A 57,671-nucleotide genomic window follows, 5' to 3' on the forward strand; every position below is an offset into this window, starting at 1 on the left:
AATACAAAGTGCCAATGCCAAGGCATTGAGAACATTTGGTTAGAATCAGAACCGATTAAGTTGAATAAGGTTGCTGTTCCAATCATACCGATCATAACACCAGCCATAATGCGCCAAGAAGCAATACGGGTGAATACAATTAACGCACCACCGATTAATAACGCAAGCGTTGAAACCTCACCCATTGAACCAGGAATATTACCGATGAATGCATCCATCCAAGTAATTGGTTGACCTGTTACAGTGTGTTGTAATGCGGCTTGACCACCTTGAGACCATTGTGAAAGTGCGGTTGCACCAGAGAAACCATCTGCAGCAGTCCATACTAAGTCACCGGAAATTTGAGCCGGATAAGCAAAGAATAAGAATGCGCGACCAGCAAGCGCAGGGTTCATAAAGTTACGACCTACACCACCGAAGATTTCTTTCGCTACTACGATACCAAAGCTGATACCAAGTGCCGCTTGCCATAATGGCAATGTTGGTGGAACGATTAACGCAAATAAAATGGTTGAAACGAACATCCCTTCATTTACTTCATGACCACGCACCACTGAGAACAATAATTCCCAAATTGTACAAACGGTAAATACCACTAAGTAAATTGGTAAGAAGAAGATCGCCCCTAATGCCATTTTTGAGCCCCAAGTTGCATTATTGGTCAAGTCTAAACCTAATGAACTTGCAAGTGCATAGTGCCAATCATTAGCAATTAATTGATCTAAATTGCCTAATTGATTTAAGGCAGGGATCGCTTGGTTACCCACATTGTACATCCCGTAGAAAATCGCAGGGAACAACGCAAGGAAAACCGTAATCATCATACGTTTTGAGTCTAACGCATCACGAACGTGTGTGTTTTTGTGCGTTACCGTACCCGGTGTATAAAGCAAGGTATAAATCGATTCAAAGATCGGATAAAGCTTGCTGTATTTACCGCCTGGTAAAAACGCGGGTTCCATTTTTTCAAAAAGATTTTTTAAACCCATTTTTAACCTTCCTTCTCAATCTTATCTAATACTTGACGCAAGATTGAACCGTATTCATATTTACCCGGGCAAACGAAAGAACATAACGCTAAGTCTTCTTCATCTAATTCAAGACAACCTAACGCTTGTGCACCATCGGTATCGCCCACGATTAAATCACGTAATAATAATGTCGGTAAAATATCCAACGGCATCACGCGCTCATAGCTACCGATTGGTACCATTGCACGCTCACCACCATTTTCTGCGGTAGTGAAGTTGAATAGTTTTTTACCAAAGTGACCCAATACGGTACGGGTAATCGAATATTTGTTCGATTGTGGTGTGATCCAACCTAAGAACTCTTTCTCATTACCTTCTGCAATCACAGAAACTTGTAATGCATAACGACCTAAATAATCGTGAGCATCTTTTGCAGTTTGACCACAAAGCACAGAACCAGAAATCACACGGTTATTACCGTCTTTCAATTCACCTGCCGTTAACTGAGAAAGGTTAGCACCGATTACTGTACGAACTAAACGAGGCTCTTTCACTTGCGGACCCGCAAGAGAAACAACACGTTCTACATAAAGTTCGCCCGTAGTGAATAATTTACCTACAGCAATCACATCTTGGTAATTGATGTGCCATACGCTTTTATGAACACCAACTGGATCGATAAAGTGAATATGTGTACCCACTAAACCAGCAGGATGAACACCACCAAAATCATGTACTTTTAGATTAGCTAAATCCACGGTTGGAATATTACTATCACCCGATTTACATAGATTTAATGGTTTATTTGGAAATAGACGACTTAATACGGTTAAACCATCAATAAAATCTTGATGATGAGCACTCAACACTACTTCTGGATTGACCGCCAAAGGATTAGTATCCATGGCATTAATAAATAAGGAGGATGGTTCTGCATCCACTGCTGGTACTTTGCTAAATGGACGAGTACGCAATGCTGTCCATAAACCAGAGTCAATAAGATTTTGTTTAACTTGCTCGGAAGAAAGCGTATTGAGTTGATCTGCGTTATATTTGGCAAAAGTAACAGACTCATTACCTTGCACATCAATAACCACAGATTGTAATACACGTTTTTCGCCACGATTAATTGCAGTGATAGTACCACTGGCTGGGGCTGTAAAAACCACACCTGGTTTTTTCTTGTCTTCAAAAAGTACTTGGCCTTTTTTCACGACATCGCCTTCACGTACCTTCATAGAAGGACGCATACCTACATACTCTTCACCAAGAATCGCAACTTGATTCACAGCGTTACCGCTGTGGATTACTTGTGCTGGCTTTCCTGCAATAGGAAGATCCAAGCCTTTTTTGATTGTAATCATACTGTTTGCACTACTTTTCTAGGTTAAAAACACGACTGCAATCAAAGCCTACGCCTTAAAAGCAATCTCACGATTGAGCGTGACAAAAATACTTTTAAAACAAAGCATTATCAACTGCCACATAAATAAAAACTCAAATCTGTTTTAATGTCTCGACAAGTTAAACAACTATTAACTTGCCCAAAATTAAAATTTAAAAGCACACTATTCTAGCGGAAAATAAGGGGTTATTCCACTTTAACCCGCACTTTTTGTAAAATATTTGTGAACTGATTTTCACAATACTCTTTAATTAGGTGGTAATGTTACAGTTAACCAAAAGACCATTCTACATTACCCGATAGTAATTTCCCTATTGACCAATCCCAAGACAATTTGGTGATTTTGGAAATGCTTCACCTTGTTTTTCCCATTCACTTTTTGTATAAAGATGAAGCGCTAATGCGTGAATGCCATTTTTTAAATCATCGGCAAAAAGTTGGTACAGTTTTTGGTGACGTTGCACCTTGCGCATACCTTCAAAAGCATCGCTGACAATTACTAATTTAAAATGAGAATCAGCTCCGCGACCGGAACTGTGCATATGGCTTTCATTTTCCACGGTGGCAAAGTGCGGTTGCAATTCGGCCTGAATTCTCTCTAATAATTCTTGCTGTTTTGACATAAATAAACTCCCTAACTTTTTGCTATACATTCAGCTTTAAGTTTGTAAGAATAACACAAATTAACCTAATTCAATGAGGAAATTATGAAAGTAACAAACAAAATCAAAGCATTATCAACAATGACGTTGGCCGCTGCGACATTATTTTTAGCGGGTTGCCAAGCGCAATCTAATACCTTAACGTTTACCCCTCAATCACCGACTGCATCAATGAATATCAACCAATCAGCAGTGGTAACAGTCAATACTCGCGATTCTCGTCCACAACAAGAAATTGCAACTTATACTAAATCAGGTGAACTGATTAAATTAAACGCCTCACCAAGCGTGACTCAACTTTTCCAACAAGTGATGCAACAAAATTTGGTCAGCAAAGGTTTCCGTATTGGACAAGCGAATAATGCGAATGCTGGCGTGACTGTTGATGTAAAAGAATTCAACACTCAAGTGGAGCAAGGCAATTTACGTTATACCTTGAACAGTAAAATTCAAGCGGTTGTTTATGTACAAGGTCCACGCGGACAATACAACAAAACCTTTAATGCGACCCGTTCACAATCTGGTGCATTTAATGCGAGCAATGATGAAATTCAAAAAGTGTTAGGCGAAACATTCAAAGATATTGTTAATAATATTTATCAAGATCAAGAGGTTACTAACGCAATTAATCAATATACCAATTAATTAAAAGTACCGTGTCCTTTTCAATAATACTTGACGAAAGTGCCTTTCAAGCGTAACATTCGCCCGATTTTTTAACGAGAAGGACACACACTTTGGACAGTCATAGTCGATACCGAATATCGCTTTAGACTCTCGCCTCTTATCAGCGAGAGTTCGCTGGTAATCAACTTACCTTTCTTCGGCATCTTTTATCGAACGAAACCCATTTTTAAAATTTTAAAACATGAAAAATTTGACCGCACTTTTCCCTAGTGCTAATTTCGTTTGATCTTTTTTGTTCACAGTTAGATCTTCATAATCCCAAAAGGAGTATGACCAATGATTAACGCTTTTGCCATTAACGATTCCCGCTTGCTTCGTATTGATGAGGAGCCGTCCGACCTCAGTTCTGCCATTTGGTTGGATTTGCTTGAGCCATCAGGGGAAGAGCGTGAAATGTTGCAAGAAGGCCTAGGCCAAAGTCTCGCCTCATTCCTTGAATTGGAAGATATCGAAGCATCCGCGCGTTTCTTTGAAGACGAAGACGGCTTGCACTTGCACTCATTCTTTTATTGTGAAGACGAAGAAAATTACGCCGACCTCGCAAGCGTGGCGTTTACTATTCGTGATGGGCGCTTATTTACCCTACGTGATCGTGAATTACCCGCATTCCGTTTATATCGTATGCGTTCCCGTAGTCAACGATTATTAGAATGTAATGCGTATGAAGTTTTGCTCGACTTATTTGAAACTAAAATTGAGCAATTAGCGGATGTCATCGAAAACGTTTATGCGGATTTAGAAAAATTAAGCCGTGTAATTCTAAACGGTACACAAGATGAAGCTTTCGATGAAGCCTTAAATACGCTAACCGAACAAGAAGATACCAGTTCTAAAGTGCGTTTGTGTTTGATGGATACACAACGCGCATTGGGTTTTTTGGTGCGTAAAACTCGCTTGCCTCCAAATCAATTGGAACAAGCACGTGAAATCTTACGAGATATCGAATCCTTGCAACCGCACAATGAGTCTTTATTCCAAAAAGTAAACTTTTTAATGCAGGCGGCGATGGGTTATATTAATATCGAGCAGAATAAAATCATGAAATTCTTCTCGATAGTGTCGGTCATGTTCCTACCGGCAACCCTTGTGGCATCCACTTACGGGATGAACTTTGACTTTATGCCAGAGCTACATTTTAAATATGGCTATCTAATGGCTATCGGCTTAATGATTGGTGCGGCAATTACGCCTTATATCTATTTTAAACGGAAAGGTTGGTTATAATGGAAATTTCCCAAACTGCGTTATTTTTAGGATCGATTATCGATCTGTATTGTTTAGTGTTAATTTTACGCGTATGGCTACCATTAGCGAATGTGGATTACTACAATCCTATTTCTCAATTTACACTGAAATTTACCCAACCAGTTATTGCACCATTGCGTAAAGTTTTTCCTGTGGTGAAAAAAGTGGAAACTGCGGCACTGGTTTTAGTCTTCTTGCTTTGCGGACTAAAATCGATTCTCTTTGGCGGATTAAATCTCAGTTTCTTCTTACTATTGGGCATACTAGGGCTGATCAAAAATATCGGTGTAGCTATTTTCTATGTATTAATCGCCGGTGCAATTTTAAGTTGGTTTAATCGTGGCAATAATCCTGCATTCTATGCATTATATCAACTTACCGAACCTTTGTTGAAACCAATTAAACGCATTTTACCCACAGTAGGCGTGATTGATTTTTCACCGATGGTTATCGCCATTGTTCTATTATTTTTGAATAATCTCTTTTACGACTACTTCCAGGTTTTATGGGCAATTGCCGCTTAAAGTGCGGTCAAAAATAACATTATTTTTCGGGCTGGATTTTCCAGCCCGTATTGTAATTGTAAATGTGGTGAGTAAATTTAGTTATGTCAGCAATCGAACAAACGACTGAAGGGCTACGTCTCAAAATCATTTTGCAACCCAAAGCTAGCAAAGATCAAATCGTGGGATTACATGATGATGAACTCAAAATCACGATCACCGCGCCACCTGTTGATGGTCAAGCCAATGCTCACTTGCTGAAATTTTTGAGTAAAGCATTCAAAGTACCCAAAAGCTCGATAGTTCTTGAAAAAGGTGAATTAAACCGACATAAACAAGTTTGGATTCCTTCGCCTAAATTAATTCCATCTGAAATTCAAAATCTCTTATAAAATCAGCAAAAAAATCACCGCACTTTCTACCAATTTTCCCTGTTTTACGCTATCCTATATCACATTTTACAAATCAAAACATGCCGCAAAGTGCGGTCAAAATTTAAGGTGATTTTCTATGCAACAACATTACCGTCCCGATTTGATTGAACCTGCAGTTCAACAATATTGGGCTGAAAATAAAGTCTTCAAAGCAATCAAAGATACGTCTAAAGAAAAATATTACTGCCTTTCTATGTTCCCTTACCCATCTGGTCGTTTACACATGGGTCACGTGCGTAACTACACCATCGGTGATGTGGTTTCACGTTATCAACGTATGAACGGCAAAAACGTATTACAACCGATTGGTTGGGATGCATTCGGTTTGCCGGCTGAAGGTGCCGCAATTAAAAATAAAACTGCACCGGCAAAATGGACTTACGAAAATATCGAATACATGAAAAACCAGCTCAAAATGTTGGGCTTTGGTTATGACTGGGATCGCGAAATTGCGACTTGCCGTCCAGAATACTACAAATGGGAACAATGGTTCTTCACTGAGCTTTACAAAAAAGGCTTAGTGTACAAAAAAAACTCAACCGTAAACTGGTGTCCGAACGATGTAACTGTGTTGGCGAACGAACAAGTGCACGACGGTTGCTGCTGGCGTTGTGATACTCCGGTAGAACAAAAAGAAATCCCACAATGGTTCATTAAAATCACCGACTATGCAGAGCAATTATTAGGTGGATTAGACCAACTGCCACAATGGCCAGATATGGTTAAAACTATGCAACGCAACTGGATCGGCCGTTCTGAAGGGGTGGAGATTACTTTTGATGTAGCGGATACCGCAGAAAAAGTTGCAGTTTATACGACCCGTCCAGATACCTTCTATGGTGTAAGCTATTTAGGTATCGCGGCAGCGCATCCATTAGCCGAATTAGCGGCAGAAAAAAATCCTCAATTAGCCGAATTCATCCGTGAAGCGAAAAATGCCAAAGTGGCCGAAGCAGACCTTGCCACGATGGAGAAAAAAGGGATGGCAACCGGCTTATTCGCCATTCATCCATTAACCGGTGAAAAATTACCGATTTGGGTCGCTAACTTTGTATTAATGCATTATGGTACTGGTGCAGTAATGGCGGTTCCAGCACACGACCAACGTGACTTTGAATTTGCTCAAAAATACGATTTACCAATTAAACAAGTAATCGCACCGCTTGCCGATGAAGAAATTGATTTAACTAAACAAGCTTTCGTTGAGCACGGTAAATTAGTAAACTCTGCTGAGTTTGATGGTTTAGATTTTGATGGCGCATTCAACGGTATCGCGGACAAATTAGAAAAATTAGGCGTGGGTAAACGCCAAGTTAACTATCGTTTACGTGACTGGGGCGTTTCGCGTCAACGTTATTGGGGGGCACCAATTCCAATGCTGACCTTGCCAAACGGTGAAACCGTACCGACACCAATCGAAGATTTACCGATTATTCTACCGGAAGATGTGGTCATGGACGGTGTGAAAAGCCCAATTAAAGCCGATCCAAACTGGGCGAAAACTACCTTCAATGGTGAACCTGCGTTAAAAGAAACGGATACTTTTGACACCTTTATGGAATCATCTTGGTACTACGCACGCTACACCTCGCCAAGCTATGCGAAAGGTATGTTAGATAAAGATGAAGCTAACTACTGGTTACCAGTGGATCAATATATCGGCGGTATTGAGCACGCGACCATGCACTTGCTCTACTTCCGTTTCTTCCACAAATTATTGCGTGATGCAGGTTTCGTCACGAGTGATGAGCCAGCACAAAAATTATTATGCCAAGGCATGGTGTTAGCCGATGCATTCTACTACACTAGCCCGACCAACGAGCGTATTTGGGTAAGCCCAACGCAAGTGACCCTTGAGCGTGATGAAAAAGGTCGTATTATCAAAGCAACCGATCCAGAAGGCCGTGAATTGGTGCATACCGGTATGACCAAAATGTCGAAATCCAAAAACAACGGTATCGACCCACAAGAGATGGTGGAAAAATACGGTGCAGATACCGTTCGTCTCTTCATGATGTTCGCGTCTCCTGCAGAAATGACACTTGAATGGCAAGAATCTGGCGTAGAAGGTGCAAAACGTTTCTTAGGTCGTGTATGGAATTTAGTGTATGAATATAGCCAAAATCCTGCAAAAACCGCTTTAGATGTGACCGCACTTTCTGCAGACCAAAAAGCACTTCGCCGTGATGTCCATAAAACAATCGCGAAAGTGAGTGATGACATTGGTCGCCGTCAAACCTTCAATACCGCTATCGCGGCAGTAATGGAGTTAATGAATAAATTAACTCGTGCGCCATTAGAAAGCGAACAAGATCGTGCGGTTATGGCAGAAGCATTAAGCGCAGTCGTGCGTATGCTTTATCCTATCACACCACATATCTGCTTTGAGTTATGGAAAGCTTTAGGCAACGAAAGCAACATTGACCATGCAGAATGGGTGAAAGCTGATGAAGCGGCGATGGTAGAAGATGAAAAACTTATCGTGGTGCAAGTCAACGGTAAAGTACGCGGTAAAGTGACTGTTGCAGCTGATGCGGATGAAGAAACCGTGAAAACTGTTGCATTTGCAGATGAAAATGTGAAGAAATTTACTGACAATACACAAATCGTGAAAGTGATTTATGTACCAGGTAAATTGTTAAATGTGGTGGTTAAACCGCAATAATCCATAAAATAACCGCATTTTATTCTAAGCGTTGTATAAACGGCTCTTAAACAAAATAAAGTGCGGTGAATTTTACAGGTAATTTTTATGATGAAATCAATCAAAACGATCTGCTTAGTTGGGGCAACAGCCTTTTTAACTGCTTGTGGTTGGCACTTCGATAATGGTGCGGCAGTTCCTGCAGAATTAAAAACAATGGCCCTTGAAAGCAGCGACCCATACAGTGAAATGTCTATGGCAATGCGTAAGCAACTGCTTAGCAACAACGTAAACCTTGTTCCTGCAAAACAAGGTGTGCCAGTATTGCGTTTAAATAAACAGACTTCAAGCGATAAAGTGGCTTCAGTCTTTAAACAAGGCCGTGAAGCAGAAAAAGTATTGACCCTTGATGTTGAGGCTAGCGTGCGTTTAGCAAATGGGGAAACCTATCCAATCTCTGCAAAAATCAACCGCACTTTCTTTGATAACTCACGTGCTGCATTAGCAAAATCAGCTGAACGCGATGTAATTTGGAATGATATGCGTGAACAAGCGGCTCGCCAATTACTTAATAAAATGGCTGCCTTGCAACATCAAGTTCAAGGAAAATAATGAACCGCATTTTTCCTGAGCAACTGGCCTCTAACCTGAACAGCCATTTAGCGAAAGTCTATTTTTTGGTTGGGACAGATCCCCTGTTGCTCAGTGAAAGTGAAGATCTCATTCATCAAGCTGCCCTTCTTCAAGGTTTTGATGAAAAAAATCAAATCACCATAGATACTAATACTGACTGGTCTGCATTAATTGAGGCCAGCCAATCTATGGGGCTCTTCTTTAATAAGCAAATTTTCATTCTCAATTTACCCGAAAATTTGACCACACTTTTGCAGAAAAACCTTCAACAATTTATCAGTGGATTAAATGAAGATAGCTTACTTGTCCTCACCTTGCCTAAATTGTCTAAAGCAGCCGAAAAACAAGAGTGGTTTATTCAGGCAAATCAACTAGATCCGCAAGCTGTTATTGTTAACTGCCAAACACCGAATTCAGAACAACTTTCTCGTTGGGTGAAGCATCGTACAAAAAACATGGGATTATCAGCTGATGAGGAAGCCATTCAACTACTTTGTTACAGCTATGAAAATAATCTACTGGCATTGAAACAAGCGTTACAGATTTTAGATTTGCTTTATCCTGATCACAAACTCACGTATAACCGCGTTAAATCAGTCGTAGAGCAATCTTCTGTCTTTACCCCTTTCCAATGGATTGATGCTTTGTTATCAGGCAAGGCAAATCGCTCAAAGCGAATTTTGCGAGGTTTACAAGCTGAAGATCTGCAACCTGTCATTTTATTGCGTACTTTGCAGCGTGAACTGCTCACCTTGTTAGAATTAACAAAACCACAGCAGCGTAATCCCTCTCTTAACACGAGTTTGCCTACACAGACACTCAAAGCGGATTTTGACCGTCTCAAAATTTGGCAGAATCGTCGTCACCTTTATATGGCAGCGATACAGCGACTCACCTATCAAAAGCTCTTTGAAATATTGCAAGAGTTGGCAGATATTGAGCGCACAGCCAAGCAAGAATATAGTCAAGACGTGTGGGTAAAATTGACTGACTTATCGGTTAAATTTTGCTTATAAAAAAATCTCGGCGTTAACCGAGATTTTTTATTATTGCGCAATTTTTAAATCTTGATACAGATAATTTCGATAGCTATTCACTAAATCCATATCTGCTGCATCTTCGAGCTTACCTTGGCTTAACTGACGCATAGCGATATTCGCCCGCATAAAGTCATCTTTCGGTGATAAAGCTGCCACATCAAGTAATACGCCACCAACAAAGGCTAAATCTAAGAAATCTTGTTGTTGAACAAAGTCAGTCTTACGATTAGTTCGAACTACAAATTGAGTCACATAATCTGGATTCGCAAAGTTACCTTTTTTCGGTGGAAGCTGATTATCAAAAGCAACCTGATGATCACCAAAATAACCGAATACATAAGGTGTTTCACGTGATTTTAAATAATCATTTAGACCTTCGATCGCCTCATTAAGGCTATCAATACGATCAATATAATCGTTCAAGCAAGAAATCGCTTTTCCCCCTAAACGCTTACTCGCCAAATTAAAATGGTTTGGCATATTCGTGTTGTAAGGGCCGTGCTCTTTCATCGTGAGCACATAAACAAACATGGGCTGTTGTACATTTTCCAATGATGGATGCTGTTTCTGCAAAATCAGTTTGGTGTAATACATCATCTCTTCGCTTGTAATATGCCAGAGATTTTTGCTGATTGATGCGGGATAGCCTAAATCTTGTGGTTGCAACATCAAATCAAAACCAAAGTGGTCATAAGCAGGTTTTGCGTTGTAGTTACCTTTCGTAAAAGGCGATAACGCTACGCAAAAATAGCCTTGCTCACGGAGATTTTTAATAAAACCCGTCTGTAAGTGTGGCACAACAGAATAAAACACCCCACTTGCTAAAGCACCAAAATCGGTTGAAGGCACCCCTGCAAGGAAAGCAAATTCAGATTTCCACGTTGCACCGCCCACCGTATGTACACGCAATGGACTCATAAATACGGTATCTTCCTGCTTATTAAACATTGAAAATGGTGGGATGGTTTCTGCATCAAAATCAAATTGATGAGGATTCAAGGTTGATTCTTGTAAACAAACCACAATGTCGGACTTTTCTGCACTTTCAGTTTTACTCTCAGCCTTTTCATTTAAAAGTGCGGTCATTTTTTCTTTAAATTTTTGGCTATTACCTTCAAATTCTGGCACTTTAAAAAATACGCCACGACAAGACATAGGCAGGTTTAAGAACACATCTCGACCATCATCCGGCAATGAGTCTAACCAGACTTTTGTCGCATCTGGATCTTTAGAATAATGCCATATTAAACCAAAACTCGTTGCTGCAAGTATTGCTGCAAATACGCGAAATCCAGTTGAGGCATTTTCTACATCTGACCAGCCAAAGACGGCATAACCCAATAGACCTAATAGCCCAAATACACCGAAAATCGCCCCTTTATAATGTAAAAGGGTTTCCCAATTTCGCCAGTCTGTCACAAGCCAAAAATCTGAAATGAGTAAAGGTTGTTTGTAGTAATGAATTTTCATTCGATGGAATAGCATCAACACCACAAAAAGCACGGATGCAAAATTCAATCCGCGTTGCCATTGACCGGTTATTGCAAACATTGAGCTAAACAATAAAACGAATAATGCAATCGCAAAAAAATATGTCCAACGATAGTGCGAATTGACGATAAAAATCACCGTCGCAATAAAAAATAAACTCAGAAAAATACTTGGAATCATAATAAATAAATTTGATTAAATGTTATTTGACACTTTCAGCCACTAAACGCTGAATCAGCTTTAAATTGGCTGGCGGGAATTGTCCTGCATCAAGCTCACGTTGTTCAAGCCAAAAACCTTCCTGGCCTTCTCGTCCAAAAGGCTCGCCGATCCATTCAGTGACCAAATAAAAACTAAAATCTAAAATTTTGGTTGGATATTCAAATTGAAAACGTTCGTACAGTTCAGCATTTAAAATATGAATGCCAATCTCTTCTTCCAATTCTCTTTTTAAGGCTTCTTCAGGGGTTTCACCTGCATCAACTTTACCGCCTGGAAATTCTAATGCCTGTGCAAAATCTTGCCCTTCTAAACGCTGGGTCAAATATAGCTGCCCAAATTCATTACGAATAATCCCTGCCGCAACTTGAATGATAGGCTTACTCATCGTTTTTCCTTATCTCAAAAGTAGAAAGAGCGGTTATTTTTAGCGGTGTTTTAAAACACGCAAAAATTTAACCGCTCTTTTCCTTAACTAAGCATATCGGGCTTTACTGCCGTGACAATGCTTGTATTTTTTACCTGATCCACAAGGACAAGGTTCATTACGTCCAATATGGCGATCTGAATAGTCCTCGCTTTGAGCTTGCTCTGTGTTTTCACCTACAGGATGATGCATTTGAGCTTCACGCTCAGCCATTGCTTGACGTGCTCGCTCTGCCTCTTCTATCTCTTCCTGCGTACGAACTTTCACACGAGTAAGTGTCATAATCACATGATGTTTTAAAGAATCTAACATTTCAGTAAACATACGGAAAGATTCTTTTTTGTACTCTTGTTTTGGATCTTTTTGCGCATAACCACGTAAATGGATACCTTGACGTAAATAATCCATTGCAGCCAAGTGCTCTTTCCAAAGCTCATCAAGGGTTTGTAACATCACGCCTTTTTCGAAATGACGCATGGTTTCTTCACCCGCAAGCGCTTCTTTCGCTTTGTATTCATCTTCCGCTTCTTGAATAATGCGCTCACGCAAGTTTTCTTCGTGAAGATTATTATTTTCTTCTAACCAATGTTCAATTGGTAACTCAAGGCCAAACTCTTGCGCTAAACGCTCTTCTAAACCTTTAATATCCCATTGTTCTTCTAACGATTGTGGTGGAATATATTGGTCAATCACATCATTAAATACATCGCTGCGGATTGCTTTAATAGTCTCTGAAATATCATCATTATCGAGCAAGTAATTACGTTGTTCGTAAATCGCATGACGTTGGTCGTTCGCCACATCATCATATTCAAGCAAGTTTTTACGACCGTCAAAGTGGAAGGCTTCTACTTTTGCTTGCGCTGATGCAATCACTTTAGCAAGCAGTTTAGATTCCATCGCTTCGCCTGGTTGAGTGAAGGCTTTACGCATCATATTTAATTTACCTTCATTCAGATAAATACGCATTAAGCCATCTTCTAAAGAAAGGTAGAAACGTGAAGAACCTGGGTCACCTTGACGACCAGAACGACCACGTAACTGGTTATCAATACGACGTGATTCGTGACGTTCTGTCCCGATAATATGTAAACCACCGGCTTGCATCACGATCTCATGATTTTTCTCCCACTCAGCTTTAAGTGCCTCGATTTGCTCTGGGGTTGGGTTATCCAATTTTGCCGCTTTTGCTTTCCAGTTACCACCCAGGATAATATCGGTACCACGACCGGCCATATTGGTTGCAATGGTTACTGCACCTGGCGCCCCTGCTTCAGCAACGATTTCCGCTTCTTGTGCGTGGAATTTTGCATTCAACACATTGTGTTTGATACCCGCTTTATCTAACGCTTGAGAAAGCATTTCAGATTTTTCAACAGACACTGTACCCACTAAAACTGGTTGATTGCGAGCAACGCAGTCTTTGATATCCTCAATAATTGCATTGAATTTGTATTCTTCATTCTCAAACATGACGTCCGTACGGTCATCACGAATCATTGGACGATTTGTTGGAATGACGACAGTTTCTAAACCATAAATTTGTTGAAATTCAAAGGCTTCGGTATCTGCTGTACCTGTCATACCCGCTAATTTGTCATAAAGACGGAAGTAGTTTTGGTAAGAAATAGAGGCAACCGTTTGGTTTTCGCTCTTAATCTCTACCCCTTCTTTCGCTTCGATCGCTTGGTGTAAACCATCAGACCAACGACGACCCGCCATAGTACGACCAGTGTGTTCATCGACGATTACGATCTCGCCATCTTTCACGATATAGTCTACATCGCGCTCAAATAAGGTGTTTGCACGTAATGCCGCCATAACGTGGTGTAACAATACAATACGCGCAGGTGAATAAAGGGAATCACCTTCTGGCATTAAACCTTGTGCGATTAACCACTCTTCTACTTTTTCTTGACCGCGCTCAGTCAAATACGCCTGTTTGGTTTTAAGATCTAAGGTGTAATCGCCTTCACCGGTATATTCTTCCGTATCTTCTTTTTCTTGCTTAATTAAATTCGGAATTAATTTATTTACCGCAATATAAAGCTCAGAACTGTCTTCCGCTTGACCTGAAATAATCAACGGCGTACGTGCTTCATCGATTAAGATAGAGTCCACCTCATCCACTAAGGCATAGCCTAAATGACGTTGGAAACGCTCTTCTTTAGAATGCGCTAAGTTATCACGAAGGTAATCAAAACCTAATTCGCTGTTTGTCGCATATGTAATATCTGCCGCATAAGCTTCACGTTTTGCTTCAGGCGGTAAGCCTGGGATATTCACGCCAACAGTCATACCTAAGAATTCAAATAATGGACGGTTGGTATCCGCGTCACGACGAGCTAAGTAATCATTCACTGTCACAACATGTACGCCTTTACCTTCTAACGCCATCAAATAACAAGGCAAGGTTGCAGTTAAGGTTTTACCTTCACCCGTACGCATCTCAGCGATACAACGGTTTGTTAACACCATACCACCGATTAATTGCACATCGAAATGACGCATACCGAGTACACGTTTACCCGCTTCACGCACGGTAGCAAACGCTTCAGGTAAAAGTTGTTGTAAGGTTTCACCGTTAGCTAAACGGCTACGGAACTCGTCAGTTTTTGCTCTTAATTCATCATCACTTAATGCTTCAAAAGCCGGCTCCATTTTGTTGATTTTCGCAACTTGTTTTCTTAATCTGCGTAAAATACGTTCGTTACGGCTGCCAAAAATTTTTGTTAAAAAACTCATAATTTCTCTTTCAAATAAAAAATAAAAAGGATCATCCGATTAAAAAATCGGTTCGTTCAAAGATAAAAGAAAATTAAATGATGGCTGGGCCGGCACGAATAGGGGCAAAAACAGGGAATTCTGCCGCAATAAAGTGCGGTTGAATTTTTTCGTGTTTTTGATTGGAATGGGTTTTGTGATTTGTTGGCTGAGGTTGAACCTGCAATGCTTGACGAATTTCACGCACCGCAATCAATATATGTTGTTCAGATGATGTTTGGTAATTTTCACCGCTCATATTTGATGAAGGCTGAGCCTCCAGTCCCTGAGCAACAGGTAAAGCAAAAATCGCAATCATGCTTAACAGCAACTGCGACCAGAAATTTGTTTTACCTTTGTTTGATTTCATCATCTTATTGTCTCTGACAAAATTTGTGTGTATTGTATCGGAAATTCAACGTAAAGTCATTATTGGGGTATTTTTGTGGAAAACAAGCATGAGCGTTATCAAAAAGCCATGAATATTATTGATGTGCTAGAAGGATCACAATTTGCCAAAATCATGCAGAAAGGGTTAATGTTGAATGAACTAAACCAAAACATCAGTCGCCTTTTTCCTCAAGAATTTAAAGGACTTTTTCGGTTAGGCTCCATCACAAATGGGAAACTCTTTATCGAAGTCAAAAGTGCGGTCGTTCGCCAAGGGATTTTATTTCGCCAAAACGAATTACTCACTGTAATTCAACCGACTTATCCCGAAGTAAAAGACTTTGAGATTAAAATCAATCCAGAATTAACCTGCTAAACTAACCTTTAAAAATAGCGATTAATTCTTTTACCTTAACTCGTTTCTCTGAAGATTGACTGATTGAGCGCTGTACTTTAACGCGTTTAAATTTTGCCCCTTTGTAAATCTCACGTGTGAATTTTGTATCGTGGTTAGAAATCACGACAGAAATTTGCTTTTCTTTTTGGGCTTTCTTTGCACATTCCGCTAAATTCTTTTGATGCTCAAGCCCAAAAGCATTCCCCGCATAGCCAGTAAAATTAGTATCTTGCGGAAGCGGTGCATAAGGCGGATCACAATAGATCACGCTGTGTTTATCCGCTAATTCAAATGTCTGTTGAAAATCAGCACATAAAAAGACCGCACTTTGTGCCTTATGAGCAAAATAGCGTAATTCATCTTCAGGGAAATAATGGGTTTTATAAGCGCCAAAGGGCACATTAAACTCATTTTTACTGTTATAACGGCACAAGCCATTAAACCCAAAGCGGTTCAAATAAAGGAATAACACCGAACGCACGAAAGGATCGGTGGATTGATTAAAGGCGTCTCGCTGTGCGTAATAATACTCGGCTGTATTCGCATTTTCAGCGAAGAAAATTGGCTTACAAGCCTCAATATAGGCATCCACATTGTCTTTGACGATATTAAACAAGTTAATCAAATCGGGATTAATATCCGCCAAAATATAACGTTCAAAATGAGAATTTAAAAAAACAGCACCCGCGCCCACAAAAGGTTCGATTAAACACTGTTTTCTTTTTGGAAAGACTCGGTTGAGATCGTCCGTTAAACGAAATTTACCGCCCGCCCATTTCAAAAACGGGCGGTGTTTAATTCGAGGTTTCGTTTTGTTATTTTTCGGACGCAACATGAGAGCAACGACAGTTAGTCATGTTGTGTGCAACGCTCAATGGCGTTTAGCACAAGAGATTTGTCAGTATCAGTCGCCACATAGGCTTGACCAAGGGCTTTTAGCAATACAAGACGCAACTTACCTGCGAGCACTTTTTTATCACGCATCATGTGCGGTAAATAATCATCTGGTTGCATAGTATCAGGCGAAACGGTCGGCAAATTAGCACGTGCTAAAAGCTTTTCTAAACGAGCAACATCTTCAAAAGAAAGATCGCCTAATTGTTCAGATAACACCGCAGCCATCATAGCTCCTACTGCAACAGCTTCACCATGTAACCAGTTTCCGTAGCCTAAATGTGTTTCGATCGCATGCCCAAAAGTATGCCCGAGATTTAGTAATGCACGATCGCCTTTTTCGGTTTCATCACGCGCAACAACATCCGCTTTAATTTGGCAACAACGTGCAATGCAATATTGAAGTGACTGTTGATTTAACGTAACTAATTCATCAATATGTGCTTCAAGCCATTCAAAAAAGGCATAATCTAAAATCACCCCATATTTAATAACTTCCGCAAGTCCCGCATTCACTTCACGTTTTGGCAAGGTATTGAGTGTAAGGGTGTCAATGATCACCGTAGAAGGTTGATAAAACGCCCCAATCATATTTTTGCCCAACTCATGATTAACGGCTGTTTTGCCACCAACAGAAGAATCTACTTGGGCTAATAATGTGGTAGGAATTTGAATAAAACGCACGCCACGTTGATAACTTGCTGCAGCAAAACCAGCTACATCACCAATCACACCACCACCTAATGCAATGATGGTGGTATCTCGCCCATGATTATGCTTTAAAAGTGCGGTAAAAATGAGATTTAAAGAATCGAGCGTTTTATATTTTTCGCCATCAGGCAATAATACCGATTCAATCTGACAGCCGATTTTTTCTAAGGTTTGTGTAACGGTTTCAAGATAATATTGTGCGACGGTTGGATTAGTCGCGATCATCACTTTATCCCCTTTCTTCAGCGGATAACAGGTTTCATCTTTTAATAAACCTTCGCCAATATAAATGGGATAACGACGTTCTTTTAATTCAACATTTACGCACAACATTTTTAATCCTTAGAGTGAACCGTTTAAGCCGTTTAGATTATCAATTAAATCAACGATTTGATTAACCATTACTTTGGCATTTTGCTCATCTGTTGGTAAAGTAATATCCGCAATTTCTTCGTATAACGGATTACGCACTTTAGCTAAATCTTCAAGCACTTGGCGCGGGTCATCAGCCCCTTGTAATAATGGGCGCTTTTTATCACGTTGTGTACGTTGATATTGCTTATCTACCGTGGTTTCTAAATAAATGACAATACCACGAGCAGAAAGATAATTACGACTCTCTTTTGACATCACTGCGCCACCACCAGTAGAAAGCACGACGCCCTGTAATTGAGTCAATTCATTGATAATACGTTCTTCACGCTTACGAAAGCCTTCTTCACCTTCTAAATCAAAAATCCAGCTAATGTCTGCTCCCGCACGTTCCTCAATTACGGCATCTGAATCGACAAAATCCATATTCAATTGTTGCGCAAGCTGACGGCCAATGGTGCTTTTACCCGCACCCATGGGACCTACTAAAAAAATATTACGTTTTTCAGCCATTGTTATTCTTCTAACTTAAATAATGTTCAAATTAATCTTTCCTAATAAAAACTGGCCACCTGAAAAAATGGCAGCCGAAAGATCACCCAAAAAATAATGAAGATTATCGCAATAAATCCCCCTATGTTTCAACCTTTAGCGGGAATTTATTTTAAGAAGCGCAAAAGTGCGGTCAGTTTTTTAGGGATTTTAATGAATGATAAAGTCAAATAGAGCATCGAGATAAAACATCCTAAAATTCAACCGCACTTTAGAAACAAAAAAGGCTATTCAAACGAATAGCCTTTTCTTTTATCAGCAGTTAATTATAGATAACCAAACAAGCTTGTGAAAATGTAACCAAAGATACATGAAGTGATTACACCGATTAAGCCCGGTAAAATAAAGCTGTGGTTAATTACAAACTTACCGATGTGGGTTGTACCTGAACGGTCGAATTGGATTGCCGCAAGGTCGCTTGGGTAAGTTGGTAAAATGTAGTAACCGTAACAAGCTGAAGCAAAGGCTAAGATAACAGCTGGGTCAACTCCGATACCTAGAGCAAGTGGAACGAATGCAACTAATGCTGCCGCTTGTGAGTTGACGAATTTAGAAATTAATAACAACATCACGGCGTAAGTCCAAGGATGTGCTTTTACCACATCACCAAGTGCTGCTTTCATCATTGGCGTGTGAACAGTAAACATCGTTTCCGCCATCCAAGAAATCCCGAATACAGCGACTAACGCAATCATACCTGAACGGAAAATTTCATTTTTACTGATTTTGCCTGCATCAGTTTTGGTAAAGATAACAATTAATGCACCCGCTAATAACATGAAGATTTGAATAACGTGAACCATACTTAAATTGACTTTTTTCTTCGCGCTATCTTTCAATACAATTGCAGCGTTATCAATCGTTTCTGTTTTATCTCCCGCTGTAATTACAACACCGTTATCTTGAGCGGTAATTGTTTGAGCAACTTCACCTTTATCGTTATAAATCGCAACGTTGTTATAGGCTGTTTTTGCTTTTGCTTTGCTGTCTTTAACATCAAGTACTAATGTACCGTCTTTTGCTAAAGCAACGATTTTACCGTCTTTAACATTAAAGGTTTTCACTGCTTTATCAGCAGAAACGATTTCAACCACTTGAGCAGGTGCTGATTTTTCAAAGGCTGGACGTAAATCTTTAAAGTAACCTAATAGGGCAACCACTAAAATCGCACCAAAGAAGATCCACATCGCATTCCAGCTAGATTGTGGTAATTTTTTGTCCAACAATGATGTGCTATCACCATAAACATATTTTTTGAATTCGGGATCTTTTAATTTCTCTTGGAATTCTGGGTCTTTATCTAAATCTTTACCACGGAACCAGCTGAAAATACCGATAGCTAACACACCACAAAGGGTTGAAGGCACGGTAATTTTTAATAAATCTAAATAGCCATCAAAACCTGCTAATGGGGTTTTAGCATTCACTAAGAATGTGGTTAAAGTCACGACTGCCACCGAAACTGGTGACGCGATGATACCCAATTGAGAGGCAATTGAACTTGCCGCCATTGGACGTTCAGGACGAATGTCATTTTTGATCGCGATATCATAGATGATTGGTAACATGGTATAAACCACGTGTCCTGTACCACATAAAATAGTTAAGAAACAAGTGACAAATGGTGCCAAAATACTGACATATTTCGGATTACGACGAAGCATTTTCTCCGCAATTTGTAACATGACATCTAAACCACCACTGGCTTGCAATGTTGCCGATGTGACCACAACTGCAAGGATGGTCAACATTACATCGATAGCTGGCTTACCTGGTTCAATACCAAAGCCGAAAACAAGAACAATTAAGCCTACTCCACCGAGCATACCCAGTGCGATACCACCTTTTTTTGCCCCATAAAATAAACAGATAAGAACAATAGCAAGCTGAATCGCAAACTGGCTACCTTCATCTAGGTTCATTAGAAAATCCATAAGATACTCCGGAATCATTTTATGGTTAATTAGAAAAAAATTTTGATCGAATACTAGCATCAAAATTAACTCATAATAAGTACTTTTAAGGTAAATTTTGTTTTAAATCAAAAAATAGGGGAGCCAAACAATAAAAGCAAATCTGAGAAAGATTAAATAAAGGAAAGTGCGGTCGGAAATTTAAAAGATTGAGATGTATCTTGTTTTATTTGAAGATAAGTAATTTAGAAAGGAATTTAAAGAAAAAAATTAGGCGACCTAAAAGATCGCCCAACTTAAAAATTACTGATTGTTTTGAACGTAGTCAATCGCAGATTGAACAGTTGTGATTTTTTCAGCTTCTTCATCAGGAATTTCGATATCGAATTCTTCTTCTAAAGCCATTACTAATTCAACTGTATCTAAAGAGTCCGCACCTAAATCTTCAACGAAAGAAGCTTCTGGTTTTACGTCTTCTTCTTTAACACCTAATTGTTCAACGATGATTTTTTTCACGCGTTCTTCAATACTCATTTGTTTTTCCTATTGTTGTTTTAACTCATTTAAGAGCGGTTAGTGTATGCATTTTTGATAAAGTTGCAACTATTTCTTAGGTGGTCGCACCACAAAAAACAGGCAATGTAAAAACACATACAGAGAAAAAGTTACATTGCAGTTGGGATTTTATCATTAACAAAACGGCTTTGCTATATTTTATAGACAAAATCCCAGATATATATCCCCTAAAGGGCTAGCTCATATATAAGCCGCCATTCACATGCAATGTCGTACCTGTAATATAAGCCGCATCGTCAGAAGCTAAAAATGCCACTGCTTTTGCGATATCTTTTGGCTCACCTAAACGGCCAGCAGGAACATTACCAAGAATACCCGCTTTTTGTTCTTCAGTAAGCACTTCTGTCATATCCGTTGCGATGAAGCCTGGAGCCACAACGTTTACAGTAATGCCACGTGATGCCACTTCTTTCGCTAAACCTTTAGAGAAACCAATTAAGCCGGCTTTTGCGGCACAGTAGTTAGATTGACCCGGATTACCCATTGAGCCCACAACCGAGCCAATAGTAATGATACGACCGAAACGTTTTTTCATCATGGAACGTAACATCGCTTTAGAAAGATGGAATACAGAAGTTAAGTTGGTTTGCATAATATCAAACCATTCTTCATCTTTCATACGCATTAATAAGTTATCACGTGTGATACCTGCGTTATTCACGAGAATATCAATATCACCAAATTGTTCTTTAATTTGTTCTAATACGGCATCAATACTTTCTTTGTCTGCCACATTTAATACGAAACCTTTACCTTTATCGCCAAGGTAAGCTGAAATTGTATCAGCACCTTTTTCAGAGGTTGCGGTACCAATTACAAATGCACCTTTTGATGCTAATTCTTCTGCAATTGCGCGGCCAATTCCGCGTGTTGCACCTGTCACTAATGCGATTTTATTTTGCATTTTTAATCCCCCTTTTATGCTAATAATGCTTCAACAGCATCTAATGATGCCACATCGTTTACTGATGTTGCTTGTAATTCTGCCACGATACGTTTTGTTAAACCGTTTAAGACTTTACCTGGGCCGATTTCAACTAAAACTTCTACGCCATCTTGCGCCATTTTCTCAACGGTTTCAGTCCAACGAACTGGGCTATATAACTGACGAATAAGTGCGGTACGAATTTCAGCACTTTCTGTTTCCGCTTTAACATCCACGTTGTTTAATACTGGTGTTGCGGGCGCATTAAGCATAATGCCTTCAAGTGTTACGGCTAATTGTTCTGCTGCCGGTTTCATTAATGCGCAATGTGAAGGAACACTTACCGCTAATGGTAAAGCACGTTTTGCGCCCGCTTCTTTACATAATGCAGCCGCACGTTCTACCGCTTCTTTCGCTCCCGCAATGACTACTTGCCCTGGTGAGTTAAAGTTTACTGCAGATACTACTTCACCTTGCTCGGCTTGTTTACATGCATTGATAATCGCTTCATTGTCTAAACCAATAATCGCATACATTGCACCAGTACCTTCAGGTACCGCTTGCTGCATTAATTTACCGCGTAATTCGACTAATTTAATCGCATCTTTAAAATCAATGACACCTGCACAAACTAATGCTGAATATTCACCTAAACTGTGACCAGCCATCACGCTTGGTTGTAATTGAGGGTATTTTTCTTGCCATACACGGAAGATCGCAACGGATGCCGCTAATAATGCCGGCTGAGTTTGCCAAGTTTTATTTAGTTCTTCTGCTGGACCTTGTTGAACTAAGTTCCATAAATCATAGTCAAGCGCTTCAGATGCTTGTTTAAAAGTCTCAGTGACTACCGGATATTCGTTAGCAAGATCAGCTAACATGCCAACAGCTTGAGAACCTTGTCCTGGAAAAACCATTGCGAATTTTTTCATGTTTTCTTCCTATTTCTTCATCGTTTAAATGTTGAAAGTGCGGTCAAATTTAACCGCACTTTTAAAATTCTGTTGGGATTCTAACAAATTAATTAGAATCGCACCAATGCTGAACCCCAAGTCCAACCACCGCCAAAAGCTTCGAGTAAAAGCAATTGACCGCGTTGAATTCGGCCATCACGCACCGCTTCATCTAAAGCCGTTGGCACAGTCGCCGCACTGGTATTGGCTGTACGATCAAGTGTGACCACGACTTGCGACATATCCATCTCTAATTTTTTCGCTGTCGCCGTGATAATACGTAAATTCGCTTGATGTGGCACAAGCCAGTCGATATCTGTTTTTTGGAGATTATTAGCAGAAAGGGTTTCTTCCACGACATTAGAAAGCTCACGCACCGCTAATTTAAAGGTTTCATTACCTTGCATTTCAATATAGCCAGATTTCTCCACGCCACGTTCAGCTTGTGGAAGTAGTAATGCCGCATTGTTATCTGGCGACGCATGTAAATGCGTTGAAATAATGCCTTCTTGCTCTGATGCTTCTAAAATCACCGCACCGGCACCATCGCCAAATAACACAACAGTGCTACGATCGGTTTCATCTAATTTACGCGAGTTAAGATCTGCACCAATCACAAGGGCTTTTTTCACGCTACCTGAACGAATAAATTTATCCGCTACGCCTAAAGCATAAACAAAACCGGTACAAGCCGCCGCTAAATCAAAAGAAATCGCGTCTTCGATGCCTAATAAACCTTGAACTTGGCAAGCTGAACTTGGATAAGCGTGAGAACCACTGGTTGTTGCAACGATGATCAACTCAATTTCTTGAGGATCAAGATTGGCCATTTCAAGTGCTTTTTTGGCTGCTTCATATCCCATTGTTGCAACGGTTTCATCTGCTGCAGCAATACGACGTTCACGAATGCCTGAACGTGTCACGATCCATTCATCTGAAGTATCAACCATTTTTTCCAAATCCGCATTGGTACGAATATGGCTCGGCAAATAGCTACCGGTGGATAAAATTCTACTATTCATAATATCAAAACTTATTAATTAATAACGTTGTAAACCCGCCAAGATTTTTTGTGGAATTTGCAAACGAGCTTGTAAAGCTGCATCCGCAATTGCACGAGCAAATGCATCCACATTTGCGCTGCCATGGCTTTTCACCACAACAGCCGTTAATCCGAGTAAAGATGCCCCATTATATTCATCAGGGTTAATGCGTTTCAAGCGATGATAAGCATCCTTAAAGAAAAAACGCAGAATAAATTTGGCAAATGATTTAAAAATAGGCTGTTTTTCTTTTCCTTTCAGAAGAGATAACAGATTCTTAGCTGCCCCTTCAAGGGTTTTTAATGCAATATTTCCCGAAAACCCATCACTCACGATCACATCAGCCACGCCATTTAATAAAAAGTTACCTTCAATAAAGCCGGTATAATTAAGTGCGGTTGATTTTTCTAATAAATTCGCGGCTTCACGAATGGATTGATGTCCTTTAATTTCTTCCACACCAATATTGAGTAAGGCAATGCGTGGATAAACTAAGTTCAATCGGTTTTCGGCAAAGATCGAGCCCATGACGGCAAATTCATAAAGATTTTGAGCAGAACATTCTACGTTTGCGCCTAAATCTAACATCACGGTTTTATCACCCGTCATCGACGGCAATAAGGATACCAACGCTGGGCGTTGAATCCCCTCTAAAGGCTGTAAAAGTACCTTTGACAATCCCATCAATGCGCCCGTATTCCCTGCGCTGACACAACCTTGCGCCTCACCTTTCTGAACCATTTCAATAGCCAAACGCATCGACGTGCCTTTGCTATGACGCAATGCATGAGAAATACCTTGATTGTTATCAATCGTCTTAGTGCAATGATGAATTTGAATACGTTCTAAAAGAGAAGAAGGTGCATTTTCCAGTAAGGGGGAAATTTGTTGGCTATCGCCAAACAGCACTAAAGAGAGCATTGGATCTGCTTCCAATGCTGAAAGAGATGCGGGGATAGTAATACGGGGACCAATGTCCCCGCCCATCACATCTAACGCTAAGGTTAGACGGTTCAAGTGAATACCTTATAAGTAAAATTACTTATTGATCACTTTGCGACCACGGTAGTAACCGTCAGCAGTTACGTGGTGGCGTAAGTGAGTTTCACCGCTTGCTTTATCCACTGATACTGCAGCAGTAGTTAATGCATCGTGTGAACGACGCATATCACGACGTGAACGAGATTTTTTGTTTTGTTGAACAGCCATTGGCTATACTCCTAAATTTAATTTACTTTTGCTTTAAATTAGCTAATACAGCGAACGGGTTCGGTTTTTTTGCCAATTCTTCAGGCAATTCGCCAAAAACCTGTTCGTGCGCGGACACTTCACAGTGTTCAGATGAATGCATTGGAACAAGCGGTAGAGCTAAAATAAGTTCGTCTTCCACTGCACCAAGTAAATCTATTTCACCAAACTCATTAAATTCGATTGGCTCATAAATTTCCGGCAAGTCATCAGCCTGATCCCAATTAGCCACTGGACTATACATAAAATGACACTCCAATGTTTGTTTGAATGGTTCACCACAACGTTGACAGTCTAATTCGACATCAACTTGTACTTGCCCTTTCATCACCACTAATTTTTGTGGATCAATATAAAACGATAATGTTACCTGTGCATCGCTGAGCACTTTCCCCGTAGATTCAGCTAAACGCACTAACTGACTAGCGGTATAATAACCATCATAATCAATTCTTTGTTGAGCGTCTTTAACCGGATCAACGGTTAGGGGTAGTTTTACCTTTTGCATAGGGTGCGAATATTACCTGTTGTCAATAAAATAGTCAAAGGAAATTCGCACTAATTATGAGAAAAGTTCAATCTCTATCTAAACTCTCTCAAGATTTACACCTTTGCAAAGTGCGGTCATTTTTTCCTGTGTTTTACTCGGCATGCTCACTCAAGAAGCCACCACTTTGGTGTTTCCAAAGTCGAGCATAAAGGCCATTTTGTTCGAGCAACTCTGCGTGAGTCCCTTGCTCGACAATTTGTCCTTTATCTAACACAATTAAACGATCCATTGCCGCAATAGTGGATAAACGGTGAGCGATGGCAATAACTGTTTTATTTTCCATCATCTTGTCGAGACTTTCTTGAATCGCCACTTCCACTTCGGAGTCTAGTGCACTGGTCGCTTCATCCAACAGTAAAATTGGTGCATCTTTTAACATGACACGCGCAATCGCAATTCGTTGGCGTTGTCCACCCGACAGTTTCACCCCGCGTTCACCAACATGGGCATCATAGCCTTTTCTACCTTGCGCATCGCTGAGATAAGGGATGAAATCTGCCGCTTCCGCACGTTTAGCCGCATTGATCATTTCTTCATCTGTCGCGGTTGGGCGACCATAAATGATGTTATCGCGAACAGAGCGGTGTAAAAGCGAGGTATCTTGTGTTACAAGACCAATCTGACGACGAAGGCTTTCTTGGCTTACATCTAAAATATTTTGACCATCAATGGTAATTGAACCTTCTTGCGCTTCGTAGAAACGTAGAAGTAAATTCACAATGGTTGATTTACCTGCACCAGAACGACCAATTAAGCCCACTTTTTCACCCGGTTTGATGGTGAGATTAAAATGGTTAAGCAACGGTTTATTTGGATCATAGGCAAACGAAACATTGTTAAATTTGATATCACCTTGTTTTACTTCTAATGGAACACAATTTGGCTTATCAACAATAGTATGCGGTTTGGTTAGCGTTGCCATACCATCATTCACTGTCCCGATATTTTCAAATAAACGCGCTGATTCCCACATAATCCAACGAGAAAGACCATTTACACGTAATGCCATCGCAGTTGCTGTAGCCACTGCTCCCACACCGACTTGGCCGTTTTGCCACAACACCACGCCTAAAATCGCGGTGCTTAACGTTAAGAAAATATTGGTTGCGTAAGTTAAGGTATCTAATGAACTCGCCAAACGCATCTGTGCATGCACGGTGACCATAAATTCTTCCATGGAACGTTTTGCATAATTCGCTTCTCTCGCATCATGTGAAAATAGTTTCACCGTTGCAATATTTGAGTAAGCATCCGTAATACGTCCTGTCATTAAAGAGCGCGCATCAGCTTGTCGTTGTGCGGTTTTGGCTAAACGAGGAATAAGCAGACGTAAAATAGTCACAAATGCCACAATCCATAAGAAAAACGGCACTAAAAACCAGGTATCTAAAGCCGCAAGCACTAAGCCAGAAGTAATAAAATATACGGCAACATACACTAACATATCTGCTATGGTCATCACCGTATCACGTACCGCAAGGGCAGTTTGCATCACTTTTGCCGATACACGACCTGCAAATTCATCTTGGTAGAAACTTAAGCTTTGTCCCAGCATCAAACGGTGGAAATTCCAACGCAAACGCATTGGAAACACCCCTTGCAGCGTTTGTAAGCGCACATTCACGCCAACAAATGACCATACAATACTGAAAATAAGTAAGGCAGCCATGCCAGCAAGCAAGTGCCCTTTTTCTTGCCAAAGTGTAGTTGGTGAATAAGCACCCAGCCAATCCACCAATAATCCCATAAATTGGAAAAGTAAGGCTTCCATCACACCGGTACCGACCGTCAATACCGCAAGTAAAAAGATCCAGCCTTTCATGCCGTCAATGCTTGACCAAATAAAACGGAACAAGCCTTTTTCAGGCGTCGTTGGATTACTTTCCGGATAAGGATTTAAACGGTTTTCAAACCATGAAAATATTTTATTAAACATAACAATACCTTAAAAAATTAAAGGCGACAGAGCCGCCTAAAGTGCGGTCATTATAACGCAAGTTTTAAACGATGGGCTAGTTTTTGCGAAATTGGCTCGGTGAAAGCCCATAAATTGCTTTAAACGCCTTACTAAAATGTGCTTCTGATTGATACCCCACTTCAAGGGCAATCGCTAAAATAGTCTTTTGCGTATTTTTCAATAAAACAGCCGCCATTTCTAACCGCACTTGTGTGAGAAATTTTCCTGGAGGCATCCCTAATTGCTGTTGAAAGATCCGCATAAAGGTCGCACGAGACATGGATGCCAACTCTGCTAATTGCTCAATATTCCAATCTAATTGAGGTGAAAACAGGATTTTTTCAAGGACTTGATTCAGCCTTTTATCCTGCAACGCGGCTAATAAGCCTTGATTGAGCAAACCTATTTGCTGAGCATGACGCAAAATATAAATAAACAATACGTTTGATAATGCATCAATCACCGATTTTGTGCCTTGCTCCGGTTTCTCGGCTTCTTGTAAAAAAAGTGAAACCAAGGGCTGTACAGGCGTATTTTGTAGCGAAAGATGCAAATAGTCTGGTAATGAATTAATCAATAATGACGGTTTTTGATAATAAAACGTTCCACAAAACATCTTCAGATCGGGCGTACCTGCACCTATTTGATGGACATTAAAAAGTGCATTTGATTGCGCTCTCTGTAGGCTATTCTCTTTTTTTTGTTGAGAACTGCCCAAAAAGTGCGGTCGATTTTGAGGGAGAAAAAAGAGATCACCTTTTTTCAAATGAAACTGTTTTTCTGCAAAGGTTACCCAGCACTCACCTTGCTCGATTAAATGAAATAAACCTTGATACTCCGCCACATCAGGCTGATGTTCAACTTGCCAATCCCCTTGAAACAAGCAACGAATATTAATTTCCCCACGCACTTGCGCCAGCTGAGTTAATTTATCTAAATAATCCATTGTGAGATTTTCCGTCTAAAAGTTAAGACAATTTGACAAGTATCATACGCTAATCTGCTTATAATTCCTCTCGAAATTTGTACTAAATTTAAGGAGAAAAACCATGTTTGCAGATTGGAAAAATGATGTAGCACACGTTAAAAAATCATTCGGTGCATTAGGTAAAAAATACCCTAAAATGTTACAAGCTTACGGCGCATTAGGTGCGGCTGCAGCAGAAGGTAACGTATTAGATGCCAAAACCCGTGAATTAATTGCATTAGCAGTTGCCGTAACAACTCGTTGTGAAAGCTGCATTGGTGTGCACGCTGATGAAGCGGTGAAAGCAGGTGCAACTGAAGAAGAAGTGGCAGCAGCATTAGCGATGTCTATCGCATTAAATGCTGGTGCAGCTTACACCTACTCTCTTCGTGCATTAGAAGCTTACAACGCACAAAAAGGCGAATAATTCGCTAGGAACTTTATGATTCTTTTAGCCCTCATTTGAGGGCTTTTTTTATCTCTAAAATTGACCGCACTTTAAAATAAATTCAATGCTCTCATCTGAGCGACCACTTGCTCTACCTGAATTTCAGCCATTAAATTTTTACCTTTTAATTTGGTTGCCCAAGGCAATTCACTTGAAGGTTTTCCTTGTTCTTTTTGCACATTTTCTTCATATACCGACACTACATTATCCAGATTATAATAAGGTGCGGTACGTAACGGATTATGATAAGCATACAATCCAATCACTGGCGTACCTTGAGTAGTAGCAATATGGGCTGGGCCTGAATCGGGCGAGATGACTAAATTTGCTTGATGAATTAATGCAGCAAGTTGTTTCAAACTGGTTTTTCCTGAGGCATCAACCGGTTCAAAATCACAAAGTGCGATAATTTTTTTCACCATTTCTAATTCGCGTTTTGCCGGCGAGCTACAAAAAATCACATTCACATGATGTTGATGAGCAAGATTTGCCACTTCCGCATAACGCTCCACCACCCAATCTTTCTCGGCTTTACTAGAGCAAGGAGAAATAATCAGATTTTTACGCGTTGGCTCAAGAAACTGTTTGGCATATTCTCGATCTGAATCAGAAATTGCCAAGTGCCAAGAAAGTATCTCTGCCAGTGGTACACCAAGATAATCTGCAAAAGCCATAAAACCATCTAGTACATGAGGGGTGTCGGGATCTTGAACTCGACGATTCACAAACAACCACTGCCCTTCTCGAGAACGTTTTTTGCCAAACCCAATTTTATATTTCGCTTGAATACCAAGAGAGATAATAGAAGCACGAAATGCCGTCTGCATATTCAAAAGCGCATCAAATTGATTATTTTTCAAAAACATCCATAAATTCCATACGCCTTTCCAACCGCTCTTTTTATCGTAAGGAACCAGTTCCACGCCTTCAATACCGGAAAGTAGACCCATTTCTGTTTTACCCACAATCCACGTTAATTTCGTTTGCGGCCAATAACGTTGAATATGCTGCACCACAGCAAGTGTATGACAAACATCACCCACCGCAGACAAACGCAAAATACAAAGTGATTTAGGAGGTGAAGTAAAAAGTGGAGAATGGGACATTTGAATTCCTCGCGCATTTAATTTCCGTCTATTAACCAAAAATAATTTAATGAAAACAAAGGGCGAATTTATTTAATTCGCCCTTTTATTTATCTAGATTGCTACTTTTTAGGACCTAATCCTTCCGCAACAATATGCCCTTTCACATAGTGCTTAGTAAAGATAACGTTACCATCTTTATCAAAATATTTCCACATTCCTTGCTCTACGCCATTTTTTAATTCGCCTTGCGAGATAAGTGTTCCTGATTCATCATAATATTTAGTCGTTTTGACGCCATTTATTTCAACCACCTCCGATTTTATATTACCGTTAGGATGAAAAGTCTGATTCTCTATTGTTGAACGAATATACGCCGTAGCAGAACCAATACAAAAAAGCGCTAAAACAGTAAATAGAGGTTTTTTCATAGCTAATTTCCTCATATTAAATAGAGAGTCATCAAAATAATTTCTGGAAAAAGTGTAACCTAACAAAATAAATATGTAAAACAGTGCTTTTCACTTCTATTCATTTTATAACATAAAATCACACTGCAAGCGGTAAAATTCTGCGAAAATTTTACGAATTAACAAAATACAGATATCTCACTACTTATGTGATCTGCTTCACAACTTTGACATAAAATAAGATGAAAAGCTTGTAATGCTAGAAAATCAGCGTATTTAAAGTAGAATGAGGGCATTTTCTATAATTCGGTTCAACTAAAATGCTTGAATTCCAACAAGATAATCAATTCTTTCTTTTTAATCTCACGGAAAAACCAACTGAACCCGCTTCATTTTTTGAATCGGCTTTTTGGGAAAAACAACAACGTATTACCGGCTCAGCCAAAGGACGTGGTACAACCTACTTCCTGAATACAAAAGATCTGTTTGGGGTAAATACTGCCCTTCGTCACTATTATCGAGGCGGTTTATGGGGAAAATTCAACAAAGATCGCTATCGTTTTCAATCATTGAGTGAAACTCGCAGCTTGGCGGAATTTCAGCTGTTAAATCAACTCCATCAAGCAGGCGTTGCCGTACCTAAACCGATTGCTGCTCGTGTTAAAAAAGGCAAATTAGGGATTTGTTACCAAGCGGATATCTTGATAGAAAAGATCGAAAATGCCCAAGATCTGACCGCACTTTTACAAATTCAACAACTATCGAATGACATCTGGCAAGCCATTGGTAAATTAATTCGTCAGTTGCATGATTTGCAAATTTGCCATACGGATCTCAATGCTCATAATATTCTCGTGCAACAACTCGAAAATGAACAAAAATGTTGGCTCATTGATTTCGATAAGTGCGGTCAAAAATCAGGAGATTCTTGGAAACAAGGCAACCTGGAAAGATTACACCGCTCTTTTGTCAAAGAAGTCGGCAGAATGAATATTCAATTTAATGAAGAAAATTGGACTGAATTGTTGAAGGGATATAACGCCTAAAACGCGTTAGAGAAAGGCAATAAAAAGGACCGCCTAATGCGATCTCTATGAATGGTCCCCCCTACCGGACTTGAACCAGTGACCAAGCGATTATGAGTCGCCTGCTCTAACCGACTGAGCTAAGGGGGGAAGGTGCGGTTGATTATAGAGAAATAATCATTTGAAGTCTATATACAAAAGGATGGTCGTTGGAAAATTGACCATCCTTTTTTAGTCTGACTATTCTATTTTTAAATCCGACAGATTATTTGCTGCTCATAAACGGCATCATCCTCTAGCTTAATTCCATCTTCATTAAAATCAGCGGTATGTTTATGAGTAAATCTGACTTTTTCTGTCGCGCCCATTTTAAACCATTCATATTCCGAATCAATATGACCAATATCAATGGCACGATAACCTAATTCGGATAAATTATAGGCTAACACTTTTGCCGTTGGTCCAAGCATAAGCAATATGAGGCGATTTTCTGCATGCTGAATGATTGCTTGCTGAATTTGTTCAATGTAAGCATATGCATCTCTGGCAGGGCAAATAATTCGCTTAATAGAATGAGCATTATCAAATAAATCATTTCCCACTCCTGAACGCGAAGTCTCTCCTTCAACAATCAATAAATCTTTATCTTGCCAAAGCTGTTTTAATTTCTCGAACCAACGAGCAGACTGGCTTTTATCTTGCCAATCGATATAAGGACGAGAGAGGAAAGTATTCCCATACTCACTCGCAGTACATACATTCTCATAATAAAGAGAATGATTATTTAAATGAGTTCGCCAATAGCTTTTCGTTGAATCAATATAAGGTGAAAGTGAGTCAAACATCGGTGGTAAACAAATCAATCGATTTTCATTGCTTTCCATGCGTAAAATATTTTCTAACTCTGCCGCCAATTTTGGATCATAATCTTGGTAAACAATCCAATTCCCTTTAATCAGGATAAATTCACCATCACCAAAACGAATCACTGAGCAAGGGTTTTGCAACATAAAATCCAAGGTTTCATCTACGGATTTCACCTTTATTTGACGTGGTAAAACTTTATGATTTGCCTGAGCAATAAGAGGTAATGTTTGAATTAGAACATCAATATCACAAAAATCACCTAATCGATGAGCCAACCAATAAGGTTTCTCACTCTTCAATTTATTCAACATTTGCTTAATGAAAGCCTTACGAATCAAATACATCTGACAATACGCAAGATTGTAATGTTCTATCCGTCGAAAAAGTGCCGAATTAATCCGCCCTTCTCCTTGATAAATCTTATCATCCCAAAACTCATGCTGACGTGAACATTCTAGTAACGCAAGCTGATATTGAGAACCTGCTAGATAACAATTCACATATTCTTGCAATGCACCAAAGTAATTTGGCGATAGCTGTAAATCTGCTTCCGCAACAATCGCAAATTCATTATCAGCAATCGTTTCATCTACCGCTATTTTCCGCCAACATTCAATATGTGAAAGCGTATTAGCGATTTCATCTACCGTGACTTCCCGATGTAAAATTGCTTTGGCTTTTGACAAATTAAATACGGTTTCACCACCAAGTTGAGATACCAACTCAGATGAAACAGAAACAACAGCCGTGTAATCACAGCCATCTGCTTGAGCCAAGAAATGAGCAAGTTCAGTTTTCTGACTTGGCAAATAAATAACAAATCCTTTCATAGATTCTATTCACTTGATAATAAAAAGCCCCATAAAGGGGCTATTTAAGATTATTGCAATACCGAAATATCCGCCACTTGTAAGAACAAGTCTTGTAACGTATTTAAAATCGCTAAGCGGTTTTGGCGTAATGTTGGATCTTCAGCATTTACCATTACGTTATCAAAGAAACTGTCTACTGGTGCGCGTAAGTTCGCTAATTTATCTAATACTGCGGTATAATCGCCTTGTGCGATAAGCGGTTGTACTTCAGTGCGTAATGCAAGTACCGCTTCAGCAAGGGCTTTTTCTGCTGGCTCTACACAAGCGGTCAAATTAATCTCGCCAATTGCAGCATCCGCTTTGGCTAAGATATTGCTTACACGTTTATTTGCTGCCGCTAGAGCTTCTGCTGAATCTAAAGTACGGAAGTGTGAAACCGCACGCACGCGCGCATCAAAATCAGCAGGACGAGTTGGACGACGCGCCAATACCGCTTGAATCACATCCACTGCAATGCCTTCATCTTGATACCATGCACGGAAACGACCAAGTATAAAGTCCACTACATCAGCAACCACATTTTGATTGGTGAGTTTATCACCGAAAAGTGCGGCTGATTTTTTCACTAAATCTTCTAAATCCAGCGGCAAGTTATTCTCTACGATAATACGTAACGCACCTAATGCCGCACGACGTAATGCGAACGGGTCTGCACTGCCTTTCGGCGCTTGCCCGATACCAAAGATACCCGTCAAGGTGTCAAATTTATCCGCTAAAGCGACCGAACTTGCCACCAAAGATTTTGGTAATTCATCCCCCGCAAAGCGTGGCATATATTGCTCATTTAATGCGACTGCGACTTCTTCATCTTCACCGTCATGACGAGCGTAATGCATACCCATTACGCCTTGAGTATCGGTGAATTCGAATACCATGTTGGTCATCAAGTCACATTTTGACAGTAAACCCGCACGTTTTGCTTTCGCTTCATCTGCACCGATTTGTTTTGCAATTTCGCCTGCAAGTTGCTCAATACGGTCTGTTTTGTCTTTTAATGTACCCAGTTGTTGTTGGAATAACACGGTTTCTAAGCGTGGTAAACGATCAACCAGTTTTTGTTTTAAGTCGGTTTTGAAGAAGAATTCCGCATCGGTTAAACGCGGACGAACCACTTTTTCGTTCCCTTCGATAATCGCGGTTGGATCTTCAGGGTTGATGTTCGAGACAAAAATAAAGTGCGGTAATAATTTGCCGTCTTTATCATAAATCGGGAAATATTTTTGGTCGCCTTTCATGGTGTAAACCAAAGCTTCCGCAGGCACCGCTAAGAAACGTTCTTCAAATTTTGCCGCTAATACATTTGGATATTCCACCAAGGAAGTGACTTCTTCAAGCAAACTTTCCTCAATATCAGCCACGCCGCCAAGTGCGGTCGCTTTTGCTTGAGATTTTGCCAAAATTTCGGCTTTACGCTCGTTGAAGTCTGCAACTACAGAACCTTTTTCACGCAATAATTGCGGGTATTGGTCTGCATGTTGAATTTCAAATTCTTTCTCGCCTAAGAAACGGTGACCGCGAATGGTGCGTGCGCTTGCCACACCTAAAATTTCGCCTTCGATTAACTCATCACCTAGCAGCATGGTCACAGTATGGACCGGACGGATAAATTGCACGGTTTTATCTGCCCAACGCATTGGTTTGGGAATTGGCAATTTCGCCAACGCATTGGCCACTATGCCGCTAAGCAAGTTTTTAGTCGGCTGACCTTCAATTTTTGCACGATGAACAAGCCATTCACCTTTATCAGTCGCAATGCGTTCTGCTTGCTCAACGGTAATGCCACAACCTCGCGCCCAGCCTTCTGCCGCTTTAGTTGGTTTACCTTCCGCATCAAAGGCTGCTGACACTGCTGGCCCACGTTTTTCGATTTCCTGGCTTGGCTGTTGTGTGGCTAAGTTCAACACTTTCACCGCCAAACGACGCGGCGCCGCAAACCATTCAATTTTGTCAAAAGTTAAACCTGCTTGGTTTAATTCCGCCTCAACGTTATCCGCAAAAGAGGTTGCCAAGGTTTTAAGAGCTTTTGGTGGCAGCTCTTCTGTGCCGATTTCCACAAGGAAGTTTTGGGTTGTCATTTTTGTCTCTCTGGTAGGGTGCAACAAGATTGCACTTTAGTAATAGAATTAGTATTTTAATTTATCGATTTAAATACCAACTAAATTTTTCTTCATTACCTATACGAAATATTCTCACCGCATATTCATATCCATAGAATCCCGGTTCTTTTGTATTTACTATTATATTATCTATAAGTTTTGTCATACCAATAAATAAATTTGGCGCAACTTCATAAAAAGCTCTTTCATATTTAGGTTCTAGATCGATATAAATTTTTTCAACTTTACCTTTTGAGTTTGCAACCTTATTTATCAATACTTTATCTAGTATTTCCAATGCCTTTTTAGATTCTATCTGGTCAGCTTTCTTTTTCAAGATCCATTTATAGGATATAAACCATATCCAAATTGTAGGCAATACGATAGTAAAATTATGAAAACTACGATAACCTATATCACTATTATCTAAAAAAGTATATATAAAATCATTTTCTAAAAATTTTTCTAAGAATGAAGATATAATGAGTGGAAGAACTAAACTTAAAATAAAACTCCAATCCTTAATAAATAAGGAATATATGGAATATATAAATACGGCTGATCCTGCTAGCCCAAATAACCAGTCTAAATTTATAGCTGTTGAAACAAAGATAGCAATCGTAGTTACAGTTACTAAGATAAAAGCGTATTGTATTTTTTCTTTAGATTCTAAATCAAACATAATTTTCCTTTAGATATAAGTATCATGCACGAATTAGTTGAATTCACACACGAAGATGGGATATTTGATCGTGCGTGAAACTTTGTTTCACACACCCTATATTTTATTCATATTTTCAATATTTGAGACGCTGAGTGTCTAAAATGTTGAAAAAAAATGTTTTGTTAAAAATCTCCCTTTCCACCGCAAAATGCAATCATTGCTCCAATCCTTCTTTTCCTGGCAACATCATCATATACTCCGCGATATGAATATCAGAATTATTTACTTCCTGATATGTTACCGTTTTCAATACTCTCCCTCAACACCTCTTGAAAACGCTCGTAATCACAAAAGCCATTTTCATCTTTTTTACAGCCTTTGAGGGTTAATGCTGTTTGGTTTGGTGGTGTCGCTAAACTTAATGGCGTAATGTTAATCAGCTGTTCGGTGGTTTGATACACATAATCCAACTTAAATTTGAGCTTACCACTTGGTTTGTGTTTCCACACTTCAAATAGCAACTTGCCACCGATTGGGATATTTTCCAATGAATCATTCAATTCATAAGGTTCAACACCTAGTGCTGCCAGCAGAGCGACGATATTAGAATCGTGCCCAACCAATAAGCTAATTTTGTTTTCACTATTTAGCTGTTGCTGAATAAATGCCAATAACGGATATGATGCATTTTGTGCTAACGTTTCGTTGTTTTTAAATAAAGTGCGGTAATATTCGTTTTTAATTTCATTAATTGCACGCCATTTGTCTTGGCTATTCACACGACCGTTTGCGATTTCTGAATCAGGCTTACCCACATAATGTGCGAGCAATAACGCACTGACAATTTTCTTTCCGGTGCTGATAGAACCCGTAATTTTTACCGACTTACCGTCTTTAATACTGTATTCACCGACTTTTCCACCTAAATCACACTCGCCTTTTTGCAAGCAGTTTGGTGAGTTTTTGTAATCGATAATTTCACTTAATAACGCATAATTTGGCGCTAATTTTTGCTGTAAAGCGGTTAAATCAACGTTATTTTTTGCAGATTCAATCAAGGCTTTGCTTGGATTATGCGCTTGTGTATTAAAAATCGGATCTTTTTCTGAACCAATTTTACCGTGATGTTGCAGTTGTACATTACAGCCCGCAAATGCACCAGAAACAATCGCCTGACCTGTTGCAATGGTGCGTTGCACACCATTCGCATAAGCGAAAATGCCTTCACCTGATGCACAACGTTCAGTTGTTAATAACCCTTTATCCGAAAGCCACTGACCTAAATATTGTCCGAAATAGGTTTCTAGCACCGTCCCTTTTGCAGTGAGATAGCCAGATGGTACATTCCATTTTGCCCATTCATAAGGGGAATATTTCGCCATTTCTTGCGGATCTTTTTCCACTGGTGAACGCAATCCGTGTCGGCTGAAAATCAATACTTTCTCTAATTCATAATCAGAACTTGAGGAAGTTTGACCATTTTCTGTTGCAAACGCACTACTTGCTAAAACTGAGCCAAGCAAAAGTGCGGTGAATTTTAGGATTATTTTTTTCATATTCGATACCTAATCATTTAATGTTGAAATTGAGCTATAAAAATTCAAGGCATATTTGGTGCCGTAAACTAACACCATAAATACTGCAACAATATTGACTACTGCAAAAAAGATTAGTTGTTTACTGTTGCTCTCCACCCAGAGCATTTTAAATAATGCGAGCGTACCAATATTTTCATCAAGTTCGCTCTCTCCGCTTAGTGTTCTTAAAGTTTTCAGCATCTCACGTACAAAAGCGACTGTATTTATTGCCATGACGCTGAGTGCAATAAATCCTGAAGCCAAACTTAAAAACAGCACTAGCACATTACTCCACGCCCAATGTGTCCAATTCAGCTCAGAATACATAAATAACGCGAGTGATAAAAACAACACAGCGGGTGTTAAATTTCGCAAAAACATTAAATAGTCATCACCAATTCTAAATAAAAATTGCAAAAAACTGACTTTCTTCATTACTTTAAAAAATCTCTTTTAATTTGGCTTCATCTAAAATAACACGATCATCATCTAACAATAATGCCGGAAAGCCTGCATAGCCTTGTGCTTTTGCATCATCAAATGCGGCGTGACGATCACGCAAACGCAACCATTGTTTCAAGTTTGGAATGGAAGATAATACTTCCACCGCCTCATAATCCACGCCTAAGCGTTTTAACTCTGCGACAAATGGCGCTGTATCTGGGCAATCTGCCGCATAATAAAGAATGGGTTTCATTATTCACCTTCTTGTTCTGCTGCCGCAGTTGGGTTCAATTTCGGTTCGCCAATTTTGGTTAAGCGGTTACGATCACGATGTTCAAATGGTGCATCATAATTTGGGATAATCATGGTTGTGATTTGATCGTATGACCAAGTGCCATCATCATGAAATTTCACCGTCATTTCAAAACTTTCCGTGGTAAATGAACGCTCTAAGAACGGATTCGAAATAATGCCGCTTGTTAGTGAACCACGTACCGCTTTTACGGTGAATTCTTTCGCATCCGCCGGTGCATTACCGACCGCAATAAACGTTTGGCCGCGTGGAATGCTACCTGTTAATAAAATATTGCCTGTTTCAGGTTCCCATAACCAGTAACCGACTTGATCATGGAAGGTCTCTACTTCGCCTGGCTCTACAATATGGGTGTGATAACGTAATCCATAATAGAGTTGCGGACCATTGGTTTGACCATCAGTTGGATGGGCTTCGTAACGCTCGATATAAGGATCTTTTTCTGGCCCTTCCGCTTTCGGGTTGATATCCACACCACGCTTACCTTCCCAAACACCCGCTAATCTAGCCAATGGGCCTAAATTCGCGAGCGTATTAGGATCAATTTCTGGTTCCGTGTAGATATCGTCGGGGTATTGAAAATCTTTCATTATTTTATCCTTATATCGTTGGGTTGATGCTTAAAGTGCGGTTGTTTTTTTGCCTATTTTTTACAGCCTGGAAAACCTAAGGCTTCACGGCTCGCATAGTATGCTTCCGCCACACCTTTAGTTAATGCACGAATACGTAAAATGTAACGTTGACGCTCGGTTACCGAAATCGCTTTACGTGCATCTAACAAGTTGAAGCTATGTGCCGCTTTTAAGATACGCTCGTAAGCCGGTAATGGTAATGGACGCTCTAATTCCAATAAGCTTTTCGCTTCTTTTTCGTATTGATCGAAACAGTAGAATAAGAAATCGGTATCGGCGTATTCAAAGTTGTAAGTTGATTGTTCCACTTCGTTTTGATGGAACACATCACCGTAAGTGGTTTTGCCAAGCGGGCCATCAGACCAAACTAAGTCATACACCGAATCCACACCTTGAATGTACATGGCTAAACGCTCTAAACCGTAAGTTACTTCACCTGTTACGGGTTTACATTCTAAGCCGCCCACTTGTTGGAAATAGGTAAATTGAGTCACTTCCATGCCGTTTAACCACACTTCCCAGCCTAAACCCCAAGCCCCTAAGGTTGGGTTTTCCCAGTTATCTTCCACGAAACGGATGTCGTTTTTGGTCGGATCGAAACCAAGCATTTCAAGAGAACCTAAATAGAGTTCTTGAATATTATCTGGAGACGGTTTAATCACCGCTTGGAATTGATAGTAATGTTGTAAACGGTTTGGGTTTTCGCCATAACGACCATCGGTCGGACGACGTGAAGGTTGCACATAAGCGAATGCCATCGGCTCTGGGCCTAACGCACGTAATGCGGTCATTGGGTGAGAGGTCCCTGCGCCCACTTCCATATCAAAAGGTTGCACAATGGTGCAGCCTTGATTTGCCCAATATTCTTGCAAGGCTAAAATCATGCCTTGGAATGTTTTTACGTTGAATTTTGTACTCATAATTTTTTTAATAACAATGTGATGAAAAATACAGGCATTATACTTGAAACTATAAGGCGGATAAAGGCGAAAAAGTGCGGTCAGAAAAATCCTTAAATTTTTTATTTACCTTAAATTTCATTCATTTTGATGATGAGTTATTTTCATCATCATAGATTTGCTTGCCAAGCCTCAAATGTGTAAACTGCTGGCGTTTTTATACAGACTTTTATCCTAAGGATTCTACACAATGAAAAAAATGTGATTACTTCAGCGATTTTATTAGCGATTCCGGCATTAGCGGCTGCTGAAGACGTGGCGAAATTAGATGTGATTAACGTCTATTCTGCATCAGCCACGCCAACTAGCCTTCATCAAACCGCCTCATCTGTTACTGTTTTAACTGAAAAAGATTTTGCACAACGTGGTGCGACTTATGTCAGTGACGTATTGAAAACGGTACCGAGTTTAGCCGTGAGTACTTCAGGCGGTCGTGGCACATTAACTAATGTATTCTTACGTGGTGCGGATGCAAACCACACTGCAGTGATTATTGATGGCGTGAAAGTGAACCCAGTTTCTGGTTATGGCTTTGATTTCGGTGGCTTAGCATTAAGCAATATTGACCGCATCGAAGTATTGCGCGGGGAGCAATCCGCTCTTTGGGGAAGTGATGCGATGGGTGGTGTGATTTATATCACCACGAAGAAAGGCTTAGAAAAAGGTAAAACCTTCAACGTCGATTACGATTTCGGCACAGGCTCTAATCGTACAGTAGATGGTTCATTAACCCTTTCAGGCTCAAATAATGGTTTCTATTACGCTTTACACGGTGACAGCCACCATACCAAAGGCATTTCAGCACTCAGCAAAAACCGCTTTAACTACACTGCGCAAGATGGCACAGCGGTAAGTACCGGTGGTTCAAGCGAACGCGATAAATTCCACCGTGATAATGCTTCTCTTCGTTTCGGCTATGACGATAACCAAAAAGGTTTTGATTTCTTAACCTCTCACAGCAGCCAAACTGCTAACTTTGATAACAGTGCAACAGATGAAAAAGGCCACTACACTCGCACACGTGACACCTTGTTCAAATTAAGTGGTTTCTTGGGTAGCGATGATGAATTGCTTAAACATAAGGTTGGTGTAAGCCATCTCAAAACTGACAGCAATACCGTTGGCTATACATCGGCTTACGATGCGAAAAAACTCAACGCAAACTATCAATTAGATGTCAATTTCGATCGTGAAGGCACTCTCACGCAAGGTTTAAGCTTCTTGACTGACTATCAAAAACAGATTTCAACTCATCTTATTTCAACAATGCAGGCAATAAAAAACTTGTTGAGAAAAGCTTAGCGGCAGAATATCGCTTATTGCACGATGCAGATCATAGTTTAAATATTAGTGGTCGTTACACTGACAGCTCTGAATATGAAAACTCATGGACGGGCCGTATCGCAGGCGCTTACCGCTTGCACAATAACGTGAAAGCGCATGCAAGCTTCGGTTCAGCGATTCAAAACCCAACAATCACTGAATATTACGGTTACAACGCGCGCTATATCGGCAACCCGAATTTACAACCAGAGAAAAGTTTAGGTGGCGATGTTGGCTTCTTATTTGAAACTCATGACAACCGCCACAGCCTTGATGTGACTTATTTCGCTCGCAACGTGAAAAATGCGATTAGCAGCGAAGTGATCAACTTTACCACCTATGCAAGCCGTGCGGTAAACCTTGAAGGTAAGAGCAAAGTGAAAGGTGTTGAAGTGGCTTACAACGGTAAAATCACCGATGCATTAACTGCTTATGCTAACTACACCTACACGCAAACCCGAGATAGCAAAGGCGCTGAATTGGCACGTCGTCCAAAACATTTGGCGAACGCGGGCTTAGCATACCAAATCACTGAAAAATTAGGTGCGGATGTAAATGTGTCTTACACAGGCAAACGCATGGATACCTACTATTCACCGACCTACAGCACGTATAAAGTGAAATTGCCATCTTACACCTTGGCAAACTTAGGCGTGAACTATAAAGTGGCGGATAGCTTGACGATTTATGCAAATCTTAACAACGTATTCAATAAAAAATATGAAAACGTACTTGGCTATGGCCAAGAAGGACGTAATGTTTACGTTGGGTTGAAAGGATCGTTCTAATTATTACCTACTAACAAGGGCGTGCTTAGCACGCCTTTTTACATTCTTGATGGCGTAGCGTATCATTATCTATATGCAAAAAACTCGCTTAATTTTAACCGCACTTTTCCTTCCGTTTACCGCTCAGGCTTCGGAACAATTTGTCTCGCTTACGCTTTGCAGTGACAGATTACTTATTGAACTGGCTGAGCCTTCACAAATTGCTGCACAGTCACCTTATTCAAAAAATCCGTTGATGATGTTGGATAAAATTAATACCGACAAACCTGTACTAGAACCGCAATTAACGGAATTATTGCCCTATTTGGATAAAACGATTCTGATTAACGAAACCTTTTATCCACAATTAGTCGCAGAGCTGAAAAAACTCAATGTGAAGATTATTCCCATTAACGACAGCCCACAAACGCCAGATGAATTATTTACGTTGATTCTAGACTTAGGCAAACAACTGGGTAATGAGCAAAAAGCGGCTGATTTAGTAACAAAACTCAAATCGCAAAACTTTCACTTAAATCGACCGCTTACTGATACACTGATTTTGTCGGAAACGGGCGTAGTAGAGAGTTATTATCCGCAATATCCCGTGCTGTTAAGTTTACTCGGATTAACGCCACTAAAAACACCACTTACCGCACAAAATTTCTCATTAGAAAAAGTGATTTTAAGCCAACCGAATGTACTGATTTCTCTGACTGACAAACAAGGTTACAATGCACAAGCCGAATTACTGCACCACCCTATGTTGCAAGATTTTTTCAAAAACCAACCGCTTGTCAGCATCCCGATGAAATATACCTATTGCTTCGATCACGGCGTGTGGCAAGGGGCGGAGAAGATTTATGAGCAGTTAAAATAATGTAGCTGACAAATCTCCCCTAACCCCTCTTTGCTAAAGAGGGGAATTCCATTATTAAATTAACTCTAGATGACATATTTATATGTCTTTATGTATAAATGATTAGAATAAACCATCAGAATTATAAGTCCCTACACTCTAATCCCCCTCTTTAGCAAAGAGGGGTTAGGGGAGATTTGACAAAATCAAATTAACAAATGATATTTGGATTACATAGGAAATTGATCATTGACCAAAACACTAAAATTAAATACCGCACTTTTCTTCGCGTTGCTGTTGATTAGCGGATTTGCAGTTTATCATCAGCTCGGTGATTTCGCGCATCTTAAAAATGCGGATGGTGTGCTCACTGATATGCGTTCGATGGTGCTGTGGGATATTCGTTTCCCACGTATTGGTTTAGCTTTATTAACGGGTGCTAGCCTAGCGATTGCCGGCAATGCGATGCAAGGCATTTTCCAAAACCCATTAGCGAGTCCAGGCTTACTTGGCAGTAGTTCTGGCGCAACAGCGGCTAGTGTATTTATCCTCTATTATTTTGCCGTGCCATTTTCACTGCTCTTAGCCGGAGGAGTAATTGGCGCGCTTTTAAGCTTTTTTATCGTGTATTTGATCGCTAAAAACTACGGCACTACGATGATGATTCTAAGTGGTTTAGCGGTCAATATGTTGCTTAGTTCTGCAATTGCATTACTACTTTCCAACGCGGAAAGCCCGTGGGCATTAGCTGAACTTTATCGTTGGCTACAAGGCTCATTGATGTGGGCAAAATTAGATACCTTGCTTATTTCACTCCCGATTGTTCTGGCGGGAGTTTTCTGTTTATACCACACTCGCCGATACTTAGATTTACTCACCTTTGGTGAAGAAACAGCGAGCACAATGGGCGTAGATCCCAAACGTAGCTTTTTTATCAGCACCTTTGGTGTGGCTTTATTAGTAGGGGCAACCATTCCACAAACCGGCACCATTGGTTTTATCGGCTTAATCGCGCCACACTTCGCCCGTATTTTACTGAAAGCTCGTCCGTCACAACTTTACCTTACCAGTGCATTAATTGGGGCTTTACTGCTATTATTGGCTGATTTGGCGATTTTATATATCTCACTGTTTTCACATATTTACATCGGCACATTGACCGCACTTATCGGTGCCCCTTGCTTGATTTGGATGTTATTAACGCAACAGAGAAAAATCTATGATTAGAATTGAAAAACTCACCCAAACCTATTGCTTAAATGACATCAACTGTACGCTTCCATCAGGTAAGTTGATTGGTATTATGGGCGCCAATGGTGCGGGAAAATCTACCTTATTAAAAACCATTGCGGGTATCCTCCCCCTCAAACAAGGGGAGGTTTGGTTCGATAATCAGCCATTAAGCAAAATGAATGCAACTGAAAAAGCCAACACATTGCTTATCTTGCACAAAATACGCAAATTCATTGGGATTTATCGGTTTATGATGTGATTGCGTTAGGCTTGACAGCTCCATTACCAAAAGAAAAAGAGCGGTCAAAAATTCAAGCGTTTTCAGAAAAATTTGCGGTAACGCATTTACTTGATAAGCCATTTCAACAACTTTCAGGGGGCGAAAAAGCGCGTGCACAACTCGCCCGCTGCTGCATTAAAGAATCTCCTGTTTTATTGGTCGATGAGCCGATTGCGCCACTCGACCCTTATTATCAAATTGATATGATGGAACAGCTTCAATCACTCACACCACAACATACGTGTGTTGTTGCCATTCATCACCTTTCATTGGCTTATCAATTTTGTGATGAAATTGTTCTATTAGATAAAGGAAAATTGTTAGCTGTAGGTGAAACGCAAGCCGTGTTGAATGCAGACAATTTGGCAAAAGCCTTTCATATTCGGGCTGAAATTGACCCAATGAAAAAGACTATCTCAAAAATTGAAAAGCAATAAAAATAAAAGCACTTAGCAATTCACTAAGTGCTTTTTTATAGAAATGAACTATGGTTGGATTTCTGAATCTACGAAGAAATAAGCAATTTCTCGTTTTGCGCTTTCAACACTATCAGAACCATGGACAGAGTTTTCACGCTGACTTAACGCGAAGTCTTTGCGGATAGTGCCTTCTGCCGCCTCAGCCGGATTCGTTGCCCCGATTAAAGTGCGGTAATCTTTCACAGCATTTTCTTTTTCCAATACAGAAACCACCATCGGACCAGATATCATATACTCCACCAACGGCTCAAAAAATGGTTTACCCTGGTGTTCAGCATAGAAACCTTCCGCCTGTTCTTTGGTTAATTGCACCATTTTAAGTGCAACAACACGAAATCCCTGTGATTCAAAACGCCCTAAAATAGCACCAATTAAATGACGCTTTACTGCATCGGGTTTGATAATTGAAAAAGTACGTTCTGTCATAAAATCCTACTTAACTTGCTTTCGTTACTAATAAATTTGCTAAAGTTTTCACACCGATTCCAGTTGCACCCACAGCCCATAAATCACTACCAGATTTACGATAAGTGGCCGAACAATCAATATGCAACCAACGTTGTTGATAGTTTTTCACAAAATACGATAAAAATGCTGTTGCAGTACTTGCGCCTGCGACAACCGGCGCTGTACCTGTATTTGCAATATCAGCAAAAGAAGAAGTGATTTGGCTACGATGGAACGCTTCAAAAGGTAAACGCCAGAAAGGCTCATTTTCTTCTTTCGAGGCTTGGAACAAGCTATTTACCAACGCATCATCCATGGAAAGCACGCTGTGGTAATCATTACCGACTGCCACTTTCGCTGCACCGGTTAAGGTTGCACAATCGACAATAAATTGTGGATTTTGGCTATCAGCCTCAATTAAACCGTCTGCTAATACTAAACGCCCTTCCGCATCAGTATTTAAAATCTCAGCAGTTACACCATTTTTATACGTGATGATATCACCCAATTTAAATGCATTACCGCTCACCAAGTTTTCTGCACAGCATAAATAGAGTTTTACACGTTGATTTAAACCGTGCGCAATCGCAAATCCTAATGCTCCCGTTAATAATGCAGCGCCCCCCATATCGGTACGCATAGTACTCATACCATCACTTGGTTTGATGCTATAACCACCACTATCAAAAGTAATACCTTTACCCACTAAACACGCTAATACTGGCGCATTTGGATCATTAGTCGGGTTAAAATCTAATTGCAACATAGCGGGTGGATTAATAGAACCACGCCCCACCGTAAAGATCCCGTGATAGCCTTGCTCTTTTAACGCTTCACCAGAAATGATTTGAAAACTGACCGCACTTTTATCAGCATAATTTTCGGCTTGTTTAGAAATAAACTCAGCCGCGCGTTCGGCTAATTTAACCGGAGTAAGGGTTTGTGCCGGTTCATTAATAATTCCACGCACAAAATCACCACATTCAATACGGGCTAATAATTCATCTTGTGGCTCATCATCTAAATGAGGAAATTCAATCGAATAGTCTTGCTTTGCCGAGTAAAAACCTTGATAAAATGCCCAGCAATTTTCTAACTCCCATGCATCACCCACAAGCTCTACATCTTTAATACCTTGCCCACGTAATTTACGTGCCGCTTTTTGGACTAAAACAAGGTTCGATTTTTCATCATCTTTAAGATGAATAACGGCTTTATCTTGATTAAAACTTAAAATGACATTTTTGCCCCAACACTCCGAAGCGGGAGCCGTTGATAATGTAATTTGCATGTGGTTGTTCTCCTTTATTTATCTATTATTCTCTAAGTACCATTTTACCGTCTGACGAAGTCCTTGTTCAAAGGTTATTTGCGGTCGCCAACCTAATTCTGCATAAATTTTAGAACAATCCAATGAATATCGCACATCGTGACCAGGTCGGTCTTTTACAAAAGTCATTAAATCTTCGTAATACTTAATGTAATTAGGCTTATTTGGTGCAAGTTCTTCGAGTAGTTTGCAAATCATTTTAACCACTTCAAGATTTGTTTTTTCACAATTTCCACCGATATTATAGTTTTCCCCGACTCGACCTTTGGTTAAAACTAAATATAAAGCTTGAACATGATCTTCCACAAATAACCAATCACGAATCTGCTGCCCATCACCATAAATTGGCAAAGGCTTTCCCATCACAGCATTTGAAATCATTAAAGGAATGAGCTTTTCAGCATGCTGATAAGCCCCATAGTTATTGGAACTATTTGTGATAATCACCGGCAAACCATAAGTGCGATGCCAAGCGTGCACCAGATGATCACTTGCTGCTTTCGAGGTGGAATAAGGACTACTCGGATGATAAGGGGAATGTTCAGTAAAGGCTGGCGCAGAAAGGGATAAATCCCCATACACTTCATCAGTAGAAATATGGTGGAATCGAAAGGTCGTTTTTTTAGCTTCGTCTAAGGTATACCAATAATTCTTAGCAACCTCTAACAACGTATAAGTACCAACAATATTGGTTTGAATAAAATCAGCTGCTCCAGAAATAGAACGATCGACATGACTTTCTGCCGCCAAATGCATCACTGCATCAGGCTGATATTTCTCGAAAACGCTTTCTATCGCCTTAAGATCACAAATATCAATTTGCTCAAAAGCATAGCGAGGATTATTTTCTACCTCTTTCAACGCTGATTGATTTGCCGCATAGGTCAGTTTATCAATATTGATAACAGAATCTTGAGTATGATTAATGATATACCGAATAAGGGCGGAACCGATGAAGCCGGAACCGCCGGTGATGAGGATATTCATAGCTTATGGAAAAACAACCCTCAAATAAGGAATTCTTTTTATAACGAACACTACACTTAGGCATACAAAGTAGGTCAAAAAAGCCCCAGCAAAGCGCCAATAAACATTATCAGCTGTAATTTGTAGAAAATACAATTCATAAGACATCGCTAGCTTATGAATTAAATAAATCCCCAAACTACATGATGATAAAACGGCAAGAAAGTTTGCGATCTTAACAGATTCGACATATTTTCCTATTTCTTTAACTAGAACAAATACTGCCAAGGCTAATAATACAGAATGAAATTGTATATAACCAAACAGAAACTTATCAATCTTTCCTTGCTCTAAAGAATAATAATAGGTTCCAGCATATCTAATAAATGCAGATATCAGGCCAAGTAAATAAATTATAATCCTTTGCTTTCTAGATAGCTCGATTGTAGAAAAAAGGTAACCTAAAATTAGAAATAACACATATCCAGCAACTGGAAATGATAATGAATTATTATATTTAACACCTAAAGATAGAAAGAGTAATGGCAAACAAGAATGAGTAACAAATAAAAAAATAGCCATATACCACAAGATGTTCCTGTTATCCTTTAGCAAGGATAATACGGGTATAAAACAATACAATGATATCAGAGGGATAAAGAACCAATATATATCACCATGGTATATTCTTGTTGTAATAATAGCACTCAAAACTTCATTGATATTCTTATATGCGAACTTCCCCACTAACCACGAGTGGAATAGTAAAATAATACTCCATATAATGAAGGGAACTATTGCTCTAAAAACTCTCTTTTTAAAGAAATCCTGAGTTGAATATTTATTTCGATATCCAAATATGTTATTCTTGATTTGGTTACTACACCCATTAAGAAGCTCCATCGCGTTTTATAACAGTATGAATTGTTTTAAGTAGAATAATAACATCATTCCATAATGACCAATTTTTCATATACCAAACATCCATCTCAACACGCTCATCAAAATGCACATCACTACGCCCGCTAACCTGCCATAATCCAGTAATACCAGGTTTAACAGCTAATACTAGCGGTGCTTTTTTACCTATATCATTTTTCTCAATAACCATATATGGACGCGGTCCGATAAGGCTCATTTCTCCTCTCAATACATTAAATAACTGAGGTAACTCATCAAGAGAGGTTCTTCGTAAAAAACGACCTACTTTTGTAATTCGGGGATCATTCATATACTTGTGATAAAGATCATAATATGCTTTTTCCTCAGGGTGATTTTCCAACCATGCTGACATAAAAGATTGATCTGAATACATTGACCTAAATTTATAGCAAAAGAATTCTTTACCATTTAGCCCTAAACGTCTTTGCTTAAATAAAATATCACCTTTAGGGTCTTCAAGCTTCAACCAAAAAGCAATAATCAGAAGCACTGGCCCCCATAAAAAGAATGAAAATATCACCAACAGATAATCAAGCATTAACTTGATAAACTTATTTATCTTGCTTAATAGTTTATTTTCCAAAATAAATACATTTGTACGCGAACTAAACACATTATAAATATGCGATTGTGAGAAGTCATACCCATTTAGCACAGGTGTAAAGATAATCTCTCTGCTATTTTTAATATTCTCCTCAATGATCCTATCAAGTTTCTCTTTCGTCAAATTCACACTATCGATGAAAAGTGTCGAGTGTTTAGAATCTGATGACTTTACATAACCTAAGTAATAATTATCAAACAATACGGACTCAAAATCATGATTATTTGAGATTACTTTTGCCGTTTTCTTCCAAAAGCCTAATAGAAATAAAACCTTTTTAGTAAATAGCTTCAATAATGGTATTGTTATCACACTTAACGAGAATATTAGAATCAACGTACTTCTAGAGTAATATTCAGCATTCTGTCCTAAAACCAACCCTGCTAATACAATAACAAAAGATAAGAGGCTAGAACGCACAACTATTCTAGCCTCGTGCCAAAAGTCAAAACGTTTTGTATAAACGCCAAAATAAAATAAAATAAAAATAAGGGTAACATAAACACTTCCAAATGAGAGATAACTATATCCAATAACTGGCAAATCAAAGAAGAGATTTAATATCTTTCTTAGTGATACAGCTAGCGCGATTGCTAAAAATATAGCCACCACATCAAATAGCATTAAAGTGATCGTTGATATGAACTTATTCAAAGCTAACCCTCTATACTTATTCTATTTGAAATGACTATTTATACATTCTAAGGCTTCAGCAATAATATTATGCATATCAAAATATTTATACTGAGCTAATCGACCACCAAATATTACATTAGTCTGATTATCTGCTAATTCCTTATATTTAGTATAAAGTTCATTATTTCTTTGGTCATTTATTGGATAATACGGCTCATCCCCCTCTTCATACTCTTTTGAATATTCACGAGTGATTACCGTTTTAGCTTGCGTACCGTATTCAAAGTGTTTGTGTTCAATGATACGAGTATAAGGTACTTTAGCTTCCGTATAATTTACTACTGCATTTCCCTGGTAATTTGGAACATCTAATATTTCATTGTCAAAACGTAAACTACGGTACTCTAATTTACCGAATTGATAACCAAAATATTCATCAATCATTCCTGTAAACACTATCTTCTCTGCTAAACTTTCGTAATATTCGCGCTCAGCAAAGAAATCAATATTCAATTTTACTTCAATACCTTCTAACATTCTTTCAAAAATACCCGTATAACCACCAATTGGGATACCTTGATAAGTATCATAGAAATAGTTGTTATCATAGGTATAACGAACTGGTAAACGTTTAATGATAAATGCTGGAAGTTCTGTGCACTTCCGTCCCCATTGCTTTTCAGTATAACCTTTAATTAATTTTTCATAGATATCGCGGCCAACTAATGAGATAGCTTGCTCTTCTAGATTTTTAGGCTCTGTAATATTCTCTTTTGATATCTGCTCTTTAATTTTAGCTTCTGCTTCTTGTGGCGTGATAACACCCCACATTTTATTAAATGTAAGCATATTGAAAGGTAAACTATACAATTCATCTTTGTAACGAGCTACAGGAGAGTTGGTAAAACGGTTAAATTCAGCAAATTGCTGAATATAGTCCCAAACAACTTTATTGCTTGTATGAAATATATGAGCACCGTATTTATGCACATTGATGCCTTCGATATTTTGGGTATAGCAGTTTCCACCAATATGATCACGTTTTTCAATTACTAAGCATTTTTTACCACGTTTAGTCGCCTCATGAGCAAAAATTGAGCCGAAAAGACCCGCCCCAACAATAAGATAGTCATATTTTTTCATTTTGTTATCCTTCAATTTTATAAATAACTTTGAATCGTCTTTTTAAGACCTTCTGCTAATGATGTCTCAGGCTTCCAGCCTAAAGATTCTAAACGTTTTGTTGATAATTCTGCACGAGAAGTAAAGAAATACCCTTTAGAGTTAGCATTACTATTTTGAGCATATTCTACAGAAGGAACTAACACTGGAAATATTTCTTGAATAAGAGTTACAACCTCTCGAATAGATTTAGCTTCTGTTTCATTAGCAATGTTAAATACGGCTTTATTTTCATTAACTAACATTGCTTTAATTATACCCGTCACAGCATCGCTGATATAACAGAATGCGCGAACCGCACTACCATCACTTAATAACTTAATTCCTTTACCATTTACGGTCATCTCCACTAAGTCATTCATAATACGTCCATCATTTTGAATATTCATTCCTGGTCCATATATATGCGCTAAGCGAAGAATACTATAGGATAAATTAGCATAACTATCGACAGCACATTCGAGCATATTCTCGCATAATTTTTTAACTTCAGGATAGCAACTTCTAAAGTTTAAAGGATCCAGTATACCAATATCATCTTCTTCAATCACAGACTTATTTGAAACCATTCCATAGATTTCACGAGTTGAAAAAAATACAATTTTCGTTTTTGCCTGTTTCTTCGCGAATTCGATTGTATTATGTAATCCTAAATAATTAGTATGAATAATATCCAATGGATTATTCACAATATTTTTTGGATCAGCATTACCGGCTGCAAAAATGATATAATCATACTGCCCTACAAGTTGGAATGGTTCTTTAACATCTAAAAAAATACATCTAAAGAGAGATTTATCTACTTCTGAATAATATTTTTTTAAGCTCCCTTCACTTCTAGCCGTTAAAGTAAGCTGAAAACTTGCAATTTTTGTTTGTAACACATTGATTAAAAACCTACCTAGATAGCTAGAAATTGCTCCAGTTGCACCAACCAATAAAATGCTTTTCCCGTCTAATTGAGATAACTCTGGGCTCAATCGTTGAGATAACTCTCTAAAATCCTCTTCTAATATGCTCATTCACTACCTCGATATAGCTGCTCATCTTCTTCAATAGAAAACATTGCTTTTGCAAGATAAAAATCCTCTTGTGTGGTAATTTTGATATTCTCTGGTCCACAAAGAACAATTGGAAAATCTAATTCTGGATAATAATGTTTAACAATCATACAGGAATCAATAAACGAAAATTTATTTTCTGCAATGGCTTTATGATGTGCAGATTTTATTAAATCTAAATTAAATGTTTGCGGGGCCTTAGCAATAAATGAGTTTTCACGCTTAATTACATGTTTAATATAATTATTTTCCACATAAGCAAAAGTTTCTTTTGCTGTGGCACAAGTAATCGCTACCTGTTTTTCTTTTGCAAGCTCAATATTTTGAATAATGATTTCATCATTAATAAACGGTCTTACCCCATCATGGATAACCACAATGCCACTATCCATTTCTTTTAAACCATTGTAAATAGATTCTTGCCCTGAATCGCCACCAGGCACAATACGTATCACTTTTTTTAGATGATACTGTTTTACTAAATCTTCTAAATGAGATTCCCACCCTTTTAAAATCACGACAACAATCGCATCGATTACCTCACATTGTTCAAACTTTTCAAGCGTATGAACAATAACGGGTTTGCCATATACTTTTAAAAATTGCTTTGGCAATGATTTTGAGTTCATTCGAGAACCAGTCCCACCAGCAAAAATAAGTGCGTAATTCATATCTATCCTTTTAAAGAAACTTATCCTTTATCATTAAGAAACTTTCATTAATAAATTTTTCTTTTAACACAAACAAACTAAGTAAATAAACAATACCAAAAATAATCGCTATTATTGCTAAATTTACAATTAAATAAGAAGAAATAAATGGGTATAAAAAATAAGAAACTATTCCTGATAAGGCTAATGAGATAATAATTTTCCCATATTCAATGTCAACAAAAAGAATACTTAAATAGGACCTAACCATATAGATCTGAACGCATAAGACAGCAAACTCCGCACAAACCACAGCAATTGCCGCACCAACAGAAGCAAACTTAGGAATTAACCATAAATTTAGCACTATATCAACAAATGCCGCAATTATCACAGAAGTAAAAAGTGCAGTCTCTTTCTTCAATGGAATTAAAATTTGGACACCTAAAATATTCGTAATACCAACGAACACTATCGCTAACATTACAATTTTTAATGGCAAAATCGCATCTGTATATTGTTCGCCAGCTAGCACTAAAATAGTTTGCTCTGCAAATAAAATAAAAAACAATACAACAGGTAGAGCTATCACGAATACAAAATTTATTGACTTATTTAATGCAGCATTAAATTCAGTCTGCATATTATTTTGAATGTAGTACGACAATCTAGGGAGCAATACGACACCTAAAGAAGTCACTATACTCAATAGAATAGCTTTAATTCGAATTGCAGCATTATAAAATCCTACTTCAGTATCATTCGTCATAAAGCCCAGCATTGCCGAATCGGTCGTAGTATAAATGGCTATGGCAAAACTTGTTAAAAAGAAAATAAACATCGGCTTAAGATGTCGCTTAAATTCATACTGACCAATAAACTTAAGTAAGATAACTTTTCTCAAGTTAATAAAATTAACGAACCCTGAGCCTACAGTGGCAAATGCAGTAATTGCCGCAAAAACTAAATAATCACTTTTTTCTTTAACCAGTAAAAATGTCGCAGCTAATGCAATTAAACGAAAAATAATTGTACGAACTGTAATGTAGCGATATTGCTCCAAGCCCTTATATAGCCACTCTACTCCAATAATACTGAATAAAATCATACTGGAAGTAATAATAAATAATTTAGGATCAGCACTTAATTGTGGCACGACATCTAAAGCAATAAAAAACAGCACATAAACAAAGCACATTACAGCAAAATTAATTGCTAAAATCTCATGTGTCACTTTTGATAACTGTAATTTATCATCTCTAACTTGCGCAGTTGCTCGCACACCATAACTGTTTACACCGAAAGTCGCTAGCATCGAAAAATAGGTAATGACAGAAACAGCAAAAGCAACCTTCCCCGTTCCCTCTGGTAATAAAACTCTAGAAACATAAGGGAAAGTAATTAATGGAAATAGAAAATTCGATACGGTCAATATCAAATTCATTACAAAATTAAATTTTATCGAATTTATTTTCATCTTAACTCTTGGAAAAGTCTCGCTTTTGATTTTTTTGACCACAAATAAGCAAGTGCAAAAAATATTGGATTGTATGTAGGATTGATTAATTGTGGATCCGTTAAAGAATGCAACATCAAAAAAATCAATACTAAGCCAAAAACAACATTATTTTTTTGGATGACCAAATAGGCTAATTTTGTAAAACCTATAGCTAATAATAGTGAAGGAATCACACCATAGTTGATCAACAGTTGTTGAAACGCTGAATCAATATAAAAATAACCTTTTCCTTCCGTTACATCTGCAAAGCCGACATACTCAACATTAGCACCAAATAAATGAATGCCATATTCATGAAAGCCATGATTACCTAGCCATAATCGCCCAGATAATGCTTTATCGATATTTAGCATCCAATCTATTTCTGGATTAAACGTACATTGCAAATAAACAGCAACTAAAAAACAAATGATATAACTAAATAATGTTCCAAACTTAAATAGGAAACCAATCCCCCACTTACTATGGTAATCAATCTTCCACCATTTATTGATAAATAACAGAAAACACAGCAAATTTATTAAGTAATAAACAGCCCTCGTATCTGTCATATAAAATAAATAATAATTCAAACCGACTATACACAATAATTCAACACCACCAATTTTAGTACCTCTAATAATGAAGTAACATAATACAAAATGATAAAAATAATTTGGTAGCAGCGTTGGGAATCCAAATCCCATTAGATGGCGTTCTTTCCCATCCTCTCTAAAAAGGTCTATATTTAAATCAGGATATAAATCAAATAGATCACCTAGATAAATAACGATCAAGGAAATAAAGCTCAACCACAAAAATGCGACGAGTAACTTTTTGAATTCAATATATTTGCAAAGTATAAAAACCAGACAAAAATTAATTAAAAAACCATTTTGCTTTGTTACTAAAGTTGAGATAGCAAAAGTAGCAATTACAAGGAGATCAATCCAGGTTTCCTTATTTATCTTATAAATAAATAAGATACAAACAATGAATAAAAAAAACAGACTATAATTAAATAGAGCAAAATAAGCATCCGCATCTAGTACTAAAGATACATATCTTGAAGAAAAAATCTGGCGATATAATACCCATAGACCAAACGGAATTAAAAAAAACGCAGAATACTGTTTTTTAGCCATTAACATAATTGCTATTATTTTTTATTTTTATAGAGAAACTTCACTACTCCAAAAAAGCCAAATCCCAAAAATTTAAGTAACTTAACTAACTTTGTTGAAATATGATTATAAAAATCTGGATTTGTTTGTTTAACTTTATCTAAAAACGCTTTTAATTCCGTTTTTGCTTGTTGTGAATTTTCTTGTAAAAAGGCTGTTTGAGTTCTTAAATGAATCATCTTATTTAGGCGCAGGTTAATAGCCTCACGTAGAATCGATAACATTTGCTGATTTTTTTGTGAAAAGAACGTTAAGCAATTCAATGTCACTTGCTCCAACATAAAACGATTTTTTATTAGTGATTCAGGTGCAACGCTCTGACCTTCTCGGCCTAAACGGTATTGATATAAAACATCTTTCAATATAATGGCCGTTTTTAAATAAATTGAAGGATAAATTTTATATTCGTTATCCACGTAGAACATCTTTTCACTAATTTTAATATTATTTTCTTTTAAAATAGCAGTTCTATAAGTGGTCATATGCATCTGTTGAAGTTCACCCATATATTTCAATGCATCTTCATATGAAATAACCTCACCATATTTTGTTTCAGGCGATAACTCAACCAATAACTTTTTGCGTTGGTTGTCATCCATAAACACTTGGTTACATGGATTGATAATTAAATCTGCATCGTGATCTTTAAGAAAATCCAATAGATTTTGTAATGCGAGTGAATCCACCCAGTCATCTCCATCTACTACTTTAAAATATTTTCCTGTTGCTTCTCGAATACCAGCATTGATGGTTGAGCCGTGTCCACCATTTTCTTTATCAATAATTCGAACAGAATTAGGATACTTATCTACATATTGTTGTGCTACAGAAACAGTATTGTCTTTTGAACCATCATTAACGACTAAAATTTCTAACAAATCTAAATTATTGATTGTTACCATTGTATCTAATGTTGCTGCAATATAAGCTTCCACATTATAAGAAGGGATGGTAATAGTAAGAATTTTTTGCATAAAATAACCTCAATTTTACTTCAATTTTGTGAAAAAGTTGGCGGCATATTGCTTTATGTATTTCACCAAATGCCCTAACAAAGCAATACTTGCATAGGCTTTCAAATTCACTAAAATGGGTAAAAACTTCAACTTAGAACGCATAAAACGTTTATTTTCCAAAAACCAAGAAATTCGTTTATCTGATTCAATTACATTTTTGATCCAATCTTTTTGTTGGGTAAAACTTAAATTGGCTTGCTGATTAGTGTTTCTTTCAACTGCTGATAAAAAATATCTGAAAAATCTATCCACCAATAGACTTTTAGCAGAATCTGATAATATACCTTTATGTTCAAGAAGCTCCTTAAACATTAAGACTGAATTAAGATGAATTTCAAAATAATCCGGCACAAATTTAGAGGTTAATGAATTTCCATTTCTTCTTTTTTTATAAAAATAATATGGTTTATTTAAGATATAAAAGTTATCAACAACATTAAATACATTTATGTTAAAATCAAAATCTTCTTTTAACGCTAATGATTTACAATAAAATTTATTTTTCACTAAAAACTTTCTATCGTAGAATTTATTATTCATATATCCAAATAAGAAAGTATTTTCCAAATCAATTAAAGAAGAAAAATTATTTTCATCAATATAACCAGAATATGAGCTTATAATATTTTTAGAATACTCCAATTTATCATTATTTTCATAATCCTCTCGCATTCCTGTAATAATAACTTTTGGACTATATTCCTCTGCTATTTTAGCAATTTCAGATAACCAATTTAGATCAAAAATATCATCAGGATCAGGAAAGCCAACATAATCACCAGTAGCATATTTCAAGCCTACATTTCGACTCTCTGATAATCCTAAATTTTTAGCATTTTCAATAATTCTCATTCTAGGATCTTGTATTAATGAGAATAACTTTTCTTTAGTATCATCAGTTGCACAATCTTCAATAAAAATAACCTCTATATTTTGATAAGGTTGCTCACATAACCATTTATAAACCTCATCTAAATACTTAGATACATTATAACAACAAAAAATTAGACTTAATTTTATATTACTCATTTTCAATCCAAGCGATCATTTCATGATTAATGCGTTTTTCCACCGGAGGAAGCTTCATATAATCTTTGTATAGTCCTTTCAGGTATGAATCCCAGCAGCTAAATGTCGAAAATTTATTGTTTTCAAACGTAATTTCTGTCGTTTTATCAACTTCAGCTTTTAGCATTCTTTCCGAAGCCCCATAAAGCCCCCAGGTTATGGCTCCTACATATTTAGCAGAA

55 protein-coding genes, 1 tRNA gene and 2 pseudogenes (1 of these 58 running past the window's edge) are annotated in these 57,671 nt (G+C 38.5%); 14 read left to right on the forward strand and 44 right to left on the reverse strand.

The annotated features are described in order from the left end of the window. The 3 genes from nqrB to ACXVWB_RS08125 form a co-directional block, all read right to left on the reverse strand. A partial coding sequence (gene nqrB, locus ACXVWB_RS08115) for an NADH:ubiquinone reductase (Na(+)-transporting) subunit B (RefSeq protein ID WP_289902237.1) occupies positions 1-989 on the reverse strand: 989 nt, incomplete at its 3' end. Between the two features lie 2 nt (positions 990-991). Then, the gene (locus ACXVWB_RS08120; RefSeq protein WP_289902236.1) at positions 992-2,335 is read right to left on the reverse strand and encodes a Na(+)-translocating NADH-quinone reductase subunit A; all 1,344 of its coding nucleotides are present in this window, start codon (positions 2,333-2,335) and stop codon (positions 992-994) included. A 352-nt stretch (positions 2,336-2,687) separates the two neighbouring features. Next, a complete protein-coding gene (locus ACXVWB_RS08125) occupies positions 2,688-2,999 on the reverse strand; it encodes a BolA family protein (protein WP_049358018.1) in 312 nt (103 codons plus the stop codon). Positions 3,000-3,083: 84 nt separating this feature from the next. On the opposite strand from ACXVWB_RS08125, the gene ACXVWB_RS08130 reads away from it, so the two are divergent. The 7 genes from ACXVWB_RS08130 (at position 3,084) to holA (ending at position 10,200) form a co-directional block, all read left to right on the forward strand. Next, positions 3,084-3,683, forward strand: a complete 600-nt coding sequence (locus tag ACXVWB_RS08130; protein ID WP_289902235.1) for a YajG family lipoprotein — start codon at positions 3,084-3,086, stop codon at positions 3,681-3,683. 318 nt (positions 3,684-4,001) lie between these two features. Then, entirely contained in the window at positions 4,002-4,949 is a 948-nt protein-coding gene (corA, locus tag ACXVWB_RS08135; RefSeq protein WP_289902234.1) for a magnesium/cobalt transporter CorA, read from the forward strand. Next, on the forward strand, positions 4,949-5,494 hold the full coding sequence (locus ACXVWB_RS08140) for a YggT family protein (protein WP_128786904.1): 546 nt from the start codon (positions 4,949-4,951) through the stop codon (positions 5,492-5,494). Before corA ends, ACXVWB_RS08140 begins: the two co-directional genes overlap by 1 nt. Before the next feature lie 83 nt (positions 5,495-5,577). Next, positions 5,578-5,865: a DUF167 family protein YggU gene (yggU, locus tag ACXVWB_RS08145; RefSeq protein ID WP_128786903.1), complete on the forward strand. Its 288-nt coding sequence runs from the start codon at positions 5,578-5,580 to the stop codon at positions 5,863-5,865. A 118-nt stretch (positions 5,866-5,983) separates the two neighbouring features. Next, positions 5,984-8,572, forward strand: a complete 2,589-nt coding sequence (gene leuS, locus ACXVWB_RS08150; protein ID WP_289902233.1) for a leucine--tRNA ligase — start codon at positions 5,984-5,986, stop codon at positions 8,570-8,572. Between the two features lie 87 nt (positions 8,573-8,659). Further along, the gene (locus ACXVWB_RS08155; RefSeq protein ID WP_289902232.1) at positions 8,660-9,163 is read left to right on the forward strand and encodes an LPS-assembly lipoprotein LptE; all 504 of its coding nucleotides are present in this window, start codon (positions 8,660-8,662) and stop codon (positions 9,161-9,163) included. Then, entirely contained in the window at positions 9,163-10,200 is a 1,038-nt protein-coding gene (gene holA, locus ACXVWB_RS08160; RefSeq protein WP_297569401.1) for a DNA polymerase III subunit delta, read from the forward strand. The genes ACXVWB_RS08155 and holA overlap by 1 nt, the downstream gene beginning before the upstream one ends. Positions 10,201-10,230: 30 nt before the next feature. Here the strand turns inward: holA and ACXVWB_RS08165 are convergent, their stop codons facing one another. The 4 genes from ACXVWB_RS08165 to secM all read right to left on the reverse strand — a co-directional run bounded on the left by ACXVWB_RS08165 (position 10,231) and on the right by secM (position 15,497). Further along, on the reverse strand, positions 10,231-11,895 hold the full coding sequence (locus ACXVWB_RS08165) for a sulfatase-like hydrolase/transferase (RefSeq protein ID WP_289902230.1): 1,665 nt from the start codon (positions 11,893-11,895) through the stop codon (positions 10,231-10,233). Positions 11,896-11,917: 22 nt separating this feature from the next. After that, entirely contained in the window at positions 11,918-12,322 is a 405-nt protein-coding gene (gene mutT, locus ACXVWB_RS08170) for an 8-oxo-dGTP diphosphatase MutT (protein ID WP_065244539.1), read from the reverse strand. Positions 12,323-12,409: 87 nt separating this feature from the next. After that, a complete protein-coding gene (gene secA, locus ACXVWB_RS08175) occupies positions 12,410-15,106 on the reverse strand; it encodes a preprotein translocase subunit SecA (protein ID WP_289902229.1) in 2,697 nt (898 codons plus the stop codon). Positions 15,107-15,179: 73 nt separating this feature from the next. Further along, the gene (gene secM / locus ACXVWB_RS08180) at positions 15,180-15,497 is read right to left on the reverse strand and encodes a secA translation cis-regulator SecM (RefSeq protein ID WP_289902228.1); all 318 of its coding nucleotides are present in this window, start codon (positions 15,495-15,497) and stop codon (positions 15,180-15,182) included. 72 nt (positions 15,498-15,569) lie between these two features. Here secM and ACXVWB_RS08185 point away from each other — a divergent pair, with 72 nt between their 5' ends. Continuing rightward, the gene (locus ACXVWB_RS08185) at positions 15,570-15,890 is read left to right on the forward strand and encodes a DciA family protein (protein ID WP_289902227.1); all 321 of its coding nucleotides are present in this window, start codon (positions 15,570-15,572) and stop codon (positions 15,888-15,890) included. Position 15,891: 1 nt separating this feature from the next. On the opposite strand, the gene ACXVWB_RS08190 is transcribed toward ACXVWB_RS08185, so the two are convergent. The 13 genes from ACXVWB_RS08190 to ACXVWB_RS08250 all read right to left on the reverse strand — a co-directional run bounded on the left by ACXVWB_RS08190 (position 15,892) and on the right by ACXVWB_RS08250 (position 28,551). Beyond that, a complete protein-coding gene (locus tag ACXVWB_RS08190; protein ID WP_285266665.1) occupies positions 15,892-16,746 on the reverse strand; it encodes a Dam family site-specific DNA-(adenine-N6)-methyltransferase in 855 nt (284 codons plus the stop codon). A 14-nt stretch (positions 16,747-16,760) separates the two neighbouring features. Further along, entirely contained in the window at positions 16,761-17,849 is a 1,089-nt protein-coding gene (aroB, locus tag ACXVWB_RS08195; protein WP_289902226.1) for a 3-dehydroquinate synthase, read from the reverse strand. Between the two features lie 9 nt (positions 17,850-17,858). After that, positions 17,859-18,401: a shikimate kinase AroK gene (gene aroK / locus ACXVWB_RS08200; RefSeq protein WP_005698062.1), complete on the reverse strand. Its 543-nt coding sequence runs from the start codon at positions 18,399-18,401 to the stop codon at positions 17,859-17,861. Positions 18,402-18,706: 305 nt separating this feature from the next. Continuing rightward, complete coding sequence (locus tag ACXVWB_RS08205) at positions 18,707-20,374, reverse strand: anaerobic C4-dicarboxylate transporter (RefSeq protein ID WP_289902225.1); 1,668 nt, start codon at positions 20,372-20,374, stop codon at positions 18,707-18,709. A 282-nt stretch (positions 20,375-20,656) separates the two neighbouring features. Further along, positions 20,657-20,887 carry an acyl carrier protein gene (gene acpP, locus ACXVWB_RS08210; protein WP_005544465.1) on the reverse strand — a complete coding sequence of 77 codons (231 nt, stop codon included), beginning with the start codon at positions 20,885-20,887 and terminating at the stop codon, positions 20,657-20,659. Between the two features lie 217 nt (positions 20,888-21,104). Continuing rightward, positions 21,105-21,833 (reverse strand): 3-oxoacyl-ACP reductase FabG, encoded by a 729-nt coding sequence (gene fabG / locus ACXVWB_RS08215; RefSeq protein WP_289902224.1) that lies wholly within the window; start codon positions 21,831-21,833, stop codon positions 21,105-21,107. 14 nt (positions 21,834-21,847) lie between these two features. After that, a complete protein-coding gene (gene fabD / locus ACXVWB_RS08220) occupies positions 21,848-22,786 on the reverse strand; it encodes an ACP S-malonyltransferase (protein ID WP_289902223.1) in 939 nt (312 codons plus the stop codon). Positions 22,787-22,878: 92 nt separating this feature from the next. Next, positions 22,879-23,829 (reverse strand): beta-ketoacyl-ACP synthase III, encoded by a 951-nt coding sequence (locus tag ACXVWB_RS08225; protein ID WP_177992184.1) that lies wholly within the window; start codon positions 23,827-23,829, stop codon positions 22,879-22,881. Between the two features lie 18 nt (positions 23,830-23,847). Further along, entirely contained in the window at positions 23,848-24,867 is a 1,020-nt protein-coding gene (gene plsX, locus ACXVWB_RS08230; protein WP_054420303.1) for a phosphate acyltransferase PlsX, read from the reverse strand. A gap of 21 nt (positions 24,868-24,888) precedes the next feature. Continuing rightward, a complete protein-coding gene (gene rpmF / locus ACXVWB_RS08235; RefSeq protein ID WP_005544470.1) occupies positions 24,889-25,059 on the reverse strand; it encodes a 50S ribosomal protein L32 in 171 nt (56 codons plus the stop codon). 22 nt (positions 25,060-25,081) lie between these two features. After that, positions 25,082-25,606: a 23S rRNA accumulation protein YceD gene (gene yceD / locus ACXVWB_RS08240; protein WP_049357999.1), complete on the reverse strand. Its 525-nt coding sequence runs from the start codon at positions 25,604-25,606 to the stop codon at positions 25,082-25,084. A gap of 133 nt (positions 25,607-25,739) precedes the next feature. Beyond that, positions 25,740-27,584: an ABC transporter ATP-binding protein gene (locus tag ACXVWB_RS08245; protein WP_289902222.1), complete on the reverse strand. Its 1,845-nt coding sequence runs from the start codon at positions 27,582-27,584 to the stop codon at positions 25,740-25,742. A 76-nt stretch (positions 27,585-27,660) separates the two neighbouring features. Continuing rightward, complete coding sequence (locus ACXVWB_RS08250) at positions 27,661-28,551, reverse strand: AraC family transcriptional regulator (protein WP_289902221.1); 891 nt, start codon at positions 28,549-28,551, stop codon at positions 27,661-27,663. Between the two features lie 103 nt (positions 28,552-28,654). On the opposite strand from ACXVWB_RS08250, the gene ACXVWB_RS08255 reads away from it, so the two are divergent. Further along, positions 28,655-28,999, forward strand: a complete 345-nt coding sequence (locus ACXVWB_RS08255) for a carboxymuconolactone decarboxylase family protein (protein WP_005698020.1) — start codon at positions 28,655-28,657, stop codon at positions 28,997-28,999. 71 nt (positions 29,000-29,070) lie between these two features. Here ACXVWB_RS08255 and ACXVWB_RS08260 read toward each other — a convergent pair whose 3' ends face one another. Both ACXVWB_RS08260 and ACXVWB_RS08265 read right to left on the reverse strand, forming a co-directional pair. Continuing rightward, the gene (locus ACXVWB_RS08260; RefSeq protein ID WP_289902220.1) at positions 29,071-30,126 is read right to left on the reverse strand and encodes a glycosyltransferase family 9 protein; all 1,056 of its coding nucleotides are present in this window, start codon (positions 30,124-30,126) and stop codon (positions 29,071-29,073) included. Between the two features lie 101 nt (positions 30,127-30,227). Continuing rightward, the gene (locus ACXVWB_RS08265; RefSeq protein ID WP_014064182.1) at positions 30,228-30,536 is read right to left on the reverse strand and encodes a toxin-antitoxin system YwqK family antitoxin; all 309 of its coding nucleotides are present in this window, start codon (positions 30,534-30,536) and stop codon (positions 30,228-30,230) included. Between the two features lie 299 nt (positions 30,537-30,835). On the opposite strand from ACXVWB_RS08265, the gene ACXVWB_RS08270 reads away from it, so the two are divergent. Beyond that, on the forward strand, positions 30,836-31,561 hold the full coding sequence (locus ACXVWB_RS08270; protein ID WP_289902219.1) for a 3-deoxy-D-manno-octulosonic acid kinase: 726 nt from the start codon (positions 30,836-30,838) through the stop codon (positions 31,559-31,561). Between the two features lie 52 nt (positions 31,562-31,613). On the opposite strand, the gene ACXVWB_RS08275 is transcribed toward ACXVWB_RS08270, so the two are convergent. From ACXVWB_RS08275 to glyQ, 9 genes are all read right to left on the reverse strand, one after another. Beyond that, a tRNA-Ile gene (locus ACXVWB_RS08275) sits at positions 31,614-31,690 on the reverse strand. Between the two features lie 101 nt (positions 31,691-31,791). Next, positions 31,792-33,237, reverse strand: coding sequence for an SP_1767 family glycosyltransferase (locus tag ACXVWB_RS08280; RefSeq protein ID WP_289902218.1), 1,446 nt, complete (start codon positions 33,235-33,237; stop codon positions 31,792-31,794). A gap of 50 nt (positions 33,238-33,287) precedes the next feature. Then, a complete protein-coding gene (gene glyS / locus ACXVWB_RS08285; protein WP_289902217.1) occupies positions 33,288-35,354 on the reverse strand; it encodes a glycine--tRNA ligase subunit beta in 2,067 nt (688 codons plus the stop codon). 61 nt (positions 35,355-35,415) lie between these two features. Continuing rightward, the gene (locus ACXVWB_RS08290) at positions 35,416-36,057 is read right to left on the reverse strand and encodes a hypothetical protein (protein ID WP_289902216.1); all 642 of its coding nucleotides are present in this window, start codon (positions 36,055-36,057) and stop codon (positions 35,416-35,418) included. A 260-nt stretch (positions 36,058-36,317) separates the two neighbouring features. Then, positions 36,318-37,595, reverse strand: a complete 1,278-nt coding sequence (locus ACXVWB_RS08295; protein WP_458485302.1) for a histidine-type phosphatase — start codon at positions 37,593-37,595, stop codon at positions 36,318-36,320. A 9-nt stretch (positions 37,596-37,604) separates the two neighbouring features. Then, the gene (locus ACXVWB_RS08300) at positions 37,605-38,051 is read right to left on the reverse strand and encodes a hypothetical protein (protein ID WP_065249913.1); all 447 of its coding nucleotides are present in this window, start codon (positions 38,049-38,051) and stop codon (positions 37,605-37,607) included. Between the two features lie 4 nt (positions 38,052-38,055). Beyond that, positions 38,056-38,313 (reverse strand): hypothetical protein, encoded by a 258-nt coding sequence (locus ACXVWB_RS08305; protein WP_049357988.1) that lies wholly within the window; start codon positions 38,311-38,313, stop codon positions 38,056-38,058. Further along, complete coding sequence (locus ACXVWB_RS08310) at positions 38,313-38,963, reverse strand: FABP family protein (RefSeq protein WP_458485303.1); 651 nt, start codon at positions 38,961-38,963, stop codon at positions 38,313-38,315. The genes ACXVWB_RS08305 and ACXVWB_RS08310 overlap by 1 nt, the downstream gene beginning before the upstream one ends. A gap of 53 nt (positions 38,964-39,016) precedes the next feature. Next, positions 39,017-39,925, reverse strand: coding sequence for a glycine--tRNA ligase subunit alpha (gene glyQ, locus ACXVWB_RS08315; protein WP_458485304.1), 909 nt, complete (start codon positions 39,923-39,925; stop codon positions 39,017-39,019). Between the two features lie 219 nt (positions 39,926-40,144). Between glyQ and ACXVWB_RS08320 the strand changes: the two are divergent. The 4 genes and pseudogenes from ACXVWB_RS08320 to ACXVWB_RS08335 all read left to right on the forward strand — a co-directional run bounded on the left by ACXVWB_RS08320 (position 40,145) and on the right by ACXVWB_RS08335 (position 44,863). Then, a pseudogene (locus tag ACXVWB_RS08320) lies at positions 40,145-42,075 on the forward strand (TonB-dependent receptor plug domain-containing protein). Between the two features lie 73 nt (positions 42,076-42,148). Continuing rightward, positions 42,149-42,934 carry a helical backbone metal receptor gene (locus ACXVWB_RS08325; RefSeq protein WP_458485305.1) on the forward strand — a complete coding sequence of 262 codons (786 nt, stop codon included), beginning with the start codon at positions 42,149-42,151 and terminating at the stop codon, positions 42,932-42,934. Positions 42,935-43,162: 228 nt separating this feature from the next. Continuing rightward, positions 43,163-44,140 carry a FecCD family ABC transporter permease gene (locus tag ACXVWB_RS08330; RefSeq protein ID WP_458485306.1) on the forward strand — a complete coding sequence of 326 codons (978 nt, stop codon included), beginning with the start codon at positions 43,163-43,165 and terminating at the stop codon, positions 44,138-44,140. After that, a pseudogene (locus tag ACXVWB_RS08335) lies at positions 44,133-44,863 on the forward strand (ABC transporter ATP-binding protein). The gene ACXVWB_RS08330 and the pseudogene ACXVWB_RS08335 overlap by 8 nt, the downstream one beginning before the upstream one ends. Positions 44,864-44,911: 48 nt before the next feature. On the opposite strand, the gene ndk reads toward ACXVWB_RS08335, so the two are convergent. The 13 genes in view from ndk to ACXVWB_RS08400 are tightly spaced (at most 51 nt apart) and all read right to left on the reverse strand, a layout consistent with a single transcriptional unit that may run on beyond the window. After that, complete coding sequence (gene ndk / locus ACXVWB_RS08340) at positions 44,912-45,331, reverse strand: nucleoside-diphosphate kinase (RefSeq protein ID WP_302998326.1); 420 nt, start codon at positions 45,329-45,331, stop codon at positions 44,912-44,914. Positions 45,332-45,341: 10 nt separating this feature from the next. Then, positions 45,342-46,643, reverse strand: a complete 1,302-nt coding sequence (gene pepB, locus ACXVWB_RS08345; protein ID WP_458485307.1) for an aminopeptidase PepB — start codon at positions 46,641-46,643, stop codon at positions 45,342-45,344. A gap of 18 nt (positions 46,644-46,661) precedes the next feature. Then, positions 46,662-47,669 carry a dTDP-glucose 4,6-dehydratase gene (gene rfbB, locus ACXVWB_RS08350; protein ID WP_458485308.1) on the reverse strand — a complete coding sequence of 336 codons (1,008 nt, stop codon included), beginning with the start codon at positions 47,667-47,669 and terminating at the stop codon, positions 46,662-46,664. 3 nt (positions 47,670-47,672) lie between these two features. Further along, positions 47,673-48,551, reverse strand: a complete 879-nt coding sequence (locus tag ACXVWB_RS08355) for an acyltransferase (protein ID WP_458485309.1) — start codon at positions 48,549-48,551, stop codon at positions 47,673-47,675. Continuing rightward, on the reverse strand, positions 48,538-49,818 hold the full coding sequence (locus ACXVWB_RS08360) for a sugar transferase (RefSeq protein ID WP_458485310.1): 1,281 nt from the start codon (positions 49,816-49,818) through the stop codon (positions 48,538-48,540). The genes ACXVWB_RS08355 and ACXVWB_RS08360 overlap by 14 nt, the downstream gene beginning before the upstream one ends. A 51-nt stretch (positions 49,819-49,869) precedes the next feature. Then, the gene (gene glf / locus ACXVWB_RS08365) at positions 49,870-50,973 is read right to left on the reverse strand and encodes a UDP-galactopyranose mutase (protein ID WP_458485311.1); all 1,104 of its coding nucleotides are present in this window, start codon (positions 50,971-50,973) and stop codon (positions 49,870-49,872) included. Between the two features lie 17 nt (positions 50,974-50,990). Next, on the reverse strand, positions 50,991-52,034 hold the full coding sequence (locus ACXVWB_RS08370; RefSeq protein ID WP_458485312.1) for an NAD-dependent epimerase/dehydratase family protein: 1,044 nt from the start codon (positions 52,032-52,034) through the stop codon (positions 50,991-50,993). After that, positions 52,031-52,744, reverse strand: a complete 714-nt coding sequence (locus ACXVWB_RS08375; protein ID WP_458485313.1) for an IspD/TarI family cytidylyltransferase — start codon at positions 52,742-52,744, stop codon at positions 52,031-52,033. The genes ACXVWB_RS08370 and ACXVWB_RS08375 overlap by 4 nt, the downstream gene beginning before the upstream one ends. A 10-nt stretch (positions 52,745-52,754) precedes the next feature. Beyond that, positions 52,755-54,200 carry a flippase gene (locus ACXVWB_RS08380; RefSeq protein WP_458485314.1) on the reverse strand — a complete coding sequence of 482 codons (1,446 nt, stop codon included), beginning with the start codon at positions 54,198-54,200 and terminating at the stop codon, positions 52,755-52,757. Next, positions 54,197-55,366 (reverse strand): hypothetical protein, encoded by a 1,170-nt coding sequence (locus tag ACXVWB_RS08385; RefSeq protein ID WP_458485315.1) that lies wholly within the window; start codon positions 55,364-55,366, stop codon positions 54,197-54,199. The genes ACXVWB_RS08380 and ACXVWB_RS08385 overlap by 4 nt, the downstream gene beginning before the upstream one ends. Positions 55,367-55,380: 14 nt before the next feature. Further along, positions 55,381-56,379: a glycosyltransferase family 2 protein gene (locus ACXVWB_RS08390; protein ID WP_458485316.1), complete on the reverse strand. Its 999-nt coding sequence runs from the start codon at positions 56,377-56,379 to the stop codon at positions 55,381-55,383. A 15-nt stretch (positions 56,380-56,394) separates the two neighbouring features. Beyond that, positions 56,395-57,450 (reverse strand): glycosyltransferase family 2 protein, encoded by a 1,056-nt coding sequence (locus ACXVWB_RS08395; protein ID WP_458485317.1) that lies wholly within the window; start codon positions 57,448-57,450, stop codon positions 56,395-56,397. Then, positions 57,443-57,671 carry the final stretch of a LicD family protein gene (locus ACXVWB_RS08400; protein WP_458485318.1) on the reverse strand. 584 nt of this gene lie beyond the right edge of the window, so 229 of the gene's 813 nt are visible here — the last part of the coding sequence; its start codon lies off the right edge, out of view; its stop codon occupies positions 57,443-57,445. The genes ACXVWB_RS08395 and ACXVWB_RS08400 overlap by 8 nt, the downstream gene beginning before the upstream one ends.

The organism is Haemophilus sp. SZY H53, from assembly GCF_054332375.1.

Bases quoted from the DNA above. Each gene is read 5' to 3' on its own strand.
- ACXVWB_RS08120 (WP_289902236.1), bottom strand. From the start codon at position 2,335: ATGATTACAATCAAAAAAGGCTTGGATCTTCCTATTGCAGGAAAGCCA.
- ACXVWB_RS08125 (WP_049358018.1), bottom strand. From the start codon at position 2,999: ATGTCAAAACAGCAAGAATTATTAGAGAGAATTCAGGCCGAATTGCAA.
- ACXVWB_RS08130 (WP_289902235.1), top strand. From the start codon at position 3,084: ATGAAAGTAACAAACAAAATCAAAGCATTATCAACAATGACGTTGGCC.
- corA (WP_289902234.1), top strand. From the start codon at position 4,002: ATGATTAACGCTTTTGCCATTAACGATTCCCGCTTGCTTCGTATTGAT.
- ACXVWB_RS08140 (WP_128786904.1), top strand. From the start codon at position 4,949: ATGGAAATTTCCCAAACTGCGTTATTTTTAGGATCGATTATCGATCTG.
- yggU (WP_128786903.1), top strand. From the start codon at position 5,578: ATGTCAGCAATCGAACAAACGACTGAAGGGCTACGTCTCAAAATCATT.
- leuS (WP_289902233.1), top strand. From the start codon at position 5,984: ATGCAACAACATTACCGTCCCGATTTGATTGAACCTGCAGTTCAACAA.
- ACXVWB_RS08155 (WP_289902232.1), top strand. From the start codon at position 8,660: ATGATGAAATCAATCAAAACGATCTGCTTAGTTGGGGCAACAGCCTTT.
- holA (WP_297569401.1), top strand. From the start codon at position 9,163: ATGAACCGCATTTTTCCTGAGCAACTGGCCTCTAACCTGAACAGCCAT.
- ACXVWB_RS08165 (WP_289902230.1), bottom strand. From the start codon at position 11,895: ATGATTCCAAGTATTTTTCTGAGTTTATTTTTTATTGCGACGGTGATT.
- mutT (WP_065244539.1), bottom strand. From the start codon at position 12,322: ATGAGTAAGCCTATCATTCAAGTTGCGGCAGGGATTATTCGTAATGAA.
- secA (WP_289902229.1), bottom strand. From the start codon at position 15,106: ATGAGTTTTTTAACAAAAATTTTTGGCAGCCGTAACGAACGTATTTTA.
- secM (WP_289902228.1), bottom strand. From the start codon at position 15,497: ATGATGAAATCAAACAAAGGTAAAACAAATTTCTGGTCGCAGTTGCTG.
- ACXVWB_RS08190 (WP_285266665.1), bottom strand. From the start codon at position 16,746: ATGTTGCGTCCGAAAAATAACAAAACGAAACCTCGAATTAAACACCGC.
- aroB (WP_289902226.1), bottom strand. From the start codon at position 17,849: ATGTTGTGCGTAAATGTTGAATTAAAAGAACGTCGTTATCCCATTTAT.
- aroK (WP_005698062.1), bottom strand. From the start codon at position 18,401: ATGGCTGAAAAACGTAATATTTTTTTAGTAGGTCCCATGGGTGCGGGT.
- ACXVWB_RS08205 (WP_289902225.1), bottom strand. From the start codon at position 20,374: ATGGATTTTCTAATGAACCTAGATGAAGGTAGCCAGTTTGCGATTCAG.
- acpP (WP_005544465.1), bottom strand. From the start codon at position 20,887: ATGAGTATTGAAGAACGCGTGAAAAAAATCATCGTTGAACAATTAGGT.
- fabG (WP_289902224.1), bottom strand. From the start codon at position 21,833: ATGCAAAATAAAATCGCATTAGTGACAGGTGCAACACGCGGAATTGGC.
- fabD (WP_289902223.1), bottom strand. From the start codon at position 22,786: ATGAAAAAATTCGCAATGGTTTTTCCAGGACAAGGTTCTCAAGCTGTT.
- ACXVWB_RS08225 (WP_177992184.1), bottom strand. From the start codon at position 23,829: ATGAATAGTAGAATTTTATCCACCGGTAGCTATTTGCCGAGCCATATT.
- rpmF (WP_005544470.1), bottom strand. From the start codon at position 25,059: ATGGCTGTTCAACAAAACAAAAAATCTCGTTCACGTCGTGATATGCGT.
- yceD (WP_049357999.1), bottom strand. From the start codon at position 25,606: ATGCAAAAGGTAAAACTACCCCTAACCGTTGATCCGGTTAAAGACGCT.
- ACXVWB_RS08245 (WP_289902222.1), bottom strand. From the start codon at position 27,584: ATGTTTAATAAAATATTTTCATGGTTTGAAAACCGTTTAAATCCTTAT.
- ACXVWB_RS08250 (WP_289902221.1), bottom strand. From the start codon at position 28,551: ATGGATTATTTAGATAAATTAACTCAGCTGGCGCAAGTGCGTGGGGAA.
- ACXVWB_RS08255 (WP_005698020.1), top strand. From the start codon at position 28,655: ATGTTTGCAGATTGGAAAAATGATGTAGCACACGTTAAAAAATCATTC.
- ACXVWB_RS08260 (WP_289902220.1), bottom strand. From the start codon at position 30,126: ATGTCCCATTCTCCACTTTTTACTTCACCTCCTAAATCACTTTGTATT.
- ACXVWB_RS08265 (WP_014064182.1), bottom strand. From the start codon at position 30,536: ATGAAAAAACCTCTATTTACTGTTTTAGCGCTTTTTTGTATTGGTTCT.
- ACXVWB_RS08270 (WP_289902219.1), top strand. From the start codon at position 30,836: ATGCTTGAATTCCAACAAGATAATCAATTCTTTCTTTTTAATCTCACG.
- ACXVWB_RS08280 (WP_289902218.1), bottom strand. From the start codon at position 33,237: ATGAAAGGATTTGTTATTTATTTGCCAAGTCAGAAAACTGAACTTGCT.
- glyS (WP_289902217.1), bottom strand. From the start codon at position 35,354: ATGACAACCCAAAACTTCCTTGTGGAAATCGGCACAGAAGAGCTGCCA.
- ACXVWB_RS08290 (WP_289902216.1), bottom strand. From the start codon at position 36,057: ATGTTTGATTTAGAATCTAAAGAAAAAATACAATACGCTTTTATCTTA.
- ACXVWB_RS08295 (WP_458485302.1), bottom strand. From the start codon at position 37,595: ATGAAAAAAATAATCCTAAAATTCACCGCACTTTTGCTTGGCTCAGTT.
- ACXVWB_RS08300 (WP_065249913.1), bottom strand. From the start codon at position 38,051: ATGAAGAAAGTCAGTTTTTTGCAATTTTTATTTAGAATTGGTGATGAC.
- ACXVWB_RS08305 (WP_049357988.1), bottom strand. From the start codon at position 38,313: ATGAAACCCATTCTTTATTATGCGGCAGATTGCCCAGATACAGCGCCA.
- ACXVWB_RS08310 (WP_458485303.1), bottom strand. From the start codon at position 38,963: ATGAAAGATTTTCAATACCCCGACGATATCTACACGGAACCAGAAATT.
- glyQ (WP_458485304.1), bottom strand. From the start codon at position 39,925: ATGAGTACAAAATTCAACGTAAAAACATTCCAAGGCATGATTTTAGCC.
- ACXVWB_RS08325 (WP_458485305.1), top strand. From the start codon at position 42,149: ATGCAAAAAACTCGCTTAATTTTAACCGCACTTTTCCTTCCGTTTACC.
- ndk (WP_302998326.1), bottom strand. From the start codon at position 45,331: ATGACAGAACGTACTTTTTCAATTATCAAACCCGATGCAGTAAAGCGT.
- pepB (WP_458485307.1), bottom strand. From the start codon at position 46,643: ATGCAAATTACATTATCAACGGCTCCCGCTTCGGAGTGTTGGGGCAAA.
- rfbB (WP_458485308.1), bottom strand. From the start codon at position 47,669: ATGAATATCCTCATCACCGGCGGTTCCGGCTTCATCGGTTCCGCCCTT.
- ACXVWB_RS08355 (WP_458485309.1), bottom strand. From the start codon at position 48,551: ATGGAGCTTCTTAATGGGTGTAGTAACCAAATCAAGAATAACATATTT.
- ACXVWB_RS08360 (WP_458485310.1), bottom strand. From the start codon at position 49,818: ATGCTATTTGATGTGGTGGCTATATTTTTAGCAATCGCGCTAGCTGTA.
- glf (WP_458485311.1), bottom strand. From the start codon at position 50,973: ATGAAAAAATATGACTATCTTATTGTTGGGGCGGGTCTTTTCGGCTCA.
- ACXVWB_RS08370 (WP_458485312.1), bottom strand. From the start codon at position 52,034: ATGAGCATATTAGAAGAGGATTTTAGAGAGTTATCTCAACGATTGAGC.
- ACXVWB_RS08375 (WP_458485313.1), bottom strand. From the start codon at position 52,744: ATGAATTACGCACTTATTTTTGCTGGTGGGACTGGTTCTCGAATGAAC.
- ACXVWB_RS08380 (WP_458485314.1), bottom strand. From the start codon at position 54,200: ATGAAAATAAATTCGATAAAATTTAATTTTGTAATGAATTTGATATTG.
- ACXVWB_RS08385 (WP_458485315.1), bottom strand. From the start codon at position 55,366: ATGGCTAAAAAACAGTATTCTGCGTTTTTTTTAATTCCGTTTGGTCTA.
- ACXVWB_RS08390 (WP_458485316.1), bottom strand. From the start codon at position 56,379: ATGCAAAAAATTCTTACTATTACCATCCCTTCTTATAATGTGGAAGCT.
- ACXVWB_RS08395 (WP_458485317.1), bottom strand. From the start codon at position 57,450: ATGAGTAATATAAAATTAAGTCTAATTTTTTGTTGTTATAATGTATCT.